Annotated in this window: 59 protein-coding genes (2 of these 59 only partly in view); 27 read left to right on the top strand and 32 right to left on the bottom strand. The window is 67.6% G+C overall.

Features of this window, described 5'->3' with window-relative positions; translation table 11 throughout:
- The 3 genes from AC4LGL_RS05255 to AC4LGL_RS05245 form a co-directional block, all read right to left on the bottom strand.
- Nucleotides 1-29, bottom strand: the 5' end (the start) of a protein-coding gene (locus AC4LGL_RS05255) for a GlcG/HbpS family heme-binding protein (protein ID WP_491837920.1). It extends 370 nt beyond the left edge of the window; only the first 29 of its 399 coding nucleotides appear in the window; the start codon lies at nt 27-29; the stop codon falls past the left edge of the window.
- A gap of 87 nt (nt 30-116) precedes the next feature.
- A complete protein-coding gene (gene adh / locus AC4LGL_RS05250; RefSeq protein WP_491837919.1) occupies nt 117-1,640 on the bottom strand; it encodes an aldehyde dehydrogenase in 1,524 nt (507 codons plus the stop codon).
- 108 nt (nt 1,641-1,748) lie between these two features.
- Nucleotides 1,749-3,014, bottom strand: coding sequence for a GAF domain-containing protein (locus AC4LGL_RS05245; protein ID WP_491837918.1), 1,266 nt, complete (start codon nt 3,012-3,014; stop codon nt 1,749-1,751).
- Nucleotides 3,015-3,333: 319 nt separating this feature from the next.
- On the opposite strand from AC4LGL_RS05245, the gene AC4LGL_RS05240 reads away from it, so the two are divergent.
- Nucleotides 3,334-4,746 (top strand): DEAD/DEAH box helicase, encoded by a 1,413-nt coding sequence (locus tag AC4LGL_RS05240; RefSeq protein ID WP_491837917.1) that lies wholly within the window; start codon nt 3,334-3,336, stop codon nt 4,744-4,746.
- A gap of 82 nt (nt 4,747-4,828) precedes the next feature.
- Here the strand turns inward: AC4LGL_RS05240 and AC4LGL_RS05235 are convergent, their stop codons facing one another.
- The 4 genes from AC4LGL_RS05235 to eccCb all read right to left on the bottom strand — a co-directional run bounded on the left by AC4LGL_RS05235 (nt 4,829) and on the right by eccCb (nt 10,442).
- The gene (locus tag AC4LGL_RS05235) at nt 4,829-5,125 is read right to left on the bottom strand and encodes a WXG100 family type VII secretion target (RefSeq protein WP_064883162.1); all 297 of its coding nucleotides are present in this window, start codon (nt 5,123-5,125) and stop codon (nt 4,829-4,831) included.
- A 12-nt stretch (nt 5,126-5,137) separates the two neighbouring features.
- Nucleotides 5,138-5,461: a WXG100 family type VII secretion target gene (locus AC4LGL_RS05230; protein ID WP_491837916.1), complete on the bottom strand. Its 324-nt coding sequence runs from the start codon at nt 5,459-5,461 to the stop codon at nt 5,138-5,140.
- A 77-nt stretch (nt 5,462-5,538) separates the two neighbouring features.
- Complete coding sequence (locus tag AC4LGL_RS05225) at nt 5,539-6,687, bottom strand: type VII secretion-associated protein (RefSeq protein WP_491837915.1); 1,149 nt, start codon at nt 6,685-6,687, stop codon at nt 5,539-5,541.
- On the bottom strand, nt 6,684-10,442 hold the full coding sequence (eccCb, locus tag AC4LGL_RS05220) for a type VII secretion protein EccCb (RefSeq protein WP_491839276.1): 3,759 nt from the start codon (nt 10,440-10,442) through the stop codon (nt 6,684-6,686). Before eccCb ends, AC4LGL_RS05225 begins: the two co-directional genes overlap by 4 nt.
- 122 nt (nt 10,443-10,564) lie before the next feature.
- Here eccCb and eccD point away from each other — a divergent pair, with 122 nt between their 5' ends.
- Nucleotides 10,565-11,905, top strand: coding sequence for a type VII secretion integral membrane protein EccD (eccD, locus tag AC4LGL_RS05215; protein ID WP_491837914.1), 1,341 nt, complete (start codon nt 10,565-10,567; stop codon nt 11,903-11,905).
- A complete protein-coding gene (gene mycP / locus AC4LGL_RS05210) occupies nt 11,902-13,230 on the top strand; it encodes a type VII secretion-associated serine protease mycosin (RefSeq protein ID WP_491837913.1) in 1,329 nt (442 codons plus the stop codon). Before eccD ends, mycP begins: the two co-directional genes overlap by 4 nt.
- Here mycP and eccB read toward each other — a convergent pair.
- The 3 genes from eccB to AC4LGL_RS05195 are packed head-to-tail and all read right to left on the bottom strand — an operon-like array spanning nt 13,183 to nt 15,381.
- The gene (gene eccB / locus AC4LGL_RS05205) at nt 13,183-14,586 is read right to left on the bottom strand and encodes a type VII secretion protein EccB (protein WP_491837912.1); all 1,404 of its coding nucleotides are present in this window, start codon (nt 14,584-14,586) and stop codon (nt 13,183-13,185) included. The two genes, mycP and eccB, sit on opposite strands and share 48 nt — an antisense overlap.
- Nucleotides 14,587-14,646: 60 nt before the next feature.
- Nucleotides 14,647-14,769 carry a hypothetical protein gene (locus AC4LGL_RS05200; protein ID WP_491837911.1) on the bottom strand — a complete coding sequence of 41 codons (123 nt, stop codon included), beginning with the start codon at nt 14,767-14,769 and terminating at the stop codon, nt 14,647-14,649.
- Between the two features lie 60 nt (nt 14,770-14,829).
- Nucleotides 14,830-15,381 (bottom strand): CGNR zinc finger domain-containing protein, encoded by a 552-nt coding sequence (locus AC4LGL_RS05195; protein WP_491839275.1) that lies wholly within the window; start codon nt 15,379-15,381, stop codon nt 14,830-14,832.
- A gap of 92 nt (nt 15,382-15,473) precedes the next feature.
- Here AC4LGL_RS05195 and AC4LGL_RS05190 point away from each other — a divergent pair, with 92 nt between their 5' ends.
- The 5 genes from AC4LGL_RS05190 (at nt 15,474) to AC4LGL_RS05170 (ending at nt 19,372) form a co-directional block, all read left to right on the top strand.
- Complete coding sequence (locus AC4LGL_RS05190; RefSeq protein WP_491837910.1) at nt 15,474-16,511, top strand: EamA family transporter; 1,038 nt, start codon at nt 15,474-15,476, stop codon at nt 16,509-16,511.
- Between the two features lie 25 nt (nt 16,512-16,536).
- A complete protein-coding gene (locus AC4LGL_RS05185) occupies nt 16,537-17,199 on the top strand; it encodes a cutinase family protein (protein WP_491839274.1) in 663 nt (220 codons plus the stop codon).
- 25 nt (nt 17,200-17,224) lie between these two features.
- Entirely contained in the window at nt 17,225-17,905 is a 681-nt protein-coding gene (locus AC4LGL_RS05180; RefSeq protein WP_491837909.1) for a cutinase family protein, read from the top strand.
- A gap of 96 nt (nt 17,906-18,001) precedes the next feature.
- A complete protein-coding gene (locus AC4LGL_RS05175; protein ID WP_491839273.1) occupies nt 18,002-18,634 on the top strand; it encodes a cutinase family protein in 633 nt (210 codons plus the stop codon).
- Between the two features lie 66 nt (nt 18,635-18,700).
- Nucleotides 18,701-19,372 carry a cutinase family protein gene (locus tag AC4LGL_RS05170; protein WP_491839272.1) on the top strand — a complete coding sequence of 224 codons (672 nt, stop codon included), beginning with the start codon at nt 18,701-18,703 and terminating at the stop codon, nt 19,370-19,372.
- Nucleotides 19,373-19,387: 15 nt separating this feature from the next.
- Here AC4LGL_RS05170 and truA read toward each other — a convergent pair whose 3' ends face one another.
- The 8 genes from truA to infA form a co-directional block, all read right to left on the bottom strand.
- Nucleotides 19,388-20,248, bottom strand: a complete 861-nt coding sequence (gene truA / locus AC4LGL_RS05165; RefSeq protein WP_491837908.1) for a tRNA pseudouridine(38-40) synthase TruA — start codon at nt 20,246-20,248, stop codon at nt 19,388-19,390.
- Between the two features lie 16 nt (nt 20,249-20,264).
- The gene (gene rplQ / locus AC4LGL_RS05160; RefSeq protein ID WP_491837907.1) at nt 20,265-20,795 is read right to left on the bottom strand and encodes a 50S ribosomal protein L17; all 531 of its coding nucleotides are present in this window, start codon (nt 20,793-20,795) and stop codon (nt 20,265-20,267) included.
- A gap of 60 nt (nt 20,796-20,855) precedes the next feature.
- Entirely contained in the window at nt 20,856-21,911 is a 1,056-nt protein-coding gene (locus AC4LGL_RS05155) for a DNA-directed RNA polymerase subunit alpha (RefSeq protein WP_019347690.1), read from the bottom strand.
- A gap of 74 nt (nt 21,912-21,985) precedes the next feature.
- A complete protein-coding gene (gene rpsD / locus AC4LGL_RS05150) occupies nt 21,986-22,591 on the bottom strand; it encodes a 30S ribosomal protein S4 (RefSeq protein ID WP_055109864.1) in 606 nt (201 codons plus the stop codon).
- Nucleotides 22,592-22,605: 14 nt separating this feature from the next.
- Nucleotides 22,606-23,019 (bottom strand): 30S ribosomal protein S11, encoded by a 414-nt coding sequence (gene rpsK / locus AC4LGL_RS05145; protein WP_004571524.1) that lies wholly within the window; start codon nt 23,017-23,019, stop codon nt 22,606-22,608.
- A 5-nt stretch (nt 23,020-23,024) separates the two neighbouring features.
- On the bottom strand, nt 23,025-23,399 hold the full coding sequence (gene rpsM / locus AC4LGL_RS05140; protein ID WP_044519236.1) for a 30S ribosomal protein S13: 375 nt from the start codon (nt 23,397-23,399) through the stop codon (nt 23,025-23,027).
- 209 nt (nt 23,400-23,608) lie between these two features.
- Nucleotides 23,609-23,722 carry a 50S ribosomal protein L36 gene (gene rpmJ, locus AC4LGL_RS05135; protein WP_003879483.1) on the bottom strand — a complete coding sequence of 38 codons (114 nt, stop codon included), beginning with the start codon at nt 23,720-23,722 and terminating at the stop codon, nt 23,609-23,611.
- 85 nt (nt 23,723-23,807) lie between these two features.
- Nucleotides 23,808-24,029 carry a translation initiation factor IF-1 gene (gene infA / locus AC4LGL_RS05130; RefSeq protein ID WP_003418601.1) on the bottom strand — a complete coding sequence of 74 codons (222 nt, stop codon included), beginning with the start codon at nt 24,027-24,029 and terminating at the stop codon, nt 23,808-23,810.
- A 330-nt stretch (nt 24,030-24,359) separates the two neighbouring features.
- Here infA and AC4LGL_RS05125 point away from each other — a divergent pair, with 330 nt between their 5' ends.
- From AC4LGL_RS05125 to AC4LGL_RS05085, 9 genes are all read left to right on the top strand, one after another.
- Complete coding sequence (locus AC4LGL_RS05125) at nt 24,360-24,854, top strand: NfeD family protein (RefSeq protein ID WP_491837906.1); 495 nt, start codon at nt 24,360-24,362, stop codon at nt 24,852-24,854.
- A gap of 57 nt (nt 24,855-24,911) precedes the next feature.
- Entirely contained in the window at nt 24,912-26,441 is a 1,530-nt protein-coding gene (locus tag AC4LGL_RS05120; RefSeq protein WP_491837905.1) for a flotillin family protein, read from the top strand.
- 36 nt (nt 26,442-26,477) lie between these two features.
- Complete coding sequence (locus tag AC4LGL_RS05115; RefSeq protein ID WP_491837904.1) at nt 26,478-28,169, top strand: NAD(P)/FAD-dependent oxidoreductase; 1,692 nt, start codon at nt 26,478-26,480, stop codon at nt 28,167-28,169.
- Between the two features lie 38 nt (nt 28,170-28,207).
- Nucleotides 28,208-29,686 (top strand): ATP-binding protein, encoded by a 1,479-nt coding sequence (locus AC4LGL_RS05110; protein WP_491837903.1) that lies wholly within the window; start codon nt 28,208-28,210, stop codon nt 29,684-29,686.
- A gap of 43 nt (nt 29,687-29,729) precedes the next feature.
- Nucleotides 29,730-30,590 (top strand): LLM class F420-dependent oxidoreductase, encoded by an 861-nt coding sequence (locus tag AC4LGL_RS05105; RefSeq protein ID WP_491837902.1) that lies wholly within the window; start codon nt 29,730-29,732, stop codon nt 30,588-30,590.
- 24 nt (nt 30,591-30,614) lie between these two features.
- A complete protein-coding gene (locus AC4LGL_RS05100; protein WP_491837901.1) occupies nt 30,615-31,466 on the top strand; it encodes an LLM class F420-dependent oxidoreductase in 852 nt (283 codons plus the stop codon).
- Between the two features lie 59 nt (nt 31,467-31,525).
- Nucleotides 31,526-32,521 (top strand): dTDP-glucose 4,6-dehydratase, encoded by a 996-nt coding sequence (gene rfbB / locus AC4LGL_RS05095; RefSeq protein ID WP_491837900.1) that lies wholly within the window; start codon nt 31,526-31,528, stop codon nt 32,519-32,521.
- Nucleotides 32,518-33,120, top strand: a complete 603-nt coding sequence (locus tag AC4LGL_RS05090; RefSeq protein ID WP_491837899.1) for a dTDP-4-dehydrorhamnose 3,5-epimerase family protein — start codon at nt 32,518-32,520, stop codon at nt 33,118-33,120. The genes rfbB and AC4LGL_RS05090 overlap by 4 nt, the downstream gene beginning before the upstream one ends.
- A gap of 98 nt (nt 33,121-33,218) precedes the next feature.
- Complete coding sequence (locus AC4LGL_RS05085) at nt 33,219-33,566, top strand: hypothetical protein (RefSeq protein ID WP_491837898.1); 348 nt, start codon at nt 33,219-33,221, stop codon at nt 33,564-33,566.
- Here the strand turns inward: AC4LGL_RS05085 and AC4LGL_RS05080 are convergent.
- Nucleotides 33,560-34,678, bottom strand: a complete 1,119-nt coding sequence (locus AC4LGL_RS05080; RefSeq protein WP_491837897.1) for a DmpA family aminopeptidase — start codon at nt 34,676-34,678, stop codon at nt 33,560-33,562. The genes AC4LGL_RS05085 and AC4LGL_RS05080 overlap by 7 nt on opposite strands.
- A gap of 107 nt (nt 34,679-34,785) precedes the next feature.
- Here AC4LGL_RS05080 and AC4LGL_RS05075 point away from each other — a divergent pair, with 107 nt between their 5' ends.
- Both AC4LGL_RS05075 and AC4LGL_RS05070 read left to right on the top strand, forming a co-directional pair.
- Nucleotides 34,786-35,397 (top strand): TetR/AcrR family transcriptional regulator, encoded by a 612-nt coding sequence (locus AC4LGL_RS05075; protein ID WP_491837896.1) that lies wholly within the window; start codon nt 34,786-34,788, stop codon nt 35,395-35,397.
- Nucleotides 35,394-36,263, top strand: a complete 870-nt coding sequence (locus AC4LGL_RS05070; RefSeq protein WP_491837895.1) for an EamA family transporter — start codon at nt 35,394-35,396, stop codon at nt 36,261-36,263. Before AC4LGL_RS05075 ends, AC4LGL_RS05070 begins: the two co-directional genes overlap by 4 nt.
- Before the next feature lie 91 nt (nt 36,264-36,354).
- Here AC4LGL_RS05070 and AC4LGL_RS05065 read toward each other — a convergent pair whose 3' ends face one another.
- From AC4LGL_RS05065 to AC4LGL_RS05055, 3 genes are read right to left on the bottom strand one after another with little or no spacing between them, the layout of a single operon-like run.
- On the bottom strand, nt 36,355-37,113 hold the full coding sequence (locus AC4LGL_RS05065) for an Rv2686c family ABC transporter permease subunit (protein ID WP_491837894.1): 759 nt from the start codon (nt 37,111-37,113) through the stop codon (nt 36,355-36,357).
- Nucleotides 37,110-37,823, bottom strand: coding sequence for a fluoroquinolone export ABC transporter permease subunit (locus tag AC4LGL_RS05060; RefSeq protein WP_491837893.1), 714 nt, complete (start codon nt 37,821-37,823; stop codon nt 37,110-37,112). The genes AC4LGL_RS05065 and AC4LGL_RS05060 overlap by 4 nt, the downstream gene beginning before the upstream one ends.
- The gene (locus tag AC4LGL_RS05055) at nt 37,820-38,692 is read right to left on the bottom strand and encodes an ABC transporter ATP-binding protein (protein WP_491837892.1); all 873 of its coding nucleotides are present in this window, start codon (nt 38,690-38,692) and stop codon (nt 37,820-37,822) included. Before AC4LGL_RS05055 ends, AC4LGL_RS05060 begins: the two co-directional genes overlap by 4 nt.
- A gap of 138 nt (nt 38,693-38,830) precedes the next feature.
- On the opposite strand from AC4LGL_RS05055, the gene AC4LGL_RS05050 reads away from it, so the two are divergent.
- On the top strand, nt 38,831-39,289 hold the full coding sequence (locus tag AC4LGL_RS05050) for a GbsR/MarR family transcriptional regulator (protein ID WP_491839271.1): 459 nt from the start codon (nt 38,831-38,833) through the stop codon (nt 39,287-39,289).
- Here AC4LGL_RS05050 and AC4LGL_RS05045 read toward each other — a convergent pair.
- Nucleotides 39,268-39,870 (bottom strand): TetR/AcrR family transcriptional regulator, encoded by a 603-nt coding sequence (locus AC4LGL_RS05045; protein WP_491837891.1) that lies wholly within the window; start codon nt 39,868-39,870, stop codon nt 39,268-39,270. The genes AC4LGL_RS05050 and AC4LGL_RS05045 overlap by 22 nt on opposite strands.
- Complete coding sequence (locus AC4LGL_RS05040) at nt 39,867-41,369, bottom strand: FAD-dependent oxidoreductase (protein ID WP_491837890.1); 1,503 nt, start codon at nt 41,367-41,369, stop codon at nt 39,867-39,869. The genes AC4LGL_RS05045 and AC4LGL_RS05040 overlap by 4 nt, the downstream gene beginning before the upstream one ends.
- A 160-nt stretch (nt 41,370-41,529) precedes the next feature.
- Here AC4LGL_RS05040 and AC4LGL_RS05035 point away from each other — a divergent pair, with 160 nt between their 5' ends.
- The 3 genes from AC4LGL_RS05035 to mmsB are packed head-to-tail and all read left to right on the top strand — an operon-like array spanning nt 41,530 to nt 45,109.
- Complete coding sequence (locus tag AC4LGL_RS05035) at nt 41,530-43,050, top strand: CoA-acylating methylmalonate-semialdehyde dehydrogenase (protein WP_491837889.1); 1,521 nt, start codon at nt 41,530-41,532, stop codon at nt 43,048-43,050.
- A 13-nt stretch (nt 43,051-43,063) separates the two neighbouring features.
- Nucleotides 43,064-44,227: an acyl-CoA dehydrogenase family protein gene (locus AC4LGL_RS05030; protein ID WP_491839270.1), complete on the top strand. Its 1,164-nt coding sequence runs from the start codon at nt 43,064-43,066 to the stop codon at nt 44,225-44,227.
- A gap of 9 nt (nt 44,228-44,236) precedes the next feature.
- Nucleotides 44,237-45,109, top strand: coding sequence for a 3-hydroxyisobutyrate dehydrogenase (mmsB, locus tag AC4LGL_RS05025; RefSeq protein ID WP_491837888.1), 873 nt, complete (start codon nt 44,237-44,239; stop codon nt 45,107-45,109).
- A gap of 12 nt (nt 45,110-45,121) precedes the next feature.
- Here the strand turns inward: mmsB and AC4LGL_RS05020 are convergent, their stop codons facing one another.
- Nucleotides 45,122-45,919 (bottom strand): HAD family hydrolase, encoded by a 798-nt coding sequence (locus AC4LGL_RS05020; RefSeq protein WP_491837887.1) that lies wholly within the window; start codon nt 45,917-45,919, stop codon nt 45,122-45,124.
- 104 nt (nt 45,920-46,023) lie between these two features.
- On the opposite strand from AC4LGL_RS05020, the gene AC4LGL_RS05015 reads away from it, so the two are divergent.
- Together AC4LGL_RS05015 and AC4LGL_RS05010 are read left to right on the top strand one after the other, a co-directional pair.
- The gene (locus tag AC4LGL_RS05015; protein ID WP_491837886.1) at nt 46,024-46,686 is read left to right on the top strand and encodes a response regulator; all 663 of its coding nucleotides are present in this window, start codon (nt 46,024-46,026) and stop codon (nt 46,684-46,686) included.
- Between the two features lie 50 nt (nt 46,687-46,736).
- Nucleotides 46,737-47,915, top strand: a complete 1,179-nt coding sequence (locus AC4LGL_RS05010) for a GAF domain-containing sensor histidine kinase (protein WP_491839269.1) — start codon at nt 46,737-46,739, stop codon at nt 47,913-47,915.
- Nucleotides 47,916-47,923: 8 nt separating this feature from the next.
- Here AC4LGL_RS05010 and AC4LGL_RS05005 read toward each other — a convergent pair whose 3' ends face one another.
- Nucleotides 47,924-48,505: a TetR/AcrR family transcriptional regulator gene (locus AC4LGL_RS05005; protein WP_491837885.1), complete on the bottom strand. Its 582-nt coding sequence runs from the start codon at nt 48,503-48,505 to the stop codon at nt 47,924-47,926.
- Nucleotides 48,506-48,590: 85 nt separating this feature from the next.
- On the opposite strand from AC4LGL_RS05005, the gene AC4LGL_RS05000 reads away from it, so the two are divergent.
- The gene (locus tag AC4LGL_RS05000) at nt 48,591-48,980 is read left to right on the top strand and encodes a nitroreductase family deazaflavin-dependent oxidoreductase (protein ID WP_491837884.1); all 390 of its coding nucleotides are present in this window, start codon (nt 48,591-48,593) and stop codon (nt 48,978-48,980) included.
- 6 nt (nt 48,981-48,986) lie between these two features.
- Here the strand turns inward: AC4LGL_RS05000 and AC4LGL_RS04995 are convergent, their stop codons facing one another.
- From AC4LGL_RS04995 to AC4LGL_RS04970, 6 genes are all read right to left on the bottom strand, one after another.
- Entirely contained in the window at nt 48,987-49,424 is a 438-nt protein-coding gene (locus AC4LGL_RS04995) for a hypothetical protein (protein ID WP_491837883.1), read from the bottom strand.
- A 53-nt stretch (nt 49,425-49,477) separates the two neighbouring features.
- Nucleotides 49,478-49,981 carry a MarR family winged helix-turn-helix transcriptional regulator gene (locus AC4LGL_RS04990; protein ID WP_491837882.1) on the bottom strand — a complete coding sequence of 168 codons (504 nt, stop codon included), beginning with the start codon at nt 49,979-49,981 and terminating at the stop codon, nt 49,478-49,480.
- A gap of 69 nt (nt 49,982-50,050) precedes the next feature.
- Nucleotides 50,051-51,082 (bottom strand): pyridoxal phosphate-dependent aminotransferase, encoded by a 1,032-nt coding sequence (locus AC4LGL_RS04985; RefSeq protein ID WP_491837881.1) that lies wholly within the window; start codon nt 51,080-51,082, stop codon nt 50,051-50,053.
- Nucleotides 51,082-52,119 (bottom strand): 3-oxoacyl-ACP synthase III family protein, encoded by a 1,038-nt coding sequence (locus tag AC4LGL_RS04980; protein WP_491837880.1) that lies wholly within the window; start codon nt 52,117-52,119, stop codon nt 51,082-51,084. The genes AC4LGL_RS04985 and AC4LGL_RS04980 overlap by 1 nt, the downstream gene beginning before the upstream one ends.
- A 9-nt stretch (nt 52,120-52,128) precedes the next feature.
- The gene (locus AC4LGL_RS04975) at nt 52,129-52,809 is read right to left on the bottom strand and encodes an SRPBCC family protein (protein WP_491837879.1); all 681 of its coding nucleotides are present in this window, start codon (nt 52,807-52,809) and stop codon (nt 52,129-52,131) included.
- Complete coding sequence (locus tag AC4LGL_RS04970; RefSeq protein ID WP_491837878.1) at nt 52,790-54,568, bottom strand: thiamine pyrophosphate-binding protein; 1,779 nt, start codon at nt 54,566-54,568, stop codon at nt 52,790-52,792. The genes AC4LGL_RS04975 and AC4LGL_RS04970 overlap by 20 nt, the downstream gene beginning before the upstream one ends.
- 179 nt (nt 54,569-54,747) lie before the next feature.
- Between AC4LGL_RS04970 and AC4LGL_RS04965 the strand changes: the two genes are divergently transcribed.
- Nucleotides 54,748-55,182, top strand: the 5' portion of a protein-coding gene (locus tag AC4LGL_RS04965; RefSeq protein ID WP_491837877.1) for a class I SAM-dependent methyltransferase. 243 nt of this gene lie beyond the right edge of the window; the window shows 435 of its 678 coding nt (coding positions 1-435); the start codon lies at nt 54,748-54,750; its stop codon lies off the right edge, out of view.

The following is a 55,182-nucleotide window of genomic DNA, read 5'->3' as shown; positions in this document are numbered from 1 at the left end:
TGCGCGGTCGGCAACGGCAGCGATGTCATGCGTGTCCCTTCGGGTAGACCGCGAACGTGGGCTTGTGTGCGACATTTGCGGGTTTTTTCGCACACAAGCCCACGTTCGGCGGTGGATCAGAAAAAGCCCTGGGCCTTGGTGCCGTAACTCACCAACAGGTTCTTGGTCTGCTGGTAGTGGTCGAGCATCATCTTGTGGTTCTCCCGGCCGATGCCGGACTGCTTGTATCCGCCGAACGCCGCATGCGCGGGGTAGGCGTGGTAGCAGTTGGTCCACACCCGGCCGGCCTTGATGTCCCGGCCGGCGCGGTAGGCGGTATTGCCGTTACGGCTCCACACGCCTGCGCCCAGGCCGTAGAGGGTGTCGTTGGCGATCGAGATCGCGTCGTCGTAATCCTTGAACGACGTCACCGCGACGACCGGGCCGAAGATCTCCTCCTGGAACAGCCGCATCTTGTTGTTGCCGGTGAAGATCGTGGGCGCCACGTAGAAGCCACCGTTGAGATCGCCACCCAGATCGGCCCGCTCGCCACCGGTGATCAGTTGAGCGCCTTCGGATTTCCCGATCTCGATGTAGGACAGGATCTTCTCCAGCTGATCGTTGGAGGCCTGCGCACCGATCATCGTCTCGGTGTCCAGCGGGTCGCCCTGGCGTACCGCCTTGGTGCGGATGGCGGCCAATTCCAGGAACTCGTCGTAGATGTCGGCCTGGATCAGCGACCGCGACGGGCAGGTGCACACCTCGCCCTGGTTCAGCGCGAACATGGTGAACCCTTCCAGGGCCTTGTCCTGGAAGTCGTCGGCCGCGGCCAGCACATCGGAGAAGAAGATGTTCGGGCTCTTGCCACCCAGCTCGAGCGTCACCGGGATCAGGTTCTGGCTGGCGTACTGCATGATCAGGCGACCGGTGGTGGTCTCGCCGGTGAACGCGATCTTGGCGATCCGGTTGCTCGAGGCCAGCGGCTTGCCGGCCTCCACACCGAACCCGTTGACCACGTTGACCACACCGGCGGGCAGCAGGTCACCGATCAGCGACATCAGGAACAGCACCGAAACCGGGGTCTGCTCAGCAGGTTTGAGCACCACGGCGTTGCCCGCGGCCAGTGCCGGGGCCAGCTTCCACACCGCCATCAGGATCGGGAAGTTCCACGGGATGATCTGGCCGACCACACCGAGCGGCTCGTGGAAGTGGTAGGCGACGGTGTCCTCGTCGATCTGGGAGAGCGAGCCTTCCTGGGCACGCAGGACACCGGCGAAGTACCGGAAATGGTCGATCGCCAGCGGGATGTCGGCATTCAGCGTCTCGCGGATCGGCTTGCCGTTGTCCCACGACTCGGCCAGTGCGACGGCTTCGAGGTTCTCCTCGATGCGGTCGGCGATCTTGTTGAGGATCACGGCGCGCTCGGCGGGCGAGGTCTTGCCCCAGGCCGGCGCGGCCGCGTGCGCGGCATCGAGGGCCTTCTCGACGTCGGCCTCGGTGGAGCGGGCCACCTCGCAGAACACCTGGCCCGTGACCGGCGTCGGGTTCTCGAAGTAGCGGCCCTCGGCCGGCGCGACCCACTGTCCGCCGATGAAGTTGTCGTAGCGGGATTCGAACGACATCACGGCGCCGTCGGCACCCGGACGTGCATAAACAGTCATGGCAATCTCCTGCATTCGGACACCGAAATGTGTCGGTAGTCACTAAAGGTAGTCAGCAGTAGGTTGCAGCACAGTTGCACACGTTGCAGGGCGTTCGAACCGACCAAACTAGCCCAGTTCGGAGTCGATACCGGCCAGGTGACCGCGGGCCTGCGCCCTGGCCAACGGGTCGGCGTCGGCATGGTCGTGCAAGACCCGCCAGCCCTGTCGGTCGTCACGGCCGTCGGGCAGTGCCAACCACCGCCGCAGCAGGCCCAGATCGCTGCCGGTCAGCACCGCTTCGCGCAGGCCGGCGCTCAACTCGGTGCGCAGCCGCGCAATCGCCGGCGAGACCGACTGCGGCAGCAACGCGCCCGAGTACGCATCCAGGGCGGCCGAGACGTTCCCGGCCTGCAACGCGTCGTACACGTCACCCATGTCGCTGGCCACCGGCGCCAACAGCCGGTACGGCCGCGACTCGATGTAGCTGCTGCCGATGACCCGCCGCAACCGCGACACCTCGGCGCGGACGGTGACCACGTCGAGGTCCTTGTCGTCGAGCAACATGGCCAGATGATCGGCACTCAGCCCCTCGGGATGCCGGATCAGCAGGACCAGGATGTCGGCATGGCGACCGGTGAGAATGCTGGACTGCGGCCGGCCCGCGGCGTCGGCCATCCGCCAACGCGGGCGGTCCGCGCCCAGCACCGTCAGCCGCGCCGTCTCGGTTTCCGCCGGCTCGGCCGGTCCGGTGAGCCGCAAGAGGGCCAGCTGGTTCTCGACCGCCACAGCAGTGGCCCTGACCAGTGCCAATGTCTGAGGTGTGGCGACCGCGGACCCGCCGGTCAGGTCGATGGCGCCCAGCAGCACCCCGGTGGCCGGGTCGTGCACGGGCACGGCGGTGCAACTCCACGAGTGCACGGTTCGGGAGAAGTGCTCGGACCCCAGGATCTGCAGTTCCCGGTCCAGCGCCAGAGCGGTGCCGGGGGCGTTGGTGCCCGCCGCCCGCTCACTCCAGTCCGACCCCGGGACGAAGTTCATCCCTTCGGCCTTGCGGCGCGCGCCGTGGTCTCCCTCGACCCACAGCAGCGTGCCGTCGGCCGCGGTGATCGCCACCAGTACTCCGGCGCCGACGGCGTCGTCGACCAGCAGCCGACGGATCAGCGGCAGAGTGGGCGCGAGCGGGTGCGTGTTGCGCAACTCGGTCAGCGAAGCGGCCGCGGCAGCCGCCCGGGCGCCCATGTCGGGGTCCACCCCGGTGGCCAGACTGCGTTGCCAGCTCTCCACGATCACGCGACGAACCGGGGTGGTATCCAGGGAATCGGCGTCCACCCGGCCGGCGATGAACAGGTCATGGATCGCGCGCACCTTCGCGGGAAGTGCCCGGGGCGACATCCGGCCTCCCACGCTTCTCGATGCGGCCACCGCTATCACGCTCCCGGCGTCGGGCCATTGACATGGCATTCACGCGTGTCCGCCAGGATAGTTGACCTGCCGGGCCTGTGATGGATCCCACCCGCTGGTCAGGCGCTCGGGAATCGGGAAATCCGCCGATGACCGGTATAGTTGGGCCACGGCGGCTTGTCTGTTCTGCCTTTGCCGCCTTCTCGATCGTCAACCGAGCGCCGCGAGATCTCACTCGCGCCGGGCAGGACGACCGCCCTCTATTTTCGGAGCTTTCATTTTGTCTGTCCAAGAAACCCCTGGCACCGCCGTGCCTACTTTCGCCGAGCTCGGCCTGCCCGCCGAGATCGTCGCCACCCTCGCGGGGAACGGCGTGGAGTCGCCTTTCCCGATCCAGGCCGCGACGCTGCCTGACTCGCTCAAGGGCCGCGATGTCCTCGGCCGCGGCCGGACCGGGTCCGGCAAGACGTACGCGTTCCTGTTGCCCCTGGTGGCACGCTTGGCGACCAGCGGCACCCGCCGGGCGCCGAACCGGCCCCGCGCGCTGATCCTGGCGCCGACCCGTGAGCTCGTCACCCAGATCGAGGCCTCGCTCGCACCGCTGGCCAAGGCCACCGGCCTGCGGTCGGTCAACATCTTCGGTGGCGTGGGCCCCAACCCGCAGATCTCCGCCCTCAGAGGGGGCGTGGACATCGTGATCGCCTGCCCGGGCCGGCTCGAAGACCACATGCGGTCCGGCCACGCCGACCTGTCCGCAGTCGAGGTCACCGTGCTCGACGAAGCCGACCACATGGCTGACCTCGGCTTCCTGCCCGGCGTGAAGCGCCTGCTGGACCGCACGCCGAAAGACTGCCAGCGCCTGCTGTTCTCGGCCACGCTCGACGCCGGGGTCGACGTGCTGGTCAAGCGCTACCTGCACGACCCGGTGGTGCACAGTGTCGATTCGGCACAGTCGCCGGTAACCGCGATGGTGCACCACGTGCTGCACGTGGACAACGCCTCACGGGTCAACGTGGTTGCCGATCTGGCCGCCGCCCCCGGGCGCACCATCGTGTTCGCCCGCACCAAGCACGGCGCGAAAAACCTGACCCGTCAGCTCAATTCGCGCGGCGTCTCGGCAGTCGAGCTGCACGGCAATCTGTCCCAGAATGCCCGCACCCGCAACCTGACGGCGTTCTCCGACGGATCGGCCGGCGTGCTGGTGGCCACCGACATCGCCGCCCGCGGTATCCACGTCGACGACGTCAGCCTCGTCGTGCACGCCGACCCGCCCGTCGAGCACAAGGCCTACCTGCACCGGTCCGGCCGTACGGCTCGCGCCGGCAACGAGGGCACCGTCGTGACGCTCATGCATGACGCACAGGTCTCCGATGTGCGCACCCTGACCAAGAAGGCCGGAGTCAAGCCCACGATCACCCGGGTGAACGGCATCGACCATCCGGTGCTTCGTGAGATCGCCCCCGGAGACCGGGTTTTCGGTGATCCCATCCGTCCCGAGCCGACCACCCAGGCCGCTCCGGCGCCGCGGCGTCAGGGCAACAGGTCCGGGCAGTCGGGCAAGTCGGGCCAGCAGCAGGGTCGCAACCGCCCGAATGGGTCCTCGCGCAACGGCGGCGGCGCGCCCGCAGCCCGTTCCGGGTCCCGTTCCGGGGCCAGTGCAGGCGGGCAACAGCGCGGTGGTGGACACCGCCGTCCCCGTCGCGACTCCGGCTCGGCTCGCTAGCCCGAACCAGACGAAAGTGTGCGGTCCCGCCCGGTCCTCTCCACCGGACGGGACCGCACATGTCTTTCTGGGCTGAGCGGCCTCAGGCTCCCCACGCGTTGGCTGCACTGCGGTCGGTCGCGGCCACCTCGTCGGCACCGTCGCGCACCGCATTGCCCAGGGAGAACAGGATCTCGTTGAGAGCCGCCGCGGCCTGATTCCAGCGGGCCTGCTCGACGGCGTAGGCCTGCGCGGCCTCACGGGTCCAGACCTGCTGCAAAGGCGCGATCTGCGAACGCAATTCATCGAGGGCGGCGTTGAACCGGCTCGATGTCGTGTGGATCTCCTGGCGAACCGAGTACTCGATCTCGCCGAAGTCGTAGGACAGCACGTGATCCATGGCCGGCGCCGATCAGATACCGTCGCCGACGGCGCCGAGCCGCTGCGCGTGAGTGTCGGCCGCAGCGCGCAGCGTGCGCTCGTTGGTCCGGATGGTCTCCGCGATACGGCCCAATGTGGTGTGCAGTGTCAGCGATTCACTGTTCCAGCGGTCCACCACGTCACGGAACCGCGCTGCCGCCACGCCGCCCCACACCGACGGTGGCACACTGCTCATCTTTCCGATGAAGCTCTGCAGCATGGACCGGACGTCGTCGTTGAGCACGTCGATCCGCCCGGCCACACTCGTCATTACCTCGAAGTCGGTGCCCAATGGCCCCGCCGGTCCTGGTGACATGTCCTCTGGCCCTCCGGTCTTGTGTTGCGGGATATAACAATTCGACGCAGCCCGGCCCGGTTTGGTTCCACCCGATTTCAGAACACCGCGTGTGCGGACCGGGTGGCCGCCTCACACGCCCAGCGCACGGCCTCGCCGTGCCCCGGTGCGCTCTGGCACCCGACCGCGATCCGCACGGCACCGTCGACGAACACCGCCCAACGGATCTCCCGCCCGGTTCGGACCTCCCGGTAGCTGACCACTTGTCGGGCAGCGACGACCGCGGACGGCTCGAAGTCGACGAACACCCCCGCGGGTTGCTCGTGCAGGGTGCGCCGCAGAGTGTCAGCCACGGTGCCGTCACCGACACCGGACTGGGTCAGATGGATCATCAGCTCTGGGTCGGTCGGCGAAACCACCTCGACCCGAGCCGATCCCGGCCCCTCGGTGCTTCTTCGCACCGTCCAACCTGCCGGAATCTGCACACCGACCCGACCCTCGATGAGGACCGTCATCGACCGGTGGTCGGTGGGCGGACCGTGAGCGGCGAAGGCGATCCCACCGAGTGCCGCAGCCAAGGCCGAGGCGGCGCACATCGCGAACCTCCCGGTCCGGCTCCGCCTCCCGAGTTGCTCATCGGCCGGGGTATCCGGTGCGACGAGCGTGTTCCGCCAGCTTCGCGCGTCGGCCATGGTCGCCACCACGTCACGATGGCGAAGCGCAGCCACCACCTCGTTCCCCAGTGTCACAGCTCCGGGCACCTCGGCCGGCGCATCGACAACCACCTCTGCCGATCTGCCGGCGATCGCCAGCACCGCGCGCACGACCGTGTCTGCATCCGGACCGTCCTCGGCATGGCGGGCCAGTACGACGCGACCGGCATGGACACCGGACACCATGACGACCTCGTCGGCGATCTCGACCACCGCCGCGGATCCCGCGGGCAGCGATGCACTCAGGGCCTGAACCCGCTGCATCACAACCACTTCAGAGCCCATCGCCGCATCCCGCACGCGGTCGCACCGGTCGGCTGTCCACCACGTCGGACACACCAGGGTGAGCGTCCCGGCCCCGGCACCGGCCGCACCGAGCACCTCGACCCACAGATCCGACACTGCGACCGGTTCGTCCTCGATCAGGACGATGTCGTCATCGATGCCGGCGACCGCGACTGCGGCGAGGTTCGCCGCAACGGGGCCGGGTCCGCGCACGGTCACCGGGCCCACCTCGATGACGACTGACGTCACCGCGCCTCGTCTCCTTCGGGCAGGGCGATCTGGACCAGCTGATCGGGTGCCGCGCGGGTGATCAGCGTGCCACGCCCCGGTGGGAGGCGAATCGGCCGTACCGACCCCAGCAGCACACCGTCGTCGGGACCGGCGCTCATCATCAGGCCCATGCAGCCGAGGTCCTTGACCGCCGACAGCACCGGATCGAACATCGCCCGCGCCGCACCGCCGGAACGGCGGGCCAGCAGCAGGTGCAGTCCGAGGTCTCGGGCATGCGGCAGATAACTCAACAGCGGTGACAGCGGATTCGGTCCGCCTCCGGCCACCAGGTCGTAATCGTCGACCACGACGTAGATCTCGGGCCCGGTCCACCACGAGCGGTCGCGAAGCTCCCGCTGGGTGACCTCTGGACCCGGCAACCGGTTCTTCAGCGTCTCAAGCACTCTCGGAAGTGCCGCGTCCAGCGCCGCGACCGACGCGGCGTATCCGGCCAGATGTCCCGACTCCACCGCGCCCAACAAGGCGCGGCGGAAATCCACGATGAGCAGTTGCACGCTCGCCGGGTCATTGCCCGCCGCCAGGTCGCAGCACAGCGCGCGCAGTGTGGTGGACTTGCCGCATCCGGTGTCACCGAAGATCACCAGATCGGGCTGGGCGTTGAAATCGACCATCACCGGCATGAGTTCGCGTTCACCGAGCCCCAGCAGCACCTCGGTGGCGGGTCGGGTCCGAGACACCGGGCGCAGCTCGTGCCCGTGCACACACGCCGGCAGGAGCCGGATCTCCGGCGCGCGGGCCTCGCCGCACTGCGCCTGCAGAACGTCCCCGATCCGCTCCAGCGCCGCACCGATGCCGGCGTCAGACGGTGTGCCATCCAGCCGGGGCAACGCGACCAACAACTCGCGACCGTCCTGGGTGAGTCCCCGCCCCGGCGCGCACTGGGACAACTGGCGGGCGCGTTTGCGGTCCATCTCGGACTCGGCCGGATCGCCGAGCCGCAACTCGATGCGGGTACCCAGTTGGTCCTTGAACGCGGGACGGAACTCTCCCCACCGCGACGCGGTCGCGACCACATGAATGCCGAATGAAAGCCCCTGCACGGCAAGCGAGGTGACCGTCGGCTCCAGCGCGTCGAATTCGGCTCGGAACGTCGACCAGCCGTCGATGACCAGGAACACGTCACCTGAGAGATCAGCGATCTCCCCGGTATCACGACGGGTCCGGTATTCGGCCATGGAGCCGATACCGAGCGCGGTGAACCGCGCCTCACGGGCGCTGACCAGGGCCTGCATCTCGGCGACGGTGCGCCGGACGAGGTCAGCGTCGGCGCGTCCGGCGACGGCTCCGACGTGCGGCAGGGCTTGCAGTGCACTCAGCGTTCCGCCACCGAAGTCCAGGCAGTAGATCGTCACGTCCCGGGGATGGTGGGTCGCGGCCAGTGCCACCGCCAGAGTCTTGGCCGCCGTGGATTTTCCGGATTGGGGACCGCCGACGATCGCCACGTTGCCCCGGCCGCCGCCCAGCGACAGCATCAGTCGGTCCCGGCGCTGTTCGAACGGTCGGTCGACCAACCCGATCGCGACGTCGAGCGGATCGGGATCCGACAGCAGGACGTCGCTGAGCGGCACGGCACCCGGCAGCGGAGGCAACCAAACCTGGTGGGCCGGTACGCCGTACCCGGCCAACCGATCGACGACCTGCTGCAGCACAGTCGTCGTCGCGGTAGCGGAGGCCCCGCGGCCGGCCGACATCCACGATGCGGTGAACCGCCTGGGACCCGGAGCCTCGAGGGGCCGTTGCTCGGGCACCGAACCGGCAGCGGAGACGAATGCGGTTTGAAATCTGACGATCTCGCCGGCCGGTGTCTTCAGGTAAGCCGCTCCGGGCGTGTTCGGCAGCTCGTACGCATCGGCGATGCCGAGCACCGATCGGGACTCGTTGGGCGAGAATGTCTTCAGGCATATCCGGTACGACAGGTGGCTCTCCAGCCCACGCAGCCGGCCCTCGTCGAGACGCTGACTCGCCAACAGCAGATGCATGCCAAGCGAGCGCCCGAGTCGGCCGATCGCCACGAACAACTCGGCGAAATCGGGGTGTTGCTGCAGCAGCTCGGAGAACTCGTCGACCACGATCAGCAGCGCCGGTAGGGCAGGCAGTTCGGGGTGGCGCCGGTACTCCGCGATGTTGGCCAGGTTCCCGGCCGCCCGCAGCAGTTCCTGACGCCGGGTCATCTCCCCGGCCAGCGCATCGGCCATCCGGGCCACGAGCTGCGCCTCCTCAGCCAAGTTGGTGATCAACGCGCTGACATGACGCGCCCGGTGCAGGCCGAGAAATGTTGCCCCGCCTTTGAAATCGATGAGGACGAGGTTGAGTGCCTCGGGGGAATGTGTGGTGATCAACCCCAGCACCAACGTGCGCAGGAACTCCGATTTCCCCGAGCCGGTCGCACCGACGCACAGCCCGTGCGGGCCCATGCCGTCGTGCGCGGCCTCCTTGAGGTCGAGGTGAACCGGGGTGCCGTCGGCACGCCGCCCGACGGCAACCCGGAGGAACCGCCGCAGATCCGAATTCGTCCACACGCTTGGCGGATCGATGGCGGCCGGGTCGTCGATCCCGATCAGCTCCGGCCAGCCGGCGGCCACGAGCATCGGAGCGCAACGCCACCGCGCCAGCCACCGGGCACAGGTCACGGCCTGTTCGCGGGTCATCCGGTCCGGGCGCGCCGAGACCGCACCGAATCGCACCAGATCGGCCTCGAGGTCCAGATGCAGGTCCGCCGTGGTGATTCCGGCATGAGCCGCGACAGTTAGCACGGTGGCGCCCGCACCGGGCACCGAAACCAGAGGTCCGGCTGCGGTGGAGTCGACGATGACGACGGTGTGTGCCGGCGGATCTGTGGCGGGCAGGTCGGTGAGTGTGCGCAGCCGCAGCGCGACCGGCCCACGCTCACCATCGGGGTACCAGTGGTGGCCAAGCCATTTCAACCATTCCCATTCACCTGCCGTCGCCACGTCGACGACCGCGGCGATGCGCACATACCGCGGGCTGTGTGCCATGGCCAGTTGGCAGATCACCGCGCGCAGCAGGGCCCGTGCCGCGTCGATCGGCCCCTCCACCGCCACGTGCTCGAAGCCGCGCAGGTTCACCGTCACCGGGACGCCTGCCACCGTCGACCGGCGCCGGATCAGTCGGGCCAGAGCCGACGTCGTCACCGGGTCGGCTTCACGGCCGAGGTCGGCGCCACCGGCGATCAGCCTGGTGGACGACGGCCTCTCCCCCACGCCCACGCGCACCTCACAGAACCCAGGGTCATCGGGGACGCTTCGCCACATCTGCTCGCCACCGGCCAGCGTCCACAAACACCTCGGTGCGGGATGCGCGGTATGCAGGCCCAGCCACTGCGTGCGGGCGGATTCACCGGCCACGGTGTCGATCCCGTCCAGGTAGCGCAGGTACTCACCGCGGTCCCGGTGGAGCTGCGCAGCGCGACCGCCGTTCTTCATGCTGTAGGCGGCCGTACCGATCGCCGACATGGCCATCATGATCGGGAACATCATCGCGGCCGGGCCACGTGCCGCGGCCGCACCAGAGGTGACGTACACCGCGACCATGCCGCCCATCGCGACCACGACAAGCAGCGGCAACAACCTGGTCAGCGGGCTGATCGGGTTGTGTTGCGGCAGCGCGGGCGGTGCGTCGATCACGACCTCCGTCACCGGCGACTCCGGTACGGGGAGCTCGCGGGCGGCGTGCGGTGTGCGGATCGGTTCCATCGACATTTGGACGCACGCGAGGCCCGTCGGGTTCCCCTGGGCACCGGAAAAATTGGTGTACGACGGCGCTCGTCGAGTCGGTTAGCGTGGCAGATATCGGCGTCAACCGGGGGGGTGATGCGATGCCGGATTCCTTGTGTCACGTATCGATTCACTGTGGTACGGCTGACGCGGCCGGGCACGGCGCCACGGTCGACCTGTCCTTGCCGGCCGCGATGACCGTAGGCGAACTGCTGCCGTGGATCGTCGACGCGCTCGGCGCCGGCAGCGGTACCCCGCTGTCCTGGCGGTTGGCACACCTGGGCGGACCCAATCTGAATGAGTCGGCAACCCTGTCGCAGAACGATGTTCACGACGGTGATCTGCTGGTGCTTGCCGGTGCCCGCGAAATGCCCACGCCGGATTGGTCGCTGACTGCCGCATTGACCGTGGACTCAGCCGAGGACGCCCTGTCCGACGGACTGCGGGTGGCCGCCTGCCTGTGGGCCTGCGCGCTGGGCGTCGCGGCGCTGGCGTGGACCGGCCTCGCCTGCAGCGGGTTGGACCGCATTGCCGTGGCCGCGGTGCTGGCAGCGGCCGTCACCGCCGTGGCGCTGGCAGCGCCACGTTTCGGCCTGAGTTCGGCCAAGGTCGCGACGCTCGACGTCGCAGCGCTCGCGCACGTGGCGGTCCTCGGTTTCCTCGTCGTCCCGGCCGGGCCGGCGCCGGCGAACTTCTTTCTGGCCGCGATCGCCGCGGGTTCACTGGGCGTGGTACTGATGCGCGTATCCGGTTGTGGCACGGAGATTCTGCTCGCGGTCGTCTCGGTCTGCGGGGTGGTCGCCGCAGCGGCCGGTTTCGCCGCGTTGTGGCCGTCGGCCACACCGGTACTGGGTTCGTTGGTGAGCGCACTCGGGGTGGGCCTGCTGCCGCTGACACCGCGGTTGTCCATTGCGCTGGCTGGCCTGACGCCGTCGGTACCCGGGTATCCCGACGACGAGACGCCAGAGCCGGACGGATTCGACGTCGATGCACGGGCTCTCGTCGGGCACCGGTACCTGGCGGGCCTGGTATCCGGTTGTTCGGCCGCGGCCGCGCTGGGAACCGCAATCCTCACCGTCGCCGGTCCGCAGCGGGTCACAGCCGTCGAGGTCGCGTTCGCCGCGGCAGTCGGTCTGGCGCTACTGCTGCGCTCACGCAGCTACGGGTGGGGCCGTTGCCGCACCGTTGCAGGAATCTGCGGATTCCTTTCACTCACTGCAGCATTCGTCCTCATAGTGGCCTGGAATCCAGGGCACGGAAGCTGGACCGGAGTTCTCGCCGTCGGCACCGGGATCGCCGTGGTCTGGCCGGTCACGATCCACAGCCCGGCCGTAGCTCGGGTCGCGGATGCCCTCGAGTACGCCGCGCTGGCCGCAGTGGTGCCGCTGGCGTGCTGGCTGGCCGGTGCTTTCGACATCGTTGGCGACCTGGCGCTGAGGTGAACAGGTCAGGCCGGTTGGCCGCGGCGCTGATCGTCGGGGTTCCACTGCTGCCCATCGCGCCGGCAGCAGCCGTAGTACCACCGGCAGTCGACGCGACCCTGCTCCCTCGGCCGGCACCAGCGGGACCCGTCGAGCGCACCGAACAACGCCAGCCCTGCTATCAGTCTCCGGCCGACGACACCGCCGCCTCGGCGGGGACCCCGCTGAGCCTGGAGTCGGTTTGGCCGCTCACTCGTGGTGCGGGGCAGAAGATCGCGGTGATCGACACCGGGGTCGCCCGGCACCGTCTGTTACCGCACCTGGTCGGCGGCGGTGACTATGTGTCACGCGGCGACGGTACCGCCGATTGCGACGGTCACGGCACGATCGTTGCCGGAATCGCCGGTGCGGCACCAAGTTCCGGATTCAGTGGAGTCGCGCCAGACTCCGTCATCCTGGCCATCAGGCAGTCGAGCAACAAGTTTGCCTCGGACGGTGGACCGACCGGAGTCGGCGACGTCAACACCCTCGCCATGGCGGTGCGTACCGCAGCCGACCTCGGCGCCTCCGTCATCAACATCTCCTCGCCCGCCTGCGTAGCAGCTTCCGCCGCACCCGACGACCGAGCTCTCGGCGCCGCACTGAGCTACGCCGTCGACGTCCGCAACGTGGTGGTGGTGGTCGCAGCCGGCAACGTCGGCGCGGGTTGCGCGCAGCAGGCAGGTTCCGTCGGTCCCGTCGGCGAGCCCGACTGGAACAGTCTCCGCACGGTGTCCAGCCCGGGATGGTACGACGACCTGGTGTTGTGCGTGGGTTCGGTCGGATCCGACGGCACAGCATCGGTTTTCAGCCTGGCCGGGCCCTGGGTCGATGTGGCCGCACCCGGTGAGAACCTCGTTTCGCTGCACCCCGACGGCGAGCGTCTGATCGACACGATCGGACGGGAAGTACCGATTTCGGGAACCAACTATGCCGCGCCCGTGGTGGCCGGGGTGGCGGCACTGGTGCGCGCCCGGTTCCCGGAACTCAGCGCGCGAGAGGTGATGCGTCGCATCGAGGACACCGCACGCACTCCGGCCGACGGCTGGAATCCGTCGGTAGGGCACGGCGTGGTCGACGCCCTGGCCGCCGTCAGCGGCGGCACGCCGTCGTCTGTGTCCGCGCCGGCCGTTCCGGCCCTGGTAGTGCCGAGCGCACCGGCTTCGATCGACGCCCGGCCCCAACGCATCGCCTTCGGCGGGGCCGCCGGGTGTGTCGGCGCGACCGTTCTGATCGCACTGATGATGGCAGCCAAGCGGTTACGCCGGCACCGCCCGGGCACCGGTCATCGCGTCCCGGGTGACTGAGGCCGCTTCGCGGTTCAGTTCGGGGCCCCGTGGCAGCATCGCGAGCATCGGCCACGGCGCGGGAACTGCGTCGGTCCCCAGACCGAGCGTTTCTGCGGTCGCCCCGTCACGGATCCCGAACAACACACCCAGATCGTTCAACAGGTACAGCGGCCCACCGTCGATGCCGTCGCGGGTCACACCTGCAGCCTGCAGCAGCACGCTGCGGCCACCCGGAATCGCCACTCGATCGATATTCGGGCCGGTGCCGTCGGCCTGTGCCAGTTGCACACTGTGTTCGGGCAGCGAATCTGCCATGGCAACACTGGTATTCGTTGCCGATCCCAGCTGCCTCGGATCCCAGTGGGCGCACACCACCGCACGTGCCCGCGGCAATACCCGCTCCGGGTACCGGGCCACGGAGAGCGTATCGGCCACGGGCACATCGGCCACCACGTCGGCCGGAACGACCGGCGGTTCGCCATGCGACTGTGCCACGCTGAATCGGATGACGTCGGCTGCCACCCGGCCGACGCGTTGGACACCGTCGGTCAGCACCACATAGAACTCGGCGGGGCCGGCGCGTACCACGCGCACCACGGTGCCCACCGCGAGTCCGCCCAGCGCGGCCGGTCCAGGGTTGCCCACGCCCACGATCGACGGCGCCCGCAACGCCGGCGCCTCGGGCACCGAGTCCAACAGGGCCTGCGAAACCAGTTGGACTGAAACACCTTCCAGCTGAAGCGCCCGCACCACGGCGATGTCGCGGAGATCGACCCGCGCCCGCCACCCGTCGGCCAGCAGGTACGTCGCCCCTCCCATCGTGCGCGCCGACACCAGTAACGCCTGACCGCTGCCCAACGCCACCATCCCGCGGTCGGCCCGCCCCGCCAGCAGCACCGTCTCGGCCGGTTCTGTTCCGTCACAGATTGCCCAGTCCGACTCGTCGAGGCTCAGCGGCTGACCGAGCTGGGCCGGGGCGCCTGGGATGCCCACCAGCGGCCCGCGCCGGAACTTGGCGATGGCAGCGGCATTGACCACCACCGGATTCGCCGCCGCACCGACGATGAGCCGGGCCGACGCCAGATCAGACACCGGGTGCACGGTGTCGTCGACACGGACGTACAGGGCGCCGGTATCGCGCGCCAGCAGGATCGGCGCATCACCGGGCACCGATCCTGGACGCACCAGCGCCAGCACCGCACACACCGCGATCGCGACAGCCGTCAGGGCGCAGCCCGCGCCGTAGGCGACCGCCTGCGCGCGCAGCGGATCGTCGAGCATCCGCGCATCACCGCGAACCAACGCGTGTGCCGTGCGCCGCAACAGGAATCGATGCCCGCTGAGCTGTAGCCGAGTGGCAGATCGCCGTGCCATATGTCCCCCGGCAATCACCCTAACCCGGCCTGAGGCACGCCCCGCGCAGTGTTTCCGGCGTCAGCTCAACGTGTAGGTGAGCCCGTGTCCGGCCAGTCCGTCGAGGAATACGCGCGGCTCGACGATCTGTGCCGGACTCAAGGCTCCGGTGGCAGCGAATGCGTCGTCGAGGGTTGTCCCCACGATCGAGGCCGCGATGGGAGCCGTCAGATCGAAGATGCCGTCGGCGCTCAGGGCGGTGGTTCAGTCCTCGCGCTGACGCTGCCGGTAGGCCGCGACGTGCTGGCGGTTACCGCAGTTGCCGGTGTCGCAGAAGATGCGGGAGCGGTTTCGCGACAGGTCCGTCAGCACGGCCTCACAGTCCGGAGCCGCGCAGATCTTGAGCCGACGCAGTTCGCCGCCACGGATCAGGTCGGCCAGTGCCATCGCCATCTCGGCGCCCATCCGCTGCGCGAGCGGATCGTCGACCGACGCCAGGTGCAGGTGCCACTCCGGCATCTCCTTGTGCCGCGTCAGCCACGGCGCTGCGTTGGTGTCACTCAGCAGGGCGTTGACAAGGCGGACCGCCTCTTCCTCGTCGTCGGCCACTGCCCAGACCTCCCCTATGCGCCCGCGCAGTGCGCGCACCGCAGCCAGTTCGGCGTCGTCTCGGTCGCGCCGACCGGTCCAACCGAAGTCATCGAGATAGGCACTCAGATCGGCCTGGTCAGATAGTTTTTCGCCTTCTACCCGATCGGTGTTCACCAACACCATCGCAGCCCGAAGCGTGAGCTCCGTGTCATAGGTAAAAAGCATTTGACTCATGACCCCCTGTCGCCGTACCGTCAACCCTACTGTCATTACCATAATCGATTTTACTCATGACACGTCTCAGGGGAGGTGTACCGATGACTGCCGAAGCCCAGCTCGACCGCACGACCGCCGACAACCACTTTCGGCTCGGCCTACTGTTCGCCGTCAGCTCCGCGCTGGCGTTCGGCTCATCGGGACCGTTCGCCAAAGCCCTGATGGAATCCGGGTGGAGCCCCACCGCCGCCGTCACGGCCCGACTTGCCGGCGGCGCCCTGATGATGGCCGCGTTCGCCGGCGTCGTCCGGCCCGGCTGGACCCGCGAGGTACGCGACCACGCCAAGACAGTCATCGGCTATGGCCTGATCCCGATCGCCGGCGCACAGCTCTGCTACTACAACGCCGTCGCACACCTGTCCGTCGGCGTGGCGCTGCTGCTCGAGTACACCGCCCCGATCCTGGTCGTGGGCTGGGTCTGGGCCACCACCCGGCACCGCCCCAGCGCGCTGACCTTCGGCGGCGTGGCCGTCGCCATCGCCGGCATCGTCCTGGTGCTCGATGTGTTCAGCGGCGCCCAGATCAACCTCGCGGGCGTGAGCTGGGGCCTGGCCGCCGCGGTGTGTGCGGCCTGCTACTTCATGATGTCCAACAAGGCCAGTACCGACGGCGACGGGCTCAGCCCGATCAGCCTCGCTGCCGGTGGTCTGATCATCGGGACCGCGGCCGTCGCGCTCCTCGGCATCACCGGCGTCATGCCACTGACCTTCACCACCAACCCCGTCACCCTTGCCGGGCACACCACTGCGTGGCTGGTGCCGGTGATCGCACTCGGCCTGATCCCCACCGCCCTGGCCTACACCCTCGGCATCGTCGGGATCGCCAGACTCAAGCCGCGCTTCGCCTCCCTGGTCGGGCTCTCGGAGGTACTGTTCGCGGTCCTCATCGCCTGGATCATGCTCGGCGAGGCGATGTCGGTGAGCCAGGCGATCGGCGGCGCCGTCGTCCTGGTCGGTCTCGCAGTGGCCCGTCAGGGTGACCGCGGCGAGCAGGCGGACCCGGAAGCGCCCACCCAGGTCGAGCTGGCGACCTGGCCCGATATGGCCATGCAGGAAAGGTCCGAACGGGCAAACGATTAGCCGTGGCTAACCATTTTGTGTGACTATGTTGCCCGTGAGTCTCCTCCGGAAGTCGGCCCGGGTGGCCGCGATCGTCTCAACCCTGGTCAGCGCAGCTTTTCCGCTGGCGCTCGCCGCACCTGCCACTGCCGAACCGTGCTCCGACATCGAGGTCATCTTCGCCCGCGGCACCAACGACGCGCCCGACCTGGGCAGGCCGGGACAGGCCTTCGCCGACGCGCTGCGCTCCCGGGTCGGCGGCCGGACGGTATCGACCTACGGGGTGAACTACCCGGCGAGTTACGACTTCCTGACCGCAGCCGACGGTGCCAACGACGCCGCCAACCGCATCGCCACGCTGGCGTCCTCGTGCCCCTCCACACGGGTCGTTCTCGGCGGGTATTCGCAGGGCGCCGCCGTCGTCGACATGCTGGCCGGCATCCCGCCGCTCGGCAACCGGGTCGGAGAAGTCGGATCGGCACCGCCACTGGCGGGTGACCTGGTCCCCCAGGTCGCCGCAGCGGTCGTCTTCGGAAACCCGTCGGCCAAATTCGGCATCCCGCTCACCTCGTCGGTCTTCGGCGGCAAGGCGATCGACATCTGCAAGGACGGGGACCCGATCTGTTCGCGGGGCCGGAACCCGTTCGCGCACAGCGACTACGTTGGCATGGCGGATCAGGCCGCCAACTTCGTCGCGGGAATCGTCTAGTCAACCGCAGACGTTAGGATTTGGTGTGGCTATTGATCTTGTTCGTCGCTGCGCCGTGTTCGTGGCGGCAGCGCTCACCGCTGCTGCTGCCGTTATCGCACCGGTAGTGGTGCCAACCTCCACCGCGGGGCTCGGCACGGCACTGCCCGTCGCCAAGGCCGCGGATTGCCCCGATATCGAGGTGGTCTTCGCCCGCGGCACCAATGACACGCCTGGCCTCGGCCGGATCGGCAATGCGTTCGTCAGTTCGCTGCGCAACAAGGTCGGCGGCCGTTCAGTCGGCGCCTACGCGGTGAGCTACCCGGCCAGTTTCGACTTCCTGGCTGCGGCCGGCGGCGCCAACGACGCTTCCGGCCACATCCAGTGGATGGTGGACAACTGCCCCAACACCCGACTGGTGCTGGGTGGCTACTCCCAGGGCGCCGCGGTGATCGACGTGATCGCCGCCGTTCCGTTCCCGGCCGTCGGCTTCAACGCACCGCTGCCGCCCAACGTCCCGGAGCACGTCGCCGCGGTCGCCGTCTTCGGTAACCCGTCGGCCAAACTCGGTCTGCCGCTGACCTCCAGCCCGGTGTACGGGGGCCGCGCCATCGACCTGTGCAACCCCGGCGATCCGATCTGCGGCGACGGCGACAGTGTGCAGGCACACCGGGCCTACGAAGGTCCGGCCAACGATGCCGCGAACTTCGTCGCCGGACTGTTGTAGGCCGCGTCCGCTACCATCGCTGAGGTGGTCGAACTCCCTGTGAACAGCCACGTAGCCCGACGGCTTCGGCGCTGGATCGGTGTCGCTGTCATCTTCGTGGCGGCCGTTGCCGTCCTGCCCGCCACGTCGGCTGTCGTGCCCGGCTCTGTCGCCGTGGCCAATGCCGCCCCATGCCCTCCGGTCGAGGTCGTCTTCGCCCGCGGTCGTACTGAACCCGCCGGGGTCGGCACGCTCGGGAACGCGTTCGTGAGCGCGCTGCGGTCCAAGTCGAACAAGAACATCGGCGTCTACGCCGTCAAGTATCCGGCCGACACCGAAGTCGACATAGGTGCCAACGACATGAGCGGGCACATCCAGTACATGATGAACAACTGCCCGGACACCCGGTTGGTGATCGGCGGGTATTCGCTGGGCGCCGCAGTCGCGGACGTGGTGCTGGCCGTTCCGTTCACCGGCTTCGGCTTCAAGACTCCGCTGCCCGCAGGCGCCGACGGGCATATCGCCGCAGTCGCCCTGTTCGGCAACGGCGCCGCGTGGGTCGGTCCCATCACACGCTTCAGCCCGGTCTATGCCGACCGGACCATCGAGCTGTGCCACGGTGCCGATCCGATCTGCAACCCGGCCGATCCGGACACCTGGAAGAACAACTGGCCCGATCACCTGGCCGGCGCCTACATCGACGGCGGAATGGTCAACCAGGCCGCGGATTTCGTGGCCGGTCGCATCTGAAACGACGTCGACCGTCGCCGGATCGTTGCCTGACCGGCACCTAACCTCGACGTTGTCGTCAATACCATCGAATGCGTGATTGTCCGCCGGATGTTCACCGCGCTCATCACCACACTGACTGCCGTCATGACGCCGATGACGGTAGTTCCCAGCATGATTGGCGTTGCCAATGGTGCCGTGTGTCCACCGGCGGAAGTGGTGTTCGCCCGCGGCCGGATGGAACCCCCGGGTCCCGGTCAGGTCGGCACCGCGTTCATCAAGACACTCCGGGCCCTCCGAGGCCCGAACATCAGCTTCTATCCGGTGAATTACCCGGCGGACACCCAGGTTGACGTGGGCGCCAACGACATGAGCCGGCACGTGCAGTGGATGACCCGCAATTGTCCGAGGACCAAGCTCGTGTTGGGCGGTTACTCGTTGGGCGCCGCCGCCACCGATCTGGTTCTGGCCATGCCGGTTTCGGCATTCACCTTCAACAGTCCGCTGCCGCGCGGCACCGATCGGCACATCGCCGCAGTGGCGTTGTTCGGCAACGGCGCCAACTGGGCCGGCCCGATCACCTTGTTGAACCCGACGTATCAGAGTCGCACCATCGACCTCTGCCACAGTGACGACCCGGTCTGCAATCCGAGCAGCCCGTACAACTGGCGGGCCGGCTGGCAGGACCATCTGGCGCCCGGCTACATCCGCTCGGGAATGGTGGCGCAGGCGGCCAAGTTTGTCGCCGCCCGGCTCTGAGGTTCCCAGCGATGCTCAGAGCGTCCGCATGTCCCGCGTGACCGTGTTCCGGCCGGCCAGTTGATCATCCGGCGGATAGTCGACCTGAACGAGCGTGAGCCCACGCGCAGGTGCGGCGGCGAAATCACTGGAGCGGCTCGATTCACCCAGGAGTCCGGCGGTCCAGTCCGCAGAACGCCTACCCTCCCCCACCGCCAGAATCGCGCCGACCAACGAGCGAACCATGTTCCAGCAGAAGGCATCCGCGGTGACATACGCCGTCACATAGTGCCCGTCGCGCACCCACTCCAGCCGCTGGAGGTCACGAATCGTGGTGGCGCCCGGGCGGGGGCGGCAGAACGCTGCGAAATCGTTGAGTCCCACCAACTCCCGCGATGCGGCGGCCATCGCGTCGAGGTCCAGGGACTTCGACCACGGGGTGACGAAGCGCGCCTCGGACGGCTCCACCCCGTAGGGGGCGAGACTCAGCCGGTAGGTGTAGTGCCGGCGCAGTGCCGAGAACCTGGCATCGAAACCCGCAGGCGCCCGGACGATGTCGCGGATCCGGACATCGGTCGGCAACAGCCGCGCCAATCGTCGCACCAGCGGGGTGAATTCAGCGTCAGCCGGACGGGTCGTGCGGGGATAGGCATGCGCGACGGCATCGACGGGGATGTCGACATGGGCAACCTGGCCGGTGGCATGCACCCCGGTGTCGGTGCGGCCCGCGGTACGCGTCACCACCGGCGTGCGGAACACCGTCGAGAACGCCTCGTCGATCACCCCGGCCACGGTGCGCTGACCAACTTGCGTCGCCCAACCCGCGAAATCGGTTCCGTCGTAGGCGATGTCCAGGCGCAAACGAACATGCCCGCCACCGGAATCGATGGCGGGCATGTCGTTCAATGCCTGGTTAGGACTTGGCTTCATCCTCAGAAGCCGCCTCGTCGGCCGGAGCCTCGTCAGCAGCGGCCTCTTCGGTCGCCTCGACCTTGGCTTCCTCAGCGGGAGCCTCAGCCTCAGTTTCAGCAGCCTTGGCCTGCGCCGCGGCGGCACGACGTGCACGGTCCGCCTCGGAGGTCACGGTCTTCTCCCGCACCAGCTCGATAACAGCCATGGGGGCGTTGTCGCCCTTGCGGTTCTCGACCTTGATGATGCGGGTGTAGCCACCCTCGCGATCGGCGAAGAAGGGGCCGATCTCGGCGAACAGAACGTGCACGACGTCCTTGTCGCGGATCTTCTTCATCACCTCGCGGCGGTTGTGCAGCTCACCCTTGCGGGCATGGGTGATCAGCTTCTCGGCGTACGGACGCAGCGCCCGGGCCTTCGGCTCGGTCGTCTTGATGCGGCCGTGCTCGAACAGCGACGTGGCCAGGTTGGCCAGGAGCGCCTTCTGGTGCGAGGACGACCCGCCGAGGCGAGCACCCTTGGTGGGTTTGGGCATTGCGACTATCTCCTAAATGGGGCCGGTCCCCGTATCAGGTAGGACCGGGACGGTAATTCTTTAGAGCTGCTCGGTCTCGGCGTAGTCCTGGGTGTCGTCCAGGTCGTAACCGCCGGCATCCGCGGTCCAGGTGCCGGTGGCGGCGTCGTAACCGGCGACCTCGGACGGATCGAACGTGGCCGGGCTGTCCTTGAGCGAGAGACCCAGCTGGTGCAGCTTGATCTTCACCTCGTCGATGGACTTCTGGCCGAAGTTACGGATGTCCAGCAGGTCGGACTCCGTGCGGGCAACGAGCTCGCCCACCGTGTGCACACCCTCGCGCTTGAGGCAGTTGTACGACCGGACGGTCAGGTCCAGATCGTCGATCGGCAGCGCGAAGCTGGCGATGTGGTCTGCCTCGGCCGGCGACGGGCCGATCTCGATGCCCTCGGCCTCGACGTTGAGTTCCCGTGCCAGACCGAACAATTCGACCAGGGTCTTGCCGGCCGACGCCAGGGCGTCACGCGGGCTGATCGAGTTCTTGGTCTCGACGTCGAGAATCAGCTTGTCGAAGTCGGTGCGCTGCTCGACACGCGTGGCCTCCACCTTGTAGGTGACCTTGAGGACCGGCGAGTAGATCGAATCGACCGGGATACGGCCGATCTCAGCGCCCGAGGCCTTGTTCTGCACGGCCGGGACGTAGCCGCGACCGCGCTCGACGACGAGCTCGACCTCCAGCTTGCCCTTGTCGTTGAGGGTGGCGATGTGCATGTCCGGGTTGTGCACCGTGACACCGGCCGGGGGCACGATGTCACCGGCGGTGACGGCACCCGGGCCCTGCTTGCGCAGGTACATGGTGACCGGCTCGTCCTCCTCGGAGGACACGACCAGGCCCTTGAGGTTCAGGATGATGTCGGTGACGTCTTCCTTGACCCCGGGGACGGTGGTGAACTCGTGCAGCACACCGTCGATGCGGATGCTCGTGACCGCTGCGCCCGGGATGGACGACAGCAGCGTGCGCCGCAGCGAGTTACCCAGCGTGTAACCGAAACCGGGCTCCAGGGGCTCGATGACGAACTTGGAGCGGTTGTCGGCGAGGGTTTCCTCGGACAGTGTGGGTCGCTGAGAGATCAGCATGGTGTTTCTTCTCCTTCTCGGCACCCGCTATTTGATGCCGTCTGGTACCTACCGGTCGGATGACCGGTAGGTCATTACTTCGAGTAGAACTCGACGATGAGCTGTTCGGCGAGCGGCACCTGGATCTGCGCGCGCTCAGGCAGCTGGTGGACGAGGATGCGCTGACGCTCCCCGACGACCTGCAGCCACGACGGGATCGGACGCTCACCCGCGGTCTGCCGAGAAAGCTCGAACGGCAGGGTGTTGAGCGACTTCTCCTTGATGTCGATGATGTCGTACTGCGACACCCGGTAGCTCGGGATGTTCACCTTGACACCGTTGACGGTGAAGTGGCCGTGGCTGACCAGCTGACGGGCCATCCGGCGGGTGCGCGCCAGGCCGGCGCGGTACACCACGTTGTCCAGGCGGCTCTCCAGGATCTGGAGCAGGTTCTCACCGGTCTTACCCGACTGGCGGTTGGCCTCTTCGTAGTACTTGCGGAACTGCTTCTCCAGCACGCCGTAGGTGAAGCGAGCCTTCTGCTTCTCCTGCAGCTGGGTGCGGTATTCGCTCTCCTTGATCCGCGCGCGGCCGTGCTGGCCGGGCGGGTAGGGGCGCTTCTCGAACGACTGGTCTCCACCGATCAGGTCGACGCCGAGACGGCGCGACTTGCGGGTGGCGGGTCCGGTATAACGAGCCATTTTCTAAATCCTCCCTAGACCCGGCGCCGCTTGGGCGGACGGCAGCCGTTGTGCGGCTGCGGAGTGACGTCGGAAATCGCGCCCACCTCGAGGCCGGCGGCCTGCAGCGAGCGGATGGCGGTCTCACGGCCCGAACCCGGACCCTTGACGAACACGTCGACCTTCTTCACGCCGTGCTCCTGCGCCTTGCGGGCAGCGTTCTCGGCGGCCAGCTGTGCGGCGAACGGGGTCGACTTACGCGAACCCTTGAAGCCGACGTGACCCGACGACGCCCAGGCGATGACGTTGCCCTGGGGATCGGTGATCGAGACGATCGTGTTGTTGAACGTGCTCTTGATGTGAGCGGCGCCGTGCGGGACGTTCTTCTTTTCCCGGCGACGGGTGGTCTTACCGCGCTTGGCGCCGGCAGCCTTCTTCGGTGGTGCCATCGGGGTTACCTAGCCTTCTTCTTGCCGGCGATGGTGCGCTTGGGGCCCTTGCGGGTACGCGCGTTGGTCTTGGTCCGCTGCCCACGCACGGGCAGACCACGGCGGTGCCGCAGGCCCTGGTAGCAGCCGATCTCGATCTTGCGGCGAATGTCGGCCTGCACCTCGCGGCGCAGGTCACCCTCAACCTTGAGGTTGCCTTCGATGTAGTCACGCAGAACGGTCACCTGATCGTCGGTCAGGTCCTTCGTGCGCATGTTCTTGTCAATGCCCGTCGCGGCGAGGATCTCGTTCGAACGGGTACGGCCGATGCCGAAAATGTAAGTCAGCGCGATCTCCATGCGCTTGTCGCGCGGAAGATCGACGCCCACGAGGCGTGCCATGTGGCGGTGTTCCTTCTTTTCTGCGGAGGTCTGGTCCCAGCCCGTTCCCTTCAGCCCCTAAGGGCTCTCCGGGGTCCGGCCTCCGTACCGGACGTGGATGAGTGCTCATCTCGTATGAGCGGCGTATCCGCTCAGTGGTGCTGGGAGTTCATCATTCAGTTGTGTTGTGATCCAACGTGGTCGATCAAGGCTCCCGAAGGGAGTCCTGACTAACCCTGCCGCTGCTTGTGGCGGGGATCGCTGCAGATCACCATGACCCGCCCATGCCGGCGGATCACCCTGCACTTATCGCAGATGGGCTTGACGCTCGGGTTCACCTTCACGGCTGTTTCGATCCTTCTGGCTTGTTGATGTCATGCGCATGCGCACGTCACCGTTCTCGTCGTTACTGGTCGGGCTTCTATCGGGTCACTTGTACCGGTACACGATGCGGCCCCGGGACAGGTCGTAGGGCGAGAGCTCCACCACTACGCGGTCCTCGGGCAGGATGCGGATGTAGTGCTGCCGCATCTTGCCGCTGATGTGGGCCAAGACCTTGTGTCCGTTCTCCAGCTCAATGCGGAACATCGCATTGGGCAGAGGCTCGACCACGCGACCCTCGACCTCGATGGCACCGTCTTTCTTGGCCATACTTTTCGGCGATCCTTGCTTTCGTTTCGTAGCTTCATCAGTCTCAATGCAGCCCGTCGTGGTGCTGCAACCGACCAACTTCAAAACGTGAGCCGGATCGAGGCGAAGTTGCAGAAATTCAGCAGTTCCAAGACGGGGCACGCAAAAAGTCGGCGCGATAGTCGCACCGTTGGTCCACAATACCCGCTCGGCGGCCTGTACCAAAATCACGGCTGAGCAGGACCGGCCACCCACATCTGTGCCGAAGATTGGTGCGCCTCGGAGCCACGAATCAAGCGAGAATGGTACGGACTGATCCGCGCACCCGGCGAATGGAGACACGAGCACGTGATGGCTGTGTACCTGGCCGCGTTCGTCGTCGGCGGCATCGCTGTACTGGCCGCCCTGCTGCTCGCCGATGTCGGGCACGGCGACGGCATGCCCTTCCTGAGCCTGACCGGCCTGTCGGTCGCCCTACTCGGCGCCGGCACCGGCGGCCTGATCGGCACCTGGCTGAGCCTGGGCGCCATCTGGTCCGCAGGCTTGGCCGCGGCCTGCGCGATCGTCCTGGTGTTCGCCCTCAACGGCCTGCTGTTGCCCTACATGCGCCGCCAGCAGTCCAACTCTCACAAGGGCCGGTCCTCCTATGTCGGCCTGCTCGGCACGGTCACCCTCGAAGTCCCGGCGGGCGGCTGGGGCGAGATCTCGTTCGTCGACGCCGACGGCAACCGGGTGTTCTCCCGCGCCAAGAGCGACGAGGCCGATGCGCTGCCCAAGGCGACCCGCGTCTACATCGCCGACATCGATCCGGATTTCGTCCACATCGTCGCGGTTCCAGAAACCTGAGCAGTTCCAGAAACCCGAGCTGTACCCGAGCACTGCCCCACCGAGAAAGGCACCACAGTGTCCCTGCTGCTCATCGTCGTCCTCGTCGCCATCGCCGCGATCCTGATCCTGGTGGTGCTGCCGCTGGTCTACGTGAAGAACTACATCAAGGTGCCGCCCAACGAGGTGGCCGTGTTCACCGGACGCGGCACGCCCAAGGTGGTCCGCGGCGGCGCCCGGTTCCGGATGCCCGGCATCGAGCGGGTGGACATCATGAGCCTGGAACCGTTCAACGTCAGCATCAACCTGCAGAACGCGCTGTCCAACAACGGTGTGCCGGTCAACGTCGAGGCCGTCGGACTGGTGCGCATCGGTTCGGCCGACGAGGCCGTGCAGACCGCGGTGCAGCGCTTCCTGACCTCCGACCTCAACGAGTTGCAGCGTCAGATCAACGAGATCCTGGCCGGCAGCCTGCGCGGCATCACCGCGACCATGACCGTCGAGGACCTCAACTCCAACCGCGACAGCCTGGCCCGCAGCGTGGTCGAGGAGGCCGGCGGTGACCTGGCCCGGATCGGCATGGAGGTCGACGTCCTCAAGATCGCCGGTATCTCCGACGCCAACGACTACCTGAAGTCGCTCGGCCAGCGCCGCATCGCCGAGGTCAAGCGGGACGCCACGGTCGGCACCGCCGAGGCCGAGCGTGACGCCCAGATCCAGTCGGCCAAGGCCCGCCAGGAAGGGTCCATCGCGCAGGCCGAGGCCGATACCGCGATCGCCACCGCCAACCAGAAGCGCGACGTCGAACTGGCCCGGCTGCGCGCACAGACCGAGGCCGAGAACGCCCAGGCCGACCAGGCCGGACCGCTCGCCAACGCCCGCGCCCAGAAGGACGTCGGCATCGCCACCGAGCAGGCCGAGGCGGCCCGGGTGCAGGCTCGCATCGAGGTGGAACAGCGTCGTGCCGAGCAGGCCCAGGCCGCGCTGCAGGCCGACGTGATCGCGCCCGCCGAGGCAAAGCGACAGGCCGACATCGCGATCGCCGAAGGCCAGCGCCAATCCACGATCCTGGCCGCTGAGGCCGCGGCCGAGACCGAGCGACGGAAGGGTCAGGCCGAGGCCGACGCCCGCAAGGCGGCCGCCGACGCCCTTCGAGTGGAGAAGCAGGCCGAGGCGGACAGCCTGCAGGCCAAGCTCGTCGCCGAGGCCGCCGGTAAGAAAGAACTGGCCGATGCCCTGCGGGTCGAACAGCAGGCCGAAGCCGCAGGTATCGAGGCCAAGCTGCTGGCCGAGGCCAACGGTAAGAAGGAGATCGCCGCGGCGCTCAACGGCTACACGGCCGAGGCCGCGCGCCTGCTGATGCTTCCCGACGTGCTGGCCTCGGTGGTCAAGGCGACCGAGGCGGCGGCCGCACCACTGGCCGAGATCGACCGGCTGTCGATCATCGGCGGGTCGAGCGACACCCAGGGCGCGGTCGGGAGCCTGCTCGGCATCAGCCCGCTCGCGGTGGCCAACATCCTGGAGTCGCTCAAGGCCTCGGGCATCGACGTGGCGTCCATGCTCCAGGGGTCCAATGCCACCAATGGGGACAGCGCACACACGAGCTGAGAAAACTGCTGGCGGCGGGGCGCATAATTGGCAGCGATGACCGGCCCCGCCTCCCAGCCCCGTAAACCCGTAATCCTGACCGTCGACGACGATCCCGCGGTGTCCCGTGCAGTTGCCCGGGACCTGCGCCGTCACTACGGCGAGCGGTACCGGATCGTGCGCGCCGAATCCGGCCCGGACGCCCTGGAGACCCTCAACGAACTGAAGCTGCGCGGCGACACCGTCGCAGTGTTCGTCGCCGACTACCGGATGCCGCAGATGAGCGGCATCGATTTCCTCGAATCCGCGATGGACCTCTACCCGATGGCCCGGCGTGTGCTGTTGACGGCCTACGCCGACACCACGGCCGCGATCGACGCCATCAACGTCGTCGATCTCGACCACTACCTGCTCAAGCCGTGGGATCCGCCCGAGGAGAAGCTGTACCCGGTGATCGACGGCCTGCTGGAGCAATGGCACACCGTCGGCGACCGGGCCATCCCGCACACCAAGGTGATCGGGCACCAGTGGAGTTCGCGCTCCTGGGAGGTGCGCCAGTTCCTGGCTCGCAACCAGCACACCTTCCGTGCGTTCACCACCGACGAGCCCATGGGCCGCCAACTCCTGGAGGCCGCGGGGCTCGACGGCCTGCAACTTCCCGTGGTGATCACCGAGGGCGGCGAGACGCTGGTCGAACCGAGTGACGGTGAGCTCGCCGACATGCTGGGTCTGTCGACCACCCCGTCGCTGACCATGTACGACCTCGCGGTAATCGGCGGTGGCCCGGCAGGCCTGGCCGCCGCGGTGTACGGCGCCTCCGAGGGCCTGCGGACGGTGCTGATCGAGGGCACCACCACCGGTGGGCAGGCCGGCCGCAGCTCGCGGATCGAGAACTACCTGGGCTTCCCGACCGGCGTGTCAGGAGCCGAACTGGCCACCTCGGCCCGCAGACAGGCCGAGCGCTTCGGCGCCGAGGTGATCACCACCCGCGAAGCCGTCGCCCTCGACATCGCGGGCGCGGCCCGCACCGTCACCTTCGCCGACGGCGAGACCATCGGCGCCCGCGCGGTCATCCTGGCCACCGGCGTCGAGTACCGCCAGCTCCCGGTGCCGGGCTGTTGGACCGATCCCGACAACCCGAACACCTACGTCGGCCGAGGCGTCTACTACGGGGCCTCGGTGTCCGACGCCTCGGAGTGCAAGGGAGAGGACGTCTACATCGTCGGCGGCGCCAACTCCGCCGGGCAGGCCGCGATGTTCATGTCGCGCGAGGCCAAGTCGGTCACGCTGCTGGTGCGCGGGCCGTCGCTGGAAGCGTCGATGTCGTTCTATCTGATCCAGCAGATCGAGCAGACGCCGAACATCCACGTCCGCACCTGCACCGAGGTGGTCGGCGCGATCGGCGAGGACGACCATCTCGTGGGACTCGAGTTGGTGGACAGGCAGACCGGCGAGCATCAGGAGGTGCCTGCGACGCGCCTGTGCTGCTTCATCGGCGCGACCCCGCGCACCGAGTGGCTCGACGGCGTGGTGGCCCGCGACGACCACGGGTTCATCCTGGCCGGTCCCGACCTGCGTGACGTGTGCGGCTGGGGTCTGGAACGTCCGCCGCACCACCTGGAAACAAGTGTGCCCGGTGTGTTTGTTGCAGGAGACGTGCGTGCCGAGTCCGCCAAGCGGGTGGCTGCCGCCGTCGGCGAAGGGTCGATGGCGGTCATGCTGGTGCACCGCTACCTGGCAGAAGCGTGATGGCCGGCACCGTCGGCGAGGCTGAGAGGAACTGAATGATGGGCGAGACCTGCCTGCCCTCCGAACTGCGGACTCTGTTCCTGTTCGAGGCGTTGACCGACGAGCAACTGCAGACGCTGTGCGACAACGGGCACATCGCGGTGTTCGAGCCCGGCCCCATCATCACCGAGGGCGATCCCGCGACGTGTTTCTATGTGCTGATCGACGGTGAGTTGGTGATGTCCAAGCGCTCGGCCGGCGCGGACATCGAGACCAGCCGGACCTCCCAGCGCGGGGTGTACTGCGGCGCGTGGTCCGCCTACATCCCCGGTGAGGAACAGATCTATCAGGCGTCGGTACGGGTGACCCGGCCGTCGCGGTTCTTCGTGCTCGACGCCGGTGCATTCGCGAAGTTCATGCGCGACGAGTTCCCGATGGCGGTGCACCTGCTCGAAGGTCACATGGTCGGCGGGCGCCGCCAACGGCAGATCATCGGCCAACGCGAGAAGCTGCTGGCGTTGGGCACCATCACCGCGGGCCTGACCCATCAGCTGAACAACCCGGCGGCGGCCACCGCCCGCGCGGTCGCGGACCTGCGCGAGGGCGTCGGCAAGATGCGCCACAAGCTGGCCATGCTGGCCGACGGCAAGTTCACCCCCGAGGCGCTGGGGGTACTGGTGACGATCCAGGACGAGGTCGCCGAGCAGGTGGCCAAGAGCAAGGGGCTGGAGCTCACCGCGCTGGAAACCTCGGACCGCGAGGACGCGATCGGCGACTGGCTCGAAGACCACGGCATCGCCAGCGCGTGGGACTACGCCCCGACATTCGTCGAAGCGGGTCTGGACATCGACTGGTTGGAACGCGTCGAGGGGACGATCAGCGGCGTCGACTGCTCGGCGACGCTGCCGGGAGCGCTCGGCTGGCTGAAGTACACCATCGACACCGAGCTGCGGATGAACGAGGTCGCCGAGGCTAGCAAGCGGATCTCGGCGTTGCTGGCCGGCGCCAAGCAGTACTCACAGATGGACCGCGGCTCCTACCAGAGTGCCGACGTCCACGAAGGTCTGCGCAGCACGATGATGATGTTCGGCGACAAGGTCGGCAAGGACAAGCCGGTCAGCCTGTGCAAGGAACTGGACAAATCGCTGCCCGAATTGCATTGCTACCCAGGCGATCTCAACCAGGTGTGGACCAACATCATCGAGAACGCCATCCAGGCGATGGGCGGCCACGGCACTCTGACGCTGCGCACCAGCCGCGAGACCGACGACGTGATCCGGGTGGAGATCTGCGACGACGGGCCCGGCATCTCCGAGGAAGACATCGAGCGCATCTTCACGCCGTTCTTCACCACCAAACCGTTCGGCGAGGGCACCGGGCTCGGCCTGGACCTGGCCTGGCGGATCGTCGTGGAGAAGCACGGCGGCGACCTGCGGGTGCAGTCGCGGCCGGGTGATACTCGGTTCATCGTGCTACTGCCGTTGATCGCGCCCGCGCCGGAGTCCCTGCTGGTGGCGGAACCGTCTGAATCGTCCTGAGTTTTTCGGAATAGGCATCGAGTGAGGGCGGGTTGAGGCAACCATGACAGACATCCCCGGCGTCAAGCCCGATCTCGGCACGTTCGGCGCGTTCGGCCACTACCTCCAGTTCCAGCAGCTGTCGCCCGAGCAGTTGCGCGACATCGAGGCGCTGGGCTACGGCGCGATCTGGGCCGGCGGATCGCCGCCGGCCGAGCTGGAGTGGATCGACTCGATCCTGGGCGCCACCAATACCTTGCAGCTGGCTACCGGCATCGTGAACATCTGGAGCGCAGCACCGGGTCCAGTTGCCGAATCTTTCCACCGCATCGAGGCGGCCTATCCGGGCCGGTTCCTGCTGGGCATCGGCGTCGGGCATCGTGAAGCGATCGGCGAATACCGCAAACCGCTCGACGCGCTCACCGATTATCTGGACAAGCTCGATGAGTACGGCGTGCCGCGGCACCGCCGGGTGGTCGCCGCGCTCGGACCCAAGGTGCTGCAACTGTCGGCGGCCCGTTCCGCCGGGGCGCACCCGTACCTGACCACGCCGGAACACACCGCGACGGCCCGCGAGTTGATCGGGCCCGCAGCGTTTCTGGCCCCCGAGCACAAGGTCGTGCTCACCACTGATCAGGACAAGGCGCGCGCCGTCGGCCGCAAGGCGCTCGACGTCTACCTGGGTCTGACCAATTACCTCAACAACTTCAAACGGCTTGGGTTCACCGACGAGGATCTGGCCAAGCCGGGCAGTGACCGGTTCATCGACGCGGTCGTCGCGCATGGCACGGTGGAGGACGTGGCCGCCCGGCTGCGACAGCACCGCGACGCGGGCGCCGACCACGTGCCTGTGCAAGTGTTGACCTCACCGGACAAACTGGTACCCGCACTGGCCGAACTCGCCGGGCCGCTCGGCCTGGCCTAGAGGACCAGAGAAAAGGACGCTCAGATGACCGAATTGCTCTCGCTCAAGCCGGATCTGGGCCGCTACGGCGTGTGGACGTTCGGAGCGGTGCCGCCCGAGCAGGCCGTCGAGATCGAGAAGCTCGGGTACGGCGCGCTGTGGGTCGGCGGCTCGCCTGCCGCCGACCTGTCGTTCGCCGAACCCATCCTGGAACGCACGCAGACGCTGCAGTTGGCCACCGGAATCGTGAACATCTGGACGGCCGACGCCGCGGCGGTCGCCGAGTCGTTCCACCGCATCGAGGCTGCGTATCCGGGCCGGTTCCTGCTCGGGGTCGGGGTGGGGCATCCCGAGCACACCGACGAATACCGCAAGCCCTACGACGCGTTGGTGGAGTACCTCGATGCGCTGGATGCGGCCAAGGTGCCGACCAGTCGGCTGGTGATCGCCGCGCTGGGTGACAAGGTGCTGAAGCTCTCGGCACGACGCAGCGCCGGCGCACACCCGTACCTCACGACGCCCGAGCACACCGCGCACGCCCGTGACGTGCTGGGCGAGACGGTGTTCCTGGCTCCTGAGCACAAGGTGGTGCTGAGCACCGACAGCGCGGCGGCCCGCGCGATCGGACGCGAGACCGTCGACTTCTATCTGAACCTGAGCAACTACCTGAACAACTGGCGCCGGTTGGGTTTCACCGAAGACGACATCGCCAAGCCGGGTAGCGACAAGTTGATCGACGCGGTCGTCGCGCACGGAACCGCCGGTGACATCACCGCGCGGCTGCAACAACACGTCGCCAACGGTGCCGATCACGTGGCGATCCAGGTTCTCGGCGGTCCGGACAAACTGATCCCGACCTTGACCGAATTGGCCGGGCCACTCGGCCTGAAGGGGTAGCGCACGGTCAGGCGCGACGATCGTGCGGATATGACGGCACCGCCCGATAGGGTTGGCGCATGCGGCTACTGGTCACCGGCGGCGCCGGGTTCATCGGCGCGAACTTCGTGCGCCTCGCTGTCGGCGAGGCGCTGACCACGTCGGTGACGGTGCTCGATGCCATGACCTATGCGGGCAGCCGGGAGGCCCTGGCGCCGGTCGCCGATCAGGTTCGGTTGGTGCAGGGTGATATCGCCGACGCGGCCCTGGTGAACCAGTTGGTGGCCGAGGCCGACGCCGTCGTGCACTTCGCCGCGGAAACGCACGTCGACAATGCCCTGGCGAATCCGCAACCGTTCCTGCACAGCAACGTCGTCGGCACGTTCACGGTGTTGGAGGCGGTCCGGGCCCACGGCGTCCGGTTACACCACATCTCCACCGACGAGGTGTACGGCGATCTCGAGCTCGACGATCCGGCGCGCTTCACCGAAGCCACGCCGTACAACCCGTCGAGCCCGTACTCGTCGACCAAGGCCGCCGCCGATCTGCTGGTGCGGGCCTGGGTGCGGTCGTATCGCGTGCGGGCGACGATCTCGAACTGCTCCAACAACTACGGGCCCTATCAGCATGTGGAGAAGTTCATCCCACGCCAGATCACCAACGTCCTCACCGGCAGGCGCCCGAAGCTCTACGGCACCGGCGCCAACGTGCGCGACTGGATCCACGTCGACGACCACAACCGCGCGGTCTGGCAGATCCTGACCGACGGCCGCGTCGGGCAGACGTACCTGATCGGGGCGGAGTGCGAGCGCAACAACCTCACGGTGATGCGCACGCTGCTGCGCTTGATGGGCCGTGATCCCGACGACTTCGACCATGTGACCGATCGGGAGGGCCACGACCTGCGCTACGCCATCGACCCGTCGACGCTGCACGACGAGCTGGGCTGGGCGCCCAAGCACACCGATTTCGAAGAGGGACTCGCAGACACCATCGACTGGTATCGCAACAACGAATCCTGGTGGCGCCCTTTAAAAAATGCTGTAGAAAAGGCCTACTCGGAGCGCGGCCAGTGACCGCGCGCGAGCTGACCATCCCCGGCGCCTGGGAAATCACCCCGAAACTGCACGGCGATGCACGCGGGCTGTTCTTCGAGTGGTTCACCGAGGCCGGGTTCGCCGAGATGACCGGGCACCGTTTCGATCTGCGGCAGGCCAACTGCTCGGTGTCGGCGGCCGGGGTGTTGCGCGGGGTGCATTTTTCCGAGCTGCCGCCCAGTCAGGCCAAGTACGTGACGTGTGTGCGGGGCGCGGTGCTCGACGTGGTGGTCGACGTGCGGGCGGGGTCCCCGACGTTCGGGCGCTGGGATTCGGTGCTGCTCGACGAGCACAACCGGCGTTCGGTCTACCTGTCGGAGGGCCTCGGCCACGCGTTCCTGTCGATGGAGGATTCCTCGACGGTGATGTACCTGTGTTCGGCGCCGTACAGCCCGGAACGGGAGCACACCATTCTGGCCACCGACCTGGGGATCGACTGGCCGGTCGACGAGCCGGTGCTGTCGGAACGCGACGCCGCGGCTCCGACGCTTGAGCAGGTGCATGCAGCCGGTCTGCTGCCGACGTGGGACGAGGCCCGCGCCTTCGTGGATGAGCTACGCGTCCGCGTCCAGGGCTGAATTGAGGTAGTCCGCTACTGCATACTCCTCGGCCGGTCGGGGCGACGATGGCGCTGTCAACGCATCAGCGATGACGTGCGCGACGAAACGAGACCACCATGAACCGAGCTTCGCAGTTCGCGACGACGATGCTCGTGTCTGGCGGCCTGGCCCTGACCGGACTGGTGAGCGCGGCCACCGCCCAGGCCGGCGGCCCGTACCAGTGGTGCCCCGGCGACGAGCCGGGCGGTTACGGCGGTGGGTTCAACACGCCTGCGGACGCCAGGCCGAACTGGGATTGGAACGTCTGCCACAGCTACCACTACGTCAACGCCGGTCAGGGCAACGTCTCGTCTACGGTGTGGGAAGGCGACAACCCGCCGCCGCCATACCCGTGGCAGCCTCCGAACATGTGCTGGTCGCTGTTCCTCCCCCGGCCGTGCGGACCCGCAGACCTGGGTCAGTGACCTTCCAGCACCAGCGCGGAGTGCAGCAGGTTGTGGTCGAGGGCATGGGCTGTCAAACCGCCCCGGCCGGTCATGGTCTCGGCGGCCACCAACGCGTTGACGATGGCCTCCTCCGTGGCTTCGATCGCCAGGTCGAACAACCGGGTCATCAGCTGCGGCGCCACCATGCGCACCCCGATTTCGGGCCGGTTGGCGTCAGGGTTCTCGTCCCATCCGTAGGGCGGGATTCCCCGGTTGCCGGTCGAGAACGCCAGCATCATGTCGCCGCTGTACTGCTCACCTGTTCCGCCCACCCGGCCGATCGCCAAGGCGGAGCGTTGGGCGAGCCTGGTGCATTGATGCGGCAGCATCGGCGCATCGGTGGCGACGACGACGATGATCGAGCCGGATCCGGCCGGATACGGTATCGGCAGATCCGGCGTCGGCACCAGTTCGGGCCCCACCATCTCTCCGACCGGCACACCGTTTACCCGAAGCCGTTCCCGCCGACCGTGATTCGCCTGCACCAGTACGCCGACGGTGTACTGCCCGCCCACGGTGTCGGTGACCCGCGATGCGGTGCCGATACCGCCTTTGAAGCCGTGGCAGATCATCCCGGTCCCGCCACCGACATTGCCTTCACCGACCGGCCCGTCCGAGGCATCGGCGAGTGCGGCGAACACGTGCTCGGCCTGGACGTGGTGGCCGTTGCAGTCGTTCAGCAGCCCGTCGTAGGTCTCCCCGACCACCGGCAGGGACCAGTACAGCCCATCGCCGCGGGCTTGCACCTGCGCCGTGACCAGTGCGTCGCGGACGACACCGACGCTGTGGGTGTTGGTCAGCGCGATGGGCGTGGTGAGCTCGCCGGATTCGCGGATCCATTCCAGGCCGGTGAGCTCGCCGTTGCCGTTGAGTCGGTGGGCTCCGGCGAAGACCGGCTCGGTGAAGATCTCCGGGTGCGGGACCACGACGGTGACGCCCGTGTTCACCGGGTTGGGACCCGACCGCTGGACGGTGTGATGCCCGACGGACACTCCGGCCACGTCGGTGATGGCGTTGTTCGGACCCGTCGGGTGTTCACCGATCACGACGCCGATGTCGCGGGCGCGCGGACGCGAGGAGCAGTCAGACATGCGTTCCCCGGAAGCTAGTGACGAAATTGTTTTCAAGATTGGCAAATAATGGCCGTGGGCGCCGCTCGATGCAACCTGATCGGCGAAAACCGGTAAGGATGTGACCTGTGGGACGGCCGAATCGACAAGCGCAACGACGCGAGGAGATCCTCGACGCCGCGATCGCACTGATCGAGCGCAACGATCTGAACACCGTGCGGATCGCCGATGTGGCAGCTGAGCTCAACCTGACCCCCAATGCCGTGCGCTACTACTTCCGCGAGATGGACCAATTGTTGTCGGCGCTCGCGCAGCGCTCCGACCGCAAGTTCTACGACGACCGGCTCGCGGTGGTGGAACGCACCGAGGATGTGCGAGATCAGATCGCGTTCATGATCGCCGCCGGTCTGCCCTCCGGACCGGAGGACGCCGAGTGGCGGGCAATCTGGCGGGCGGTTCTGGCCGCCGGGTTCGTGCTCGACCAACGGCGCGACATCCAGCACATCTACCACCGACAGGTGGACCTGTACGCCCAGATACTCGAAACAGGCTCCGCCGCAGGCATTTTCACACTTGCCTCGCCCACCCGCGACATCGCGATGACCCTCATGTCGATGGAGGACTATCTCGGGTACCGGATCGTGGCGCGGGATCCTGACCTCGACCGCGCGACCGCGCTGCGGCTGATGCGCGGCTATGCCGAACTGGCGACTGGAGCTCGGCTTCCGGTGACGGCGTGACCACGCGTGCCCCGCTCGGGGCTGCGCTGCTGGTGGTGATCGCCGCGGTCAGCCAGGAGGTGGGGGCGGCGTTCGCGGTCGGACTCTTCGCCGCGGTCGGCACCGTAGGAGCGTTGTTCGCCCGCTTCGCGGTGGCCGGTGTGATCCTGTGCGCGGCGGTACGCCCGACCGTGCGGGGTCTGGCGCGACAGGCCTGGGGTGCGGCGCTCGCGCTGGCCGCGACGCTCGGCGCGATGAACTTCTGCTTCTATCTGGCCATCGCACGGATCCCACTGGGTGTCGCGGTGACCATCGAAGCCCTTGGCCCACTGATCCTTTCGGTGGTGACCGGCAAGAGCCGGGCCGCCTGGCTGTGGGCGTTGCTGGCATTCGCCGGCGTCGCAGCACTGGGCCTGCCGCACGGCGGCGGCGGCGGACACCCGGCTACGGGATTCGGGTTCGCGGCCGCCGCGGGGGTGGCCTGGGCCGGCTACATCCTGGCGTCGGCACGTACCGCCGCGGAGTTCCGTCGCGTCGACGGCCTGGCCCTTGCCACCGCCATCGGCGCACTCGTCGTCGCCCCGTTCGCAGTCGCCTCGGTCCACCTGGACGCACTGGACTGGCGCGTGCTCGGGGTGGGCGCCGCGGTCGGCGTGCTGTCATCGGTGATCCCGTACTCGCTCGAGTTGATCTCTCTGCGCCGCCTTCCACCTGCGACGTTCGCGGTGCTGACCTGTCTGTCGCCGGTCACCGCGGCGCTCGCCGGGCTGGTGGTGCTCGGTCAGCAGATCGGGGTGCTCGGCTACCTGGGCGTCGCCCTGGTGACGGTCGCCAGCATCGGCGCGGTGCGGTCGGCACACGCGGGCCCGGTCGAACCGCTCGGTTGAGAGCGGCTCGATTTTCGAGCGCGAGCAGACGTGAAAGCACCCTGCTGCATCACTTTTCGGGCACCTACGCGTCTGCTCGCGCGGGAAGGTGTCAGCGGTTCTTGGCGAGAAATCGCCGGAACAACAACCAGGCAACTGCCCCGTTGTAGAGCAGGCCGCCCAGCAGATATGGCCACCAGGTGCCGTGTGCACTGGCGACCCAGAACGCCTTGGCCGCCCAGTACGGCGGCAGCACACCGAAGGCCAGGTTCCACGGCGAGTCGATGAACCAGGGCAGGCACGGCAGCCCCGCGATCAGCATGCCCAGTGCACGCAGCATCGCAATGCCCTGAATCTTGTTGCCGGCCATGGTGACGATGAGAAGCAGCGTCACGACCGCCGACAAGCCGGCGACCACCCCGATCGGGACGAGCGCCCCGGTCAACCCCGGCTCCAGGAGGCCGCTGAACGGCAGTGTTGCGATAACGTAAACGGTGGTGACCACCATGACCGTGCCCGCGCGGTACCCGAAGAACGTCGCCATCGGCACTGGCGTCACCCGCAGTGCGGCTATCGTGCCGGCGTCGACCTCGTCGAGCATCAGGAACGCGCCCAGGCCTCCGGCGATGATGATGCTGGTCAACAGAAGAAATGCGGTCAGCACCAACGGGTAGTACGGCACGAGGTCGAAGCCGTAACGCTGCGCCAGCATCTCGGTGACCTTGGGCGTCAGGATCGCCACCAGCGAAGTCCAGATCACCGGCGCGAGCACCACCATCACCAGCAGCGGATCTCGGTAGGTGCCACGAATATCGTTGCGCCCGAATGCGGCCACGGCCCGGCCCGTCGCGGAACTCGATATCGCGGTCACAGCACACCCGACCTTTCGACGACGTAGCGGCCGAACAGTATGTGAGCGGTCCGCCACAGGACCACGAGCGACAGCACGGGATACAGCACCGAATAGAAGATCTGCCAGTTCGTCAACGCCACCTGGTCGAACGCCGCGCCCAGGAGCAGCACCGGCCCCTGGGTGGGCGCGACGTACAGCACGGGGTTGGGCCAGAGCCCCGAGTAGTAGATCAGCGGCGGCACCAGCATGAGCGCCAGCGGGATGGTGGCCGCCAGAAACCAGTCGGTGACCGAGGCGAACGGCAGCGACGTGATGAACCCGACCAGCAGCATCAGCAGCGTGCCGAGGACAACTCCGAGGACCAGCGGCACCGGACGGTAGTCGAATCCGTCGGCGATGGTTGACACCACGATCGCCACGAACAACGAGATCGCGAGCAACACAGATAGTTTGGCTGTCAGATACTCCCAGAAGCGCAATGGGGTGGAGATGATCGCGCCGAGCGTGCGTTCCTGCTTCTCGAAGAACACCGAGCCGCCGATGAAGAAGAATCCGATGATCGCGATGTCACCGGCGAGCACATAGGGCTCCATGACCGGACGCAGGTCGCGCGGCATCGGCAACAGCACCGCCAACCAGATGAGGCCGGAGAACACGCCCGCGTGGAGGAACTTCTGCCGGTTGGCCACCGTCAGTTCCAGCCGGATCGCGGTGAGCAACCGGGTCATGACAGCCGCCGCCCGGTGACCTCGACGAAGACGTCGTTGAGACTGGCTTCGCGGCTGTGGATCGTCTCGACGTGGTGATCACGCAGAATCGCATGGAATTCCGGATCGTCGGCCAGACCGTCCATCCCGTACTCGGCGGTGGCAAGTCCGCCGGAAGTGCGGTACTGCACCCGGACCCGGCGTTGGCTGCGGGCGATCTTCAGTTCGGCCGGGGTGTCGAGCGCGACGATGGCGCCGTCGACGACGAACGCCACCCGGTCGCACAGTTCATCGGCCGTGGACATGTCGTGTGTGGTGAGGAAGATCGTGCGACCCCGTGCTTTGAGGTCGAGGATGATGTCCTTGACCTTGCGCGCGGTGACGGGATCGAGCCCCGAGGTGGGCTCGTCGAGGAACAGCAGCTCGGGGTTGTTGATCAGGGACCGCGCGAACGTCAGCCGCATCTGCATTCCCTTGGAGTACTTGCTGACCCGGGTGTTGGCGGCGTCACCGAGGCCGACCGCCTCCAGTAGTTCCATCGGATCCGCCGTCGGCCCGTCATAGAGGGCACCGAAGAATCGCAGGTTCTCCAGCCCGGTGAGCTTGTGATAGTGGTTGGGCAGTTCGAAGGACACACCCACGCGCTGGTAATAGTCCGGCCCCCAGTCCAGCGGATCCCGGCCCCACACCGTGGCCTGGCCGCCATGCCCGCGCAGCAGCCCGATGAGCAGCTTCTGGGTGGTGGATTTCCCGGCGCCGCTGGGCCCCAGAAACCCGAAGATCTCCCCCGGCGCGACGCTGAAGTCCATGCCGCGTACAGCCGGCTCAGTTGCTTTGGGATAGGTGAAAGTCAAGCCCCGAACGTCGATGACATCGGCCGCTGTGTGCATCAGTGCCCTTTCCGCGCAGACGAAAATTACATCTCCGACCAGACTTCCCGGAACACCGGACATGACTGTACTAAACTTTCAGTAATTATTGAAGACTTTTCTTGGCGAGGAGGATTCGCGGTGCCAAAGTCCACGGACCTGCAGCAGTCAGCTGAACAACTCGCCTTGGTGCTCAGCAGTCACGGCATGCAAAAGATGACCGCGCGCGTGCTCGCCACCCTGCTGTTCAGCGAACAACCCAGCGTCACGATGGCCGAATTGGCCGAGACCCTGCAGGCCAGCGCCGGGGCGATCTCGGGTTCGCTCAAGATGCTCACGTCCGTCGGCCTGGCCGAGCGGGTTCCCGCCCCGGCTAGCCGGCGCGAGCACTTCCGCTTACGCGACGACGCGTGGGCGGTTCTGTTCACCAGCCAGAACGAGACGATCGCAGCAATGCAGGCCGCCGCGGACACCGGGATCGCCGCCGCCGACCGCTCCAGCCCGGCCCACCACCGACTGACTCAGATGCGCGATTTCTATACATTCCTGATGGCCGAACTTCCCGCTGTCCTTGACCGCTGGCAGCAGCAGAACGATCAGGGAAGCAAGCCGACCTGACGGTAGACAGCCCGCAGATAGCGGCGCATCTCCTCGGCATCGGGAGGGTCGGGTTGCAGCACGCGGTAGGTGATCGCACCGACCATCATGTCGATCGCCACGTCGAAATCGGTGTCGGCAGCCACAGTTCCGCACTCGCGTGCGCGCTCAAGTAAGCGAGCGGCGACCTTCCGGCGCGGCGCGATGTAGCGGTCCCAGTACCCCGCCATGAGTGCAGGATGACTGACCGCCGACCCGAGGACTCGGGCCACCAGCGCGCGGTAATGCGGCGTGGTCGTCGTGACGGCGGCGCTTTCGATGGCCGCCTCGACGAGTTCGTAGGGCGACTCGACATCGATCTCCCCCGGTGAGGCCCAGCCCACCTCTTCGGCGACCAATGTCTCCATGGCCGCGGCGATCAACTCTTCCTTGGCCGACCACCGCCGGTAGATGGTCGGCTTGCCGACGCCGGCGCGCTTGGCGATCTGCTCGATGCTGGAACCTTCGACACCGCGCTCGATGAAGAGGTCGAGCGCCGCCTGCAGGATCGCGCGATCAGCCCCCGCGTCGCGTGGCCGGCCCCGGCCGATCGGCATGGTCATCGCGCCGACCCTGAGCTCAAAGCTGTTGCCAGCCAACGGTCGAGGCCCGCACCGTCGGCAGGGCTCCCCCGCCAGGCGAGGTGGGCGTCGGGCCTGATCAGCATGGCCTCTGAGCCATCGTGCCGAAGCACCACGACGAACTCGCCGAGCCGCCGTGCCGATTCGATGCCGACGGAAGCGCCGCCGGGGAGCAGCAAGGCCCACTGCCCGCCGAGTTCACTGTGCAACTGGGTGGCGGCGCCGTCCGCGCGCGTGCACCGCCGGTCGGCAATGCGATCCCCTGGTCGCGGTTTGTGGCCACGACCGCCGAGCGGGCCTTTGCGATAGCTCACCCACAGCTGCGACGCGGTGTACGTCGTCCACCGCTGGATGAACGGAAGACCGAAGAGCCGGGTCGCCACGTGGTCGCGCACGAAGCGGCCGAGCGGATTACTGGCGACGTTGACCCGCGTCACCGCGCTGGTGCCGCGGAGCACCTCGGTGGCCAGGGGCCTGCGCTCGGCCTCATACGTGTCGATCAGTTTGTCGGAGGCCAACTTTCGTACCACCAGGGCGAGTTTGAATGCCAGATTCTCGGCGTCGCCGATACCGGTCAGCATGCCCTGCCCGCCGAACGGCGCGTGGGCATGCGCGGCGTCCCCGGCGATGAGTATGCGCCCGTTCCGGTATCGGTCGGCGAGCCTGCGGTGCACGGTGAACACCGACAGCCATTCGGCGTCTCCGACGGTGACGTTGCGCCCGGTCCGCTGCGGCAGAACCTGTTTGACCCGCGCCAGAATCTCGCTGTCGCTCGGCTTTTGACCCGAAGTCGGGTCGTAGACGAACAAGCGCCAGAGATCGTCACGACCGCCCGGGTCCGGCATCGGCATCGCGCCGAGGATTCCGTCGGGATGGATCCAGCCACTCGTGCCGCTGCGGTCCACATCCCAGTCCAGGTGCACATCGGCCAGCAGGAAACGTTCAGAGAGTTTGACGCCGGGAAAGCCGATGCCCGCCTGCTGCCTGGTCACCCCAGCGGTGCCGTCACACCCGACGACCCACTGGGCGCGGATCTCGTCACCGTCACCCAGTTCCGCCACCGCGGTGGCACCGTCCTGACGCACGCCCACGACCGCCCGACCCCACTCCGGTTCCACGCCGAGCTGAGCCAGTCGAGCCCGCAGCGCTGCCTCGATCTTGGCCTGCGACACCACCATGGGCGGGGCGGCCGTCCGCATGCCGGGATCGCCGAACTCCAGGGTCATCACCGGCCGGTCGCCCAGGTAGTTGGTGATGCGCATGGCCCGCAACGACTCGTCCGGCAGGGCGCCCAGGGCACCGATCCGACCCAACACCTCCGAGCCGCGGGCGTGCAGGAAATTGGCGCGTGACGTCGTTGCCGGACTCGGCGCGCGGTCCACGACGCGCACCGAAAGACCATGCAGGCGCAGCGAACAGGCCAGGGTCAGGCCGGTCGGCCCGGCTCCGACCACGACGACTTCGGGATCGGTGGCGGTCATGGCGAATATATTAACGATACGGTGCCGTAAAGAAACGGATCATTGCAAAACGGCTGCTGTCGAACCTCTTGCCAAAGCCTCTGGCCAATTACTAGGATATGCAAGTATCTCGGGTGAGCCCCGAGTTGCCACCACTGCGCACAATCCTGGACGGAATGTCATGACTACACAGATCCCCCACTTCATCAACGGCCAGCGCTCCACCGCCGGGTCGACCCGTACCGCCGATGTGCTCAACCCCAGCACCGGCGAGGTGCAGGCACAGGTGGTGCTGGCCTCGGCCGCCGATGTCGACGCCGCCGTCGCCGGTGCCGTCGAGGCCCAGAAGGAATGGGCCGCCTACAACCCGCAGCGCCGCGCCCGGGTGCTGATGAAGTTCATCGAACTGGTGCACCAGCACGCGGATGAGTTGGCCGAGATGCTGTCCCTGGAGCACGGCAAGACCGTCGCCGACTCACACGGCGACATCCAGCGCGGGCTTGAGGTCATCGAGTTCTCGGTCGGCATCCCCCACCTGCTCAAGGGCGAGTTCACCGAGGGCGCGGGCACCGGCATCGACGTGTACTCGATCCGCCAGCCCCTCGGCGTCGTCGCGGGCATCACCCCGTTCAACTTCCCCGCGATGATCCCGCTGTGGAAGGCCGGCCCGGCGCTGGCATGCGGAAACGCGTTCGTACTCAAGCCTTCCGAGCGTGATCCCTCGGTCCCGCTGCGGCTGGCCGAGCTGTTCATCGAGGCCGGCCTGCCCGCCGGCGTGTTCCAGGTGGTGCAGGGCGACAAGGAAGCCGTCGACGCGATCCTGGAGCACCCGGACATCAAGGCTGTCGGCTTCGTCGGCAGCTCCGACATCGCGCAGTACATCTACTCGGGCGCGGCCGCGCACGGCAAGCGGGCCCAGTGCTTCGGCGGCGCCAAGAACCACATGATCGTGATGCCCGACGCCGATCTGGACCAGGCCGTCGACGCGTTGATCGGCGCCGGCTACGGCAGTGCGGGCGAGCGTTGCATGGCCATCAGTGTCGCGGTACCGGTCGGTGAAGAGACCGCGAACCGCCTCCGCAACCGGCTCGTCGAGCGGGTCAACCAGCTGCGGGTCGGTCACAGCCTCGACCCCAAGGCCGACTACGGGCCACTGGTCACGGGCGCCGCGTTGGAGCGGGTGCGCGACTACATCGGCCAGGGCGTCGACGCCGGGGCCGAGCTCGTGGTGGACGGCCGCGAACGGGCAAGCAGCGAGCTGACTTTCGGCGACGCCAGCCTGGAGAAGGGCTACTTCATCGGCCCCACCCTGTTCGACAACGTCACCACCGACATGTCGATCTACACCGACGAGATCTTCGGCCCGGTGCTGTGCATCGTCCGGGCGCATGACTACGAAGAGGCGCTGAAACTGCCGTCGGAGCACGAGTACGGCAACGGCGTGGCGATCTTCACCCGCGACGGGGATGCAGCCCGCGACTTCGTCTCCCGCGTGCAGGTCGGCATGGTCGGCGTCAACGTGCCGATCCCGGTGCCGGTGGCCTACCACACCTTCGGCGGCTGGAAGCGGTCCGGTTTCGGCGATCTCAACCAGCACGGGCCGCATTCGATCCTGTTCTACACCAAGACCAAGACCGTCACCGAGCGGTGGCCGTCGGGCATCAAGGATGGCGCCGAGTTCGTCATCCCGACCATGAAGTAGCTAACCCGTGAATCTGAACGACCCGTACAGCCTGAGCGAGGACGACCGTGTCATCACCGACACGGCGGCCGCGTTCGCCGAAAAGCGCATCGCGCCATACGCGTTGGAATGGGATGAGACCCATCACTTCCCGACTGACGTATTGCGCGAGGCGGCCGAACTCGGCATGGGCGCCATCTACTGCGGCGAGGACGCCGGCGGCAGCGGGCTGCGCCGCCTGGATGCGGTACGCATCTTCGAGCAGCTCGCGGTCGCCGACCCCACCCTGGCGGCATTCCTGTCCATACACAACATGTGTGCGTGGATGGTCGACAGCTTCGGCACCGAGGACCAACGCAAGACCTGGGTGCCCAGGCTGGCGTCGATGGAAGCCATCGCCAGCTACTGCCTGACCGAACCGGGCGCCGGTTCGGACGCGGCGGCATTGCGAACCAGGGCGGTGCGCGACGGCGACGACTGGGTGCTCGACGGGGTCAAGCAGTTCATTTCCGGCGCAGGCAGCTCCGACGTGTACGTGGTGATGGCCCGGACGGGAGCGGACGGACCGAAGGGCATCTCCGCGTTCGTCGTCGAAAAGGACGCGGCGGGGCTGAGTTTCGGCGCGCAGGAGCAGAAGATGGGCTGGAACGCCCAGCCCACCGCCCAGGTGATCTTCGAAGGGGTGCGGGTTCCGGCCGACGCCCTGCTGGGCGGCACCGAGGGCACCGGGTTCGGGATCGCGATGAACGGTCTGAACGGCGGTCGGATCAACATCGCGGCCTGCTCGCTGGGCGGCGCGCAGGCCGCCTACGACAAGACGCTGAGCTACCTGGCCGACCGCCAGGCGTTCGGCGGGGCCCTGCTCGACGAGCCGACCATCCGGTTCACCCTCGCCGACATGGCCACCGGATTGGAGACGTCCCGAAACATGTTGTGGCGGGCGGCATCCGCGCTGGATGCCAACCACCCCGACAAGGTCACGTTGTGTGCGATGGCCAAGCGGTACGTCACCGACACCTGCTATGAGGTGGCCGATCAGGCGCTGCAGCTGCACGGCGGCTACGGCTATCTGCGTGAGTACGGTCTGGAGAAAATCGTCCGGGATCTGCGGGTGCACCGCATCCTTGAGGGCACCAACGAAATCATGCGCGTGGTCATCGGTCGCTCGGAATCGAGCCGCGCCCGCAACTCTGCATAGGAGACGTACGTGAGCACGATCGCGTTCTTGGGGCTGGGCAACATGGGCGGGCCGATGGCCGCCAACCTGGTAACCGCCGGGCACACCGTGCGCGGTTTCGACCCGGTGCCCGCCGCGCAGGAGGCGGCAAAGACCAACGGCGTCAACGTGTTCGCCACCGGCGCCGAGGCAGTCAGCGGTGCTGACGTGGTGATCACCATGCTGCCCAACGGCGCATTGGTGAAGAGCTGCTACGCCGAGGTGCTGCCCGCGGCTGCCGACGGGGCCCTGTTCATCGACAGCTCCACGATCTCCGTCGACGACGCCCGCGAGGTGCACAAGGTGGCCCTCGAGCACGGCTTCGCCCAGCTCGACGCCCCGGTCTCCGGCGGCGTCAAGGGCGCGGTGGCAGGGACGCTGGCGTTCATGGTCGGCGGTACCGATGAAGCAGTCGACGCCGCGCGGCCTGTGCTGGAACCCATGGCGGGCAAGATCATCCACTGCGGCGCCGCCGGCGCCGGCCAGGCCGCCAAGGTGTGCAACAACATGGTGCTGGCGGTGCAGCAGATCGCTGTCGGCGAGGCATTCGTCCTCGCCGAAAAGCTCGGTCTGGACAAACAGGCACTGTTCGACGTGATCACCGGTGCAACCGGCAACTGCTGGGCCGTTCACACGAATTGCCCGGTGCCCGGGCCGGTTCCGACCTCCCCGGCCAACAATGATTTCAAGCCGGGGTTCGCGACCGCGCTGATGAACAAGGATCTCGGGCTGGCGATGGCCGCCGTGCAATCCACGGGCTCATCGGCCCCGCTGGGCACGCATGCGGCTGAGATCTACGCGAAATTCGCTGCCGACCACGCCGACAAGGACTTCAGCGCCGTGATCGAGACGCTCCGCAGCTGACGGCGCGGAAACCTATGCAGCAGTCGGGCTGCGCTGAACCCACCACTGGGTGTGCAGGCGCTGGCAGGCCGGTAGCCGCAGTGCATCGGGGCCGGCGAAGTCCGGCCGCACCGCAACCGCGCCGGGTGAAACCGCTCCGGCGTCGGGGTCGATCATCACGCCCGCCATCCCCGCGGCGTTGGCCGACCGCAGGCCCGCGGCCGAGCCGACCATGGCCAATGCGTCGTGGCCTGCCACACCCAGCTCGTCCAGCGCATGCCGGTACAGCTCGGCGCCGGGTTCACTCACGTCATCGGTGGTGACGACGGTTTCCACCAGGCCATCCCCGACGAGCTGGCGCACCAGGGGTTCGGCCCAGCGCCGACGGCCTGCGGCCACCACCCCGACCGGCAGCCCGGCCAGGAACGCGTCGTTCATCAGATCCTCCAGACCCGGCCGCGGCGTCAGGCCGGCGTCGAGGATCATCTCGTCGAACATCATGTCCTTGGTCATGCAGATCTCGTCGGCGAGGACTTCGGTGAGCACGTCGCAGTCCGGGCCAACGCACCGCTTGCGCAGCTCGGCGGTGACCCGCTGGCGCTCGTCGTGCAGCGCGAGAAGCTGCTGGTAACGCGCGACACCCCAGTGAATGGGCAGACCGTGCGCGGCGAAGGCGGCGTTGAAGACGACGCGATGTCCGTCGACGTCCAGATCCGACAACGCATCGAGGTCCAGGATCACCGCACGCAGTGGATGGGCACTCGGATCAGGCTGCGAACAGTCCCACCAGAACCGCCCGGCCCGCCATGACTTCTCTTGTGTTGACGACACCCCATGAGAGTGGCCCACGTCACATCGGTCGCGCGTCCCCCCTACGGGGGATTGGGCCGGTCAAGTTGATCTACCGACTGCGGTACCACCCTTAGGGTGATGCCATGGCGCCCTCCAATCCAGTGCGCCTTGTGCTGGTCGACGACCACGAAATGGTCATCGAGGGTCTCAAGGCCATGCTTGCTGCGTTCAACGACCGGGTCGAGGTGGTCGGTCAGGCCGTCGGCGCGGAGCGGGCGCTGAGCGTCATCGAGACGCTGGACCCCGACATCGTGTTGTGCGACGTCCGCATGGAGGGTTCCAGCGGGCTGGATCTGTGCCGGGTGCTGCGCGAGCGCGATCCGGACCGCAAGGTGGTCATGCTGTCGGTCTACGACGATGAGCAATACCTGTTCCAGGCGCTGCGGGTGGGTGCGTCGGGGTATCTGCTCAAGAGCATCAGCAGTGACGAGCTGGTCCGTCAGATCGAATTCGCCCACAGCGGGCAGACGGCGATCGATCCGGGGATGGCGGCACGGGCGGCGGGTACCGCGGCCCGCCTGCAACGCGACGAGTTCTGGCCCGGTGTCCGGCAGGGACTGACCCAGCGCGAGAGCGAGATCCTGTCCTTCGTGGTCGCGGGGCTGTCCAACCGCGGGGTCGCCAACAAGCTGGTGATCGGCGAGGAAACCGTGAAGACCCACCTGCGCTCCATCTACCGCAAGCTCGGGGTCAGCGACCGGGCGGGCGCGGTGGCCACTGCACTGCGAGAGGGCATCTACCAGTGAATGCCGAGCCAGAGAAGCCGGGACGCGACGCGACCTCAGAACCGGGCCCCATCGAGCTGACCGCCGAGGGAGAACTGGCGCTGCTGCGCGAGCTCATCCGGGCCGCATCGAGCGGTCCTGGAGTGGAGCCGCTGGCCGCCGCGGCGGCCCGGATGATCACCGCGTCGACCGCCACCGATGTCTGCTTCGTGCACGTTCTCGACGATTCCGAGCGCGCCCTGACGCTGGCCGGGGCCACGCCACCGTTCGATGCCGAGATCGGCAAGATCCGGCTGCCGCTCGGGCAGGGCATCTCGGGGTGGGTGGCCAGCCACCGGCAGCCCGTGGTGATCAGCCACGACAAGGAGTCCGATCCGCGCTACATGCCCTTCGAATCGCTGCGTGGGCGTGACTTCACCTCGATGGTGTCGGTCCCGATGGAGACCGGTCCGGGTGGGCTGGTCGGAGTGCTGAACGTGCACACCGTCGACCGCCGTGAGTTCACCCCGCGCGACGTGGAATTGCTGTTGGTGATCGGCCGGCTCATCGCCGGCGCGTTGCACCAGGCCCGGCTGCACCGACAGCTGGTGGCGCGCGAGCGCGCACACGAGAATTTCGTCGAGCAGGTGATCGAGGCGCAGGAACTCGAGCGGCGCCGGCTGGCCGGCGATATTCACGACGGCATCTCGCAGCGGTTGGTGACGCTGTCGTACCGGCTCGACGCCGCGGCCCGCGCGGTCGACCCCGAGACGGTGGCCGAACAGCTGGCGGCGGCCCGCGAACTGGTCGCGCTGACACTGCAGGAGGCCAGGGCCGCGATCAGCGGGCTGCGTCCGCCGGTACTCGACGATCTCGGCCTGTCGGGCGGGCTGGCCAGCCTGGCCCGCTCGATCCCGCGAATCCCCATCGACGTCGACCTCGCCGAGACCCGGGTGCCCGACCATATCGAGCTGGCGTTGTACCGCATCGCCCAGGAATGCCTGCAGAACGTGGTCAAACACGCCGAGGCGGACCGGGCCCGGCTCACCTTCTCGGTCGACGACGGGGTGGCCCGGCTCGAAATCGTCGACGACGGAAAAGGATTCGATACCTTCGAGCATCCGCTGGGCAGTGACGAGATGGGCGGCTACGGGTTGTTGTCGATGGCCGAGCGGGCCGAGATCGTCGGCGGCCGGCTGCACATCCGGTCGAGGCCGGGCGCGGGTACGACGGTGACCGCAGCCATCCCGCTGCCTTCGGTGATCGAGTAGCGACCGAATCAGCTCTCCTGAAGGTGCGCCCGCACCGCGGGCACGGCGCGGGCGATCAGCTCCTCGGTCGGTTGCGACGCGATCGGCTCGATGCGCAGGATGTGGCGCAGATAGGCGATGCCCAGCAGCTGGCCCATGGCCAGATCAACCCGTAGTTCCGCGTCGGCACCGCTCAGGGCGGTGGCGATCTGCGGGTAGAGCCGCTGCTCGATGAACTGACGGACCAGGGCTGCCGATTCCTCGTGGGTGGCCGCGCCGCGCAGGATCGCCAACAGGGGCGAGCGGGTGTCGGGGTGCTCCCAGAGTCCGAAGAAGGCCTCGGTCAGACGTTCGGCGAGACGGTCGGGGCCGTCGTCGAGGATGCGTCCGCTGAACTTTTCGGGGTCGAACGGCCAGCCGACGGTGGCCCGGAACAGGTCGGCCTTGCTGCCGAAGTAGTGCCGGATCAGGGCCGGATCGACCTGTGCGGCCGCCGCGATGTCGCGTAGTGAGGTCTTGTCGTAGCCGCCCTCGGCGAACATCCGTCGGGCGGTGGCCACCAGCTCGTCACGGGTTCCGGGCTGTCCCGGTCGGCGTCCACGTGGCGGCATAATTCCGAAATTCTACAGTCGTTGACTTCTTGGTCGGGCCAGGATTACGCTCGGATCATTAATTCCACAATTGAGGAGTTATCAGATGCCCGCTCCGCGATGGGTCGCCCATGCCAACAAGATCGGCCTCAACAAGCTCACCCAGTTCATCGCGCCATGGGCGCCGGGGTGGGCCGTTGTCATCCACCGGGGGCGCAAGTCCGGCCGCACCTTCCGGACGCCGCTGTGGGCGTTCCGCCGACAGCACGGCTATGTCATCGCGCTGACCTACGGCTCCCAGGCGGACTGGGTACGCAATGTGCTGGCCGCCGGCGGGTGCGAGTTGGAGGCGCGACGTCATATCTACCGGCTGACCGCGCCCGAGGTGTACCACGACGACAAAGCCACGGACATGCCCGCGTTCATCCGCTTCATGCTGCGCCGGGTGATCAAGGCCCCGGAGTTCCTCAGCCTCCGGTTCGCGGACCAGCTGTGATGTCAACTAGCCGCCGAGTTTCCCGGCAAGTTCGGGGCACTCGTATTTGAGCGCCACGTTCACGATCGTCATGAGCGCGTCCGGCGGCAGCTTGCTGCCCATCTGGGTCAGCACGTTGACGACATCCTGCTTGGTCTTGTTGAAGCTGCCGCCGGCCATGATGCAGGCCATCATCAGCTGATCACCGATGGCGTTGTCAGAACCCCGGATGCCGGCGGCGCGGACCTCGGCGAACGCTTCCGGCGGCAACCCCGCCGAACCGCGCGGCGAACCGGCGGTCGGTCTGGGGACCTGAGTGAGAGTTCGCTTGGGCGCCTTCGATGTCGCCGTGAACGGCGTGACGTCATCGGGGGCGGTGGCCGTCCCGGAGGTCGTGGTACTACAGGCCGCCATCAGTACGACAGCGACGGCGCCGAGCGCCGCACCCACCCGCTTGGCGTCCATCGGCACTCCCCTCCACTGCGTTCAACGCTAGTGGGGGTAGCCACAAAGCCGACTCAGAAATCACCGGAGTGTCGGCGCAGGGTCTCGATCGATGTGACCAGCGCACGTGACTGCTCGTCCGACATCCCGACATCGGCGAACACCTGCTCGTTCAAGGTCACCGTGGCGTCCTCGACCGTCGACCGCCCGAGTTCGGTGAGGCGCACCAGCGTGGTGCGCCCATCGGTCGGGTGCGGGACCCGTTCCACCAGCCCGTTGGCTTCCAGGCGCCGGATCGCGTGCGTGACGCTGGTGACGTGCACCTGAAGGCGATCGGAGGCCTTCGTGATCGGTAGCGCGCCGGACCGGCTGAAAGCCAGGAGACGCAGCAACTCGAACCGGGAGAAGCTCAGATCGTATGGCCGCAGCGCGGTCTCCACCCGGGCCAGCAGGATCTGGTGGGCCCGCATCACCGAGGTCACCGCGACCATCCCGCCGGCCACCTCGCCCCAACCGGCCGCCTCCCAGTTGGCGCGGGCCTGCGCGATCGGGTCACGCTTGTCTGGTGGCGAGGTCACGCCTCTTCTTACCGCATCGCCCGGCGGGTACCGCGCATTCTGCAGGCATCGGGTCCGGCCGGCCGGTCCTCAACTCGCGGCGGTCACCGCGCTCAGCACCGCCCGGGTGGACTGCCGGGATCCCACGGTGATCCGCACCCCGCCGTCGGCGTAGTGACGCAATTGCAGTCCGCTGCCGTCGAACACCTCCGGCCACGACGTCGGCCGGCCCGGCAGGAACAGGAAGTTGGCCTGCCCGTCGGTGCTGTAGACGCCGAGCGCCCGCAACCGCATCTGCAGATAACGCCGTTCCGCGGCGATCATCCGGATACGTTGACGCAGTTGATTTTCCGCAGAATAGGACGCCGCGACCGCCACCTGGGCACTGATCCCGATCCCGAACGGCAACTGCATCCGCCACAGGTCGCGGGCGAGATCCGGTGCGCAGAACCCATAGCCGATCCGAAGCCCGGCCAAACCGTAGGCCTTCGAAAAGGTGCGCACCACCACGACATTGCCGAACCGGGCGACCAGGCTCGGTCCGTCGATGCGGTGCTCGGCGGCCAGGAACTCCACATACGCCTCGTCCAACAGGACGACGGTGTCCGAGGGCAGCCGGGTCAGGAAGCGCTCGATCTCGTCGGCCGGTTCGATCGTGCCGGTCGGGTTGTGCGGCCGGCACACCGCCACCACCCTGGCCCGCCCGGCGGCCTCGGCCAGCGCGTCGAGGTCGTGCCGTCCGTGTTCGTCGAGTGGAACGGTCACCGTCCGCAGCCGTGCCATCTGCGCGAAGATCGGATAGCCGTCGAAGGTGGGAGTCGCCATCACCATGGTGTCGCCGGGGCTGGTCACCGCATGCAGCACCTGCATGATGACCCCGGTCGCGCCGGCTCCGACGATCACCTGCTCCTCGGCTATCCCGTCATGGCGGGCGATCAGCGAGCGCAACCGCTGCGGCAGGAACTCCGGATACCGGTTGGCGGCCTCATCGCACGCCCGCAATGCCGAACGCACTGCGGGCAACGGCGGAAAAGGGCATTCGTTGAGCGACAGTGCCAGCGGGTTGACCGCCTGCGGCAGCGCCCCGACAGCGTCGAGCAGTGCCGAGCGGGGAGCCACCATCACGCGTTCCCAGAGTCGCCGCGACCGCCCCAGCGCACGGCCGCGGCGCCGGCGAAGTCACCGGCGTGAGCGAAGGCGGCCATCAGCACGGTGTCGCCGGCCTTCACCCGACCGCCGGTGACGGCCCGGTCGAAGTTGACCGGAATGCCTGCGGCGAACAGGTTTCCGCAATCATCAAAAGTATCGACGTGTCTCGATTCGGGCAGCTCCAACGCGTCGCGCCAGTTCCGCAGGAACACGCGATTGGGCTGGTTGGTCACGAGCAGGTCGATATCCTTGGGCTGCACCCCGATTCGGTCGCAGACCGTATAGGACACCTCGGGCACCTGTCGGTTGCCCCGTGCCAGCACCTTGGTGATCTTGCTCTCGGTGAACCCGATGCAAGCCTCCCCCGGGCCGGCCTGCCACCATTTGCGCGGCGGGTCCATGACGACGGTCATGTCGCCCGCGTACTCCCCATAGGTGCGGCATTCGACGTCGAGGATGGGTGACCGGTCGGACAGCGTCACCAACCCGACCGCGGCCCCATCGCCGGGAACCGCCGCCTGCGCCTTGCTCCGGATGGTCTCCTGGTCGAACACCTGGCCCGCCGAGTTCTGGGCGATCGCGATCACCGCGGTCCGGCCCTCACCCGAACGCAGCAGGGTGCGCGCCACTTTGAGCGCCAGCACGAACGCGGCACAGCCGCCGTTGTGCAGGTCGATCACCCAGTTGGGCTTCATGCCCAGCCGATGGGCCATGCCGCCGCCGCCACCATAGAATGGCATGTCGGGCAGTTGGGTGTGAGTGATCAAGACGTCGGCCCCGGTGATGGCATCTGCACCGTGCCGCTCGATCAATCCGGCGGCAGCCCGCTCGACCATGTCGATCGCGGTTTCGTCGGGCCCGACGTGATGACGGAACCGCGGGGCTCGGAACATCACGTTCTCGGCCAACTCGTCGGTTTCGGCGAACCCGGCGTAGTAGTCGGCACTGACCGGGTCACCGGGCAGGTAGGTAGATACATCGATGAGGCTGACGGGTGTCTGCGCAGTCATGGCTGGACCTCACTTCATCCAGGCCGGGGTGACCGACAGGCCGTTGCGGTGCCGGTATTCGGCGATTGCCTTGAGGTTTCGCAGTTCCAGTAGGTGTCCGGGGCCGAACATGTCCCAGAAATCCCCCACCCACACCGGGCGGGCCGGGGGTGCGGTCTCCGGGTAGGGGTTCTCGTCGTAGAACGGATGATGGCAATTCGTCCACAGCACAACCGAACCCGGCTTGTCGAAGACCACCTGCGCGTCGACGATGCGCATCAGGTAGATCATCCACAGGTGCTTTCCCTGATCCCAGGCGCAGTGGTAGTCGACGGTCAGCGCGTCGCGGTGGGCCACCGTGCGGGTGTAGATCTCACTGCCTGGCCCCGACGGCCCGGCGCCGAGCCGGTCGTGGGCCAGCCACAGCCCGGGCTCCTCGGTCGGGGTGAAACCACGCAGGCTGTAGGTCCACTCCTCCAGGCAGCGGGTGTCGGACAGGTAGTCGAACAACTCGTCGGGTGGGCACTCGATGAAGTCGTTGACCGTGCAGTATTGACCGAACACCTGGTCGTGCGGGTAGACCGACCGCATCATGTCCATGATGATCGGGGTGGCCTGCTCCTTGGGCGAGGTCTCGATCCGGATGAGGCCGTCCAGCGGGGTGGGGGTACCCCGATGGACCGTGATGTCTTCAAGCGCGGGCAGTGACATGGGTCCTGTTCTCCTCTGGATTGGAAGGGTCGTCTGGATTGGAATGGGCACTGTCGGCGGCGAGAAATGCTGCGAACGGCGGGATTTCGTCGGCTGAACATTCGATGCTGAGTACCGACGGACCGTCGGTGTCCAGTGCCATACCCAACGCCCGGGGCAGTTGGCCGACGTCGGCGACGTCGTAGGCGGGCAGGCCGGGGAACATCGCGGCCAGCCCGGCACCGAGCCGGCTCGGGCCGAACCTATTGTACGAGTAGCGGTCCTCATAGAACAGCTGCTCACGGGTGACGCACATGGCGTGCGCGTGGTTGTCGAACAGCACGAAGGTGATCGGCAGCCGGTACTGCATCGCGGTGTGAATCTCCATGCCGTGCATGAAGAATGAGCCGTCACCGGCGATCACGACGGTGCGCCTTGCGGTGCCGGTGGTGGCTGCATCAGCGGCGCGGTGAAACGTCATCCCGATCCCGGCTCCGAAGCTGTAGCCCATGCCGCCCATGCCCAGCGCCACCATGAAGCGGCCGTCACGGCGGGCGGGCAAGTAGTGGATGGCCGAGGCCCCCACGTTGCCGGCGTCGACGACGATATCGGTGCCGTCGGCCAGGTCTGCGTCGAGCACGGCCATCGCGTCGCGGTACCGGATACCGGGACCGTGGTGGTCCGGTGGGCGCAGTTCGGTGCGCGGCAGGTGGTCGGGCACCCGGACCTGGGTCGGACGGCCCGCCCCGGACAACGCGCGGGCCAGCTGTGTCAACGATTCCCGCAGGTCGCCCGAGTGGACATGGGTGCACGACGGATAGGGCACCTGGGCGCCGATCGAGTAGGTCGGTACCGAACCCAGCACGCTGTCGAGACCGGCCCGCGCCGTCACCGTCATGCGGGTTCCCACCAGCAGGCACAATGCACTCTGACCTGCGGCGGCAGGTACCCCGGGGTGCCCCATCACACCGGCTACCCCCAGCGCGGAGGACGAGCCGAGTCCCGGGGTGCCGGCCACGTCTTTGGCATCGGGCACCGTGGCCACCCGGGCACGCAGTGTGGCCCGAAGTCGTTCGAGTTCGGCGCGGGCGTCGTCGCGGGCCACCTGCTCGCCGGCGATGATCGTGATCGGCCCGTCGGCCCGGCGCAACGCCTCTTCGAGCACCTGCGGATCGCCGAAGTGGATGCCCGCCCCGGCCGGGTGGACGCTCCCGTTGGCTCGCCCGTTGACGCGGCTTCCGTCCACCCCGGCCACCTCGGCCTGCTGAACGTCCTTGGGCAGCAACAGGACCGCGGGTCCGCCGGTTCGGGCGGCTGCCAGCGCCTCGGGCAGCGCCGTGAGAATGTCGCCGGGTGTCAGCACCCTGCGGCAGTACACCGAGACCGCCGAGAACAGGGCGTACGCGTCCAGGCTCCCGTTGTCGCCACTGGTGTCCTGGAAGGCCCCGCGGCCGTCGAGCGTTGTCGGTGCCTGCCCGATCAGGGCCAGCACCGGAACCCGGCTGGCCAGGGACTCACCGAGGCCGGGCACGGTGTTGAGGCAACCGCCACCGGACGTCGCCGCCACCACGCCGATCCCGGCGCCGCTGCGGCTGTAGCCGTCCGCCATTGTGGCAGCGGAGAATTCGTGTTTGGCCAGCACCGCGGTGATGTCGTCCCGAAAGTACGCCGCATCGTAGAGGTCCTCGATGTTGGCGCCGTCCACACCGAAGAGGTGCGAGATCCCATTTGCCGCCAGGGACCCGACGATGTGGTCCACCACCCTGTGCGCCTTGACCATGTGTCACCTACTTCCGTGCTCTGCCAGTGACACGACCCGTGGGCGGCGGCGGTTCACCGTGGGGGCGGATTCGTCCGAACTCCCGGCGACACCGCAGGAAATGTTCAGGACACCATCAAGATCAGCCGGAACCGAGGGGGATAGTGGAGGGCAGGGGTCGTTGGGATCGGAGGCATCGGATGGCACAGCCGGGTATCGATTGGGAAGACGCCTATCGTCAGGAAACCCCGCCGCCGTGGAGCATCGGTGCCCCACAGCCCGAGCTCGCGCGATTGATCGAGCAGGGCAAGGTTCGCGGCGAGGTGCTCGACTCCGGATGCGGCCATGCCGCACTCTCGCTGGCCCTGGCCGAACGGGGTTTCACCGTGGTCGGACTGGATGCCAGCCCGACGGCGATCGCAGCGGCAGTCGCCGCCGCAGCCGAACGTGGCCTGACCACAGCCAGTTTCGCGCAGGCCGACATGACCACCTTCACCGGTTATGACGGCAGGTTCGACACCGTGATCGACAGTGGCCTTCTGCACGCGCTACCGATCGACGGGCGCCGCCCCTACATCCAGGCCATCCACCGGGCCTCGGCACCGGACGCGAAGCTGTACATCCTGGCCTTCGCG

The organism is Mycolicibacterium arcueilense, assembly GCF_058536225.1.
This window is presented reverse-complemented; position numbering and strand designations above follow the sequence as displayed.

What these genes read in the sequence shown, in the direction of transcription:
- AC4LGL_RS05125 (WP_491837906.1), top strand. Translation starts at nt 24,360, where the DNA reads ATGGCTGTGTACCTGGCCGCGTTCGTCGTCGGCGGCATCGCTGTACTG.
- rpsD (WP_055109864.1), bottom strand. Translation starts at nt 22,591, where the DNA reads ATGGCTCGTTATACCGGACCCGCCACCCGCAAGTCGCGCCGTCTCGGC.
- eccD (WP_491837914.1), top strand. Translation starts at nt 10,565, where the DNA reads ATGCCGGATTCCTTGTGTCACGTATCGATTCACTGTGGTACGGCTGAC.
- AC4LGL_RS05245 (WP_491837918.1), bottom strand. Translation starts at nt 3,014, where the DNA reads ATGTCGCCCCGGGCACTTCCCGCGAAGGTGCGCGCGATCCATGACCTG.
- AC4LGL_RS05005 (WP_491837885.1), bottom strand. Translation starts at nt 48,505, where the DNA reads ATGCCGCCACGTGGACGCCGACCGGGACAGCCCGGAACCCGTGACGAG.
- AC4LGL_RS05045 (WP_491837891.1), bottom strand. Translation starts at nt 39,870, where the DNA reads ATGACCATGCCGATCGGCCGGGGCCGGCCACGCGACGCGGGGGCTGAT.
- AC4LGL_RS05080 (WP_491837897.1), bottom strand. Translation starts at nt 34,678, where the DNA reads ATGTCTGACTGCTCCTCGCGTCCGCGCGCCCGCGACATCGGCGTCGTG.
- AC4LGL_RS05000 (WP_491837884.1), top strand. Translation starts at nt 48,591, where the DNA reads ATGCCCGCTCCGCGATGGGTCGCCCATGCCAACAAGATCGGCCTCAAC.
- AC4LGL_RS05105 (WP_491837902.1), top strand. Translation starts at nt 29,730, where the DNA reads ATGACAGACATCCCCGGCGTCAAGCCCGATCTCGGCACGTTCGGCGCG.
- eccB (WP_491837912.1), bottom strand. Translation starts at nt 14,586, where the DNA reads ATGGCACGGCGATCTGCCACTCGGCTACAGCTCAGCGGGCATCGATTC.
- AC4LGL_RS05235 (WP_064883162.1), bottom strand. Translation starts at nt 5,125, where the DNA reads ATGGATCACGTGCTGTCCTACGACTTCGGCGAGATCGAGTACTCGGTT.
- rpsK (WP_004571524.1), bottom strand. Translation starts at nt 23,019, where the DNA reads ATGGCACCACCGAAGAAGGCTGCCGGCGCCAAGCGCGGTAAGACCACC.
- adh (WP_491837919.1), bottom strand. Translation starts at nt 1,640, where the DNA reads ATGACTGTTTATGCACGTCCGGGTGCCGACGGCGCCGTGATGTCGTTC.
- infA (WP_003418601.1), bottom strand. Translation starts at nt 24,029, where the DNA reads ATGGCCAAGAAAGACGGTGCCATCGAGGTCGAGGGTCGCGTGGTCGAG.
- AC4LGL_RS04985 (WP_491837881.1), bottom strand. Translation starts at nt 51,082, where the DNA reads ATGGTGGCTCCCCGCTCGGCACTGCTCGACGCTGTCGGGGCGCTGCCG.
- AC4LGL_RS05035 (WP_491837889.1), top strand. Translation starts at nt 41,530, where the DNA reads ATGACTACACAGATCCCCCACTTCATCAACGGCCAGCGCTCCACCGCC.
- AC4LGL_RS05085 (WP_491837898.1), top strand. Translation starts at nt 33,219, where the DNA reads ATGAACCGAGCTTCGCAGTTCGCGACGACGATGCTCGTGTCTGGCGGC.
- AC4LGL_RS05100 (WP_491837901.1), top strand. Translation starts at nt 30,615, where the DNA reads ATGACCGAATTGCTCTCGCTCAAGCCGGATCTGGGCCGCTACGGCGTG.
- AC4LGL_RS05055 (WP_491837892.1), bottom strand. Translation starts at nt 38,692, where the DNA reads ATGCACACAGCGGCCGATGTCATCGACGTTCGGGGCTTGACTTTCACC.
- AC4LGL_RS04970 (WP_491837878.1), bottom strand. Translation starts at nt 54,568, where the DNA reads ATGGTCAAGGCGCACAGGGTGGTGGACCACATCGTCGGGTCCCTGGCG.
- AC4LGL_RS04975 (WP_491837879.1), bottom strand. Translation starts at nt 52,809, where the DNA reads ATGTCACTGCCCGCGCTTGAAGACATCACGGTCCATCGGGGTACCCCC.
- AC4LGL_RS05110 (WP_491837903.1), top strand. Translation starts at nt 28,208, where the DNA reads ATGGGCGAGACCTGCCTGCCCTCCGAACTGCGGACTCTGTTCCTGTTC.
- AC4LGL_RS05060 (WP_491837893.1), bottom strand. Translation starts at nt 37,823, where the DNA reads ATGACCCGGTTGCTCACCGCGATCCGGCTGGAACTGACGGTGGCCAAC.
- eccCb (WP_491839276.1), bottom strand. Translation starts at nt 10,442, where the DNA reads ATGGAACCGATCCGCACACCGCACGCCGCCCGCGAGCTCCCCGTACCG.
- AC4LGL_RS05195 (WP_491839275.1), bottom strand. Translation starts at nt 15,381, where the DNA reads ATGCTTTTTACCTATGACACGGAGCTCACGCTTCGGGCTGCGATGGTG.
- AC4LGL_RS05115 (WP_491837904.1), top strand. Translation starts at nt 26,478, where the DNA reads ATGACCGGCCCCGCCTCCCAGCCCCGTAAACCCGTAATCCTGACCGTC.
- AC4LGL_RS05040 (WP_491837890.1), bottom strand. Translation starts at nt 41,369, where the DNA reads ATGACCGCCACCGATCCCGAAGTCGTCGTGGTCGGAGCCGGGCCGACC.
- AC4LGL_RS04995 (WP_491837883.1), bottom strand. Translation starts at nt 49,424, where the DNA reads ATGGACGCCAAGCGGGTGGGTGCGGCGCTCGGCGCCGTCGCTGTCGTA.
- rpsM (WP_044519236.1), bottom strand. Translation starts at nt 23,399, where the DNA reads ATGGCACGCCTCGTGGGCGTCGATCTTCCGCGCGACAAGCGCATGGAG.
- AC4LGL_RS05230 (WP_491837916.1), bottom strand. Translation starts at nt 5,461, where the DNA reads ATGTCACCAGGACCGGCGGGGCCATTGGGCACCGACTTCGAGGTAATG.
- truA (WP_491837908.1), bottom strand. Translation starts at nt 20,248, where the DNA reads ATGCCCGCCATCGATTCCGGTGGCGGGCATGTTCGTTTGCGCCTGGAC.
- AC4LGL_RS05015 (WP_491837886.1), top strand. Translation starts at nt 46,024, where the DNA reads ATGGCGCCCTCCAATCCAGTGCGCCTTGTGCTGGTCGACGACCACGAA.
- AC4LGL_RS05185 (WP_491839274.1), top strand. Translation starts at nt 16,537, where the DNA reads ATGTTGCCCGTGAGTCTCCTCCGGAAGTCGGCCCGGGTGGCCGCGATC.
- AC4LGL_RS05155 (WP_019347690.1), bottom strand. Translation starts at nt 21,911, where the DNA reads ATGCTGATCTCTCAGCGACCCACACTGTCCGAGGAAACCCTCGCCGAC.
- AC4LGL_RS04980 (WP_491837880.1), bottom strand. Translation starts at nt 52,119, where the DNA reads ATGACTGCGCAGACACCCGTCAGCCTCATCGATGTATCTACCTACCTG.
- AC4LGL_RS05190 (WP_491837910.1), top strand. Translation starts at nt 15,474, where the DNA reads ATGACTGCCGAAGCCCAGCTCGACCGCACGACCGCCGACAACCACTTT.
- rplQ (WP_491837907.1), bottom strand. Translation starts at nt 20,795, where the DNA reads ATGCCCAAACCCACCAAGGGTGCTCGCCTCGGCGGGTCGTCCTCGCAC.
- rfbB (WP_491837900.1), top strand. Translation starts at nt 31,526, where the DNA reads ATGCGGCTACTGGTCACCGGCGGCGCCGGGTTCATCGGCGCGAACTTC.